Below are 55,281 nucleotides of genomic sequence, written 5' to 3'. Positions count from 1 at the left end.
GCCTGATCGGCGTGCTGCTGCCGATGGACAAGCTGCTGCCGGGCGTGGACAAGGCGGTCGCCCAGCTCAGCCCGCACGGCGGCGAGAAAGCCGCCATCGCCATCAAGACCACCGACACCGTCCACAAGACATCCGTCGTCACCAAGGACGGCTGGACCGTCGGCGGCATGGCCAAGGGCGCCGGCATGCTCGCGCCCGGCCTCGCCACCATGCTGGTCGTCCTCACCACCGACGCCGACCTCGACAACGCCACCCTGGACAAGGCCCTGCGCGCCGCCACCAAGGTCACCTTCGACCGCGTCGACTCCGACGGCTGCATGTCCACCAACGACACCGTGCTGCTGCTGGCCTCCGGCGCCTCCGGCATCACCCCGGAGTACGCCGAGTTCGCCGACGCCGTACGCCAGGTCTGCGACGACCTCGGACAGCAGCTCATCCGGGACGCCGAGGGCGCCAGCAAGGACATCAAGGTGGAGGTGGTCAACGCGGCGAGCGAGGCGGACGCCGTCGAGGTGGGCCGCTCCATCGCCCGCAACAACCTCCTCAAGTGCGCGATCCACGGCGAGGACCCCAACTGGGGCCGGGTGCTCTCCGCGATCGGCACCACCTCCGCCGCCTTCGAGCCGGACCGGCTCAACGTCGCCATCAACGGCGTGTGGGTGTGCAAGAACGGCTCTGTCGGCGAGGACCGCGAGAAGGTCGACATGCGCTACCGCGAGGTGCACATCGTCGCCGACCTGGCCGCCGGCACCGAGACCGCGACGATCTGGACCAACGACCTCACCGCCGACTACGTCCACGAGAACAGCGCCTACTCCTCATGAGCACTCGCAAGCACACGGCCCTGCCGAAGGCCCAGATCCTCATCGAGGCGCTGCCCTGGCTGACCCGGCACCACGGCAAGATCGTCGTCATCAAGTTCGGCGGCAACGCCATGGTGAACGAGGACCTCAAGGCCGCCTTCGCCCAGGACGTGGTCTTCCTGCGGCACGCCGGCCTCAGGCCGGTCGTCGTCCACGGCGGCGGCCCGCAGATCAGCGCCGCCCTCGACAGGCACGGCATCGTCAGCGAGTTCAAGGCGGGCCTGCGCGTCACCACCGAGGACGCCATGGACGTCGTGCGCATGGTGCTCGCCGGGCAGGTGCAGCGCGAGCTGGTCGGCCTGCTCAACCAGCACGGCCCGCTCGCCGTCGGCCTGACCGGCGAGGACGCGCACACCATCACCGCCACCAAGCACCAGCCCGAGATCGACGGCGAACTGGTCGACATCGGCCGGGTCGGCGAGATCACCGGCATCGACACCGGCGCCATCGAGGCCCTGCTGGCGGACGGCCGTATCCCGGTCGTCTCGTCGATCGCCCGCTCCCAGGACGACCACCATGTCTACAACGTCAATGCTGATACGGCGGCTGCGGCACTCGCTGCGGCACTGGGCGCCGAAACCCTCATGGTCCTCACCGACGTCGAGGGCCTCTACGAGGACTGGCCGAACTCCGACGAGGTGATCAGCCGCCTCACCGCTTCCCAACTGGAGAAGCTGCTGCCGGAGTTGAGCTCCGGCATGGTGCCGAAGATGGAGGGCTGCCTGCACGCCGTGCGCAACGGGGTGCACACCGCCCGGGTCATCGACGGCCGGGTCCAGCACTCGATCCTGCTGGAGATCTTCACGGACGAAGGCATCGGCACGATGGTCGTGCCCGACGACATTCCGGTCGAACAGGGGGAGTCATGAGCAACCAGGAGCTGACCCACCGCTGGCAGGGCGCGCTCATGAACAACTACGGCACCCCGCGCCTGCCCCTCGTGCGCGGCGAGGGCGTGAAGGTCTGGGACGCCGAGGGCCGGGAGTACCTCGACTTCGTCGGCGGCATCGCCACCAACGCGCTCGGCCACGCCCACCCGGCGATCGTCGCGGCCGTCACCGAGCAGATCGGCCGGCTCGGCCACATCTCCAACTTCTTCATGGCCGAGCCCACCGTCGCCCTCGCCGAACGGCTGCTGACGCTCTTCGGCCGGGAGGGCAGGGTCTTCTTCTGCAACTCCGGCGCCGAGGCCAACGAGACCGCCTTCAAGATCGGCCGGCTCACCGGGCGCACCCACATGGTCGCCACCGACGGCGGCTTCCACGGCCGTACGATGGGCGCCCTCGCGCTCACCGGCCAGCCCGCCAAGCAGGACCCCTTCCGGCCGCTGCCCGCCGACGTCACCCACGTGCCCTACGGTGACGCCCAGGCGCTCGCGGCGGCGGTCACCGAGGAGACGGCCCTGGTGATCATCGAGCCGGTCCAGGGCGAGAACGGCGTCGTGGTGCCGCCGGCCGGCTATCTCAAGGCCGCCCGCGCGATCACCGCCGCCACCGGCGCCCTGCTGGTCCTGGACGAGGTGCAGACCGGCATCGGCCGCACCGGGACCTGGTTCGAGTACCAGGCCCACGAGGGTGTGCTCCCCGATGTCGTCACCCTCGCCAAGCAGCTCGGCGGCGGACTGCCGCTCGGCGCCACCGTGGCCTTCGGCCGCGCCGCCGAACTGCTCCAGCCGGGCCAGCACGGCACGACCTTCGGCGGCAACCCGGTAGCCTGCGCCGCCGGACTCGCCGTCCTCGACACCATCGAGGGCGAGGGACTGCTGGAGAACGTCAAGCGGCAGAGCGAGAAGCTGCGCGAGGGAACCGAGGCCCTGGGCCACCCGTTGATCGATTATGTGCGAGGCGCCGGCCTGCTCCTGGGTATCGTGCTCACCGGGCCGCACGCGCAGCAGGCGCAGGCGGCGGCCCAGGAGGCCGGGTTCCTGGTGAACGCGCCCGCCCCCGACGTCGTACGGCTCATGCCGCCGCTGAACATCACGGACGCCGAGGTGGGTGCCTTCCTGCAGGCGCTGCCCGGCATCCTCGACGCAGCGAACCCAGTGGATGGGGACGGACGATCCGGAGAATAGGACGACGATGAGCCAGGCGCAGGATCACGAGCAGGCGGCCGCCGGGCCGGCCGTGCCGCAGACCCGTACCGCGCGGCACCGCCGGATCGTGGACATCCTCAACCGGCAGCCGGTGCGGTCGCAGAGCCAGCTGGCGAAGCTGCTCGCCGACGACGGACTGAGCGTCACCCAGGCGACGCTGTCGCGGGACCTCGACGAGCTGAACGCGGTGAAGATCCGCAACACCGACGGCGAGCTGATCTACGCGGTGCCGAGCGAGGGCGGCTTCCGCACCCCGCGCGCGCCGCTGGGGGAGTCGGCGAAGGAGGAGCGGATGCGGCGGCTCTCCCAGGAGCTGCTGATCTCCGCGGAGGCCTCAGCCAACCTCGTGGTCCTGCGCACCCCGCCGGGCGCCGCCCAGTTCCTGGCCTCCGCCATCGACCAGGCCGAGCTGCACGACATCCTCGGCACCATCGCAGGCGACGACACGCTGCTGCTGATCAGCCGGGAGCCGAGCGGCGGGCAGGCCCTCGCGGACCACCTGCTGCGCCTGGCGCAGAACGGCCACTAGCCCGCATGCGGCGCCCGGCCCGTCGGCGCAGAATGGGCATGTGATCTTCCGCGGCGGGCGGGCAGGTGGGCGGGCAATCCCCTGGCGGCCGTCGTCCGTATACAGAAGTGTGTCGGGTCTCCGGTTCCCCGAGGGCCGTCTCCCGGACGAGGCTCTGCTGGCCGGGCTGGCCACCGGCGACCCGGAACTGGCGGCCGTCTTCGTCCGCAGATTCCAGCGCCGGGTCTTCGGTGTCGCCATGGCCGTCACCGGCGACGAGCAACTCGCCGAGGACGTCGCCCAGTCGACGTTCGAGCGGGCGTGGCGTCATGCGCAGATCTACGACTCCCGCCGCGGCTCGGTCGCCACCTGGCTGACGACCATCGCGCACAACCTCGCCGTCGACGCCGTCCGGGCCCGGCGGAGCCGGCCGATGGCCCCCGAGGACGTCGACGCCGTCATCGGCGTCGTCACCGAGACCCCCGAGCAGTGGGCGCTGGCCGACGAGGCCTCCGCCGAACTGCGGGCCGCCGTCGCCCGGCTGCCCCGGGAACAGGCCCGGGCCCTGGTGATGGCGGGCATCTACGGCATGACGGCCCAGCAGATCGCCGACACCGAGGAGATCCCGCTCGGGACCGCCAAGACCAGGATCAGGTCGGCCATGGCGAAACTGCGCACCACGCTCGCGTCCCCGAAGCGAGGCGACCATGTCGAGTGACGCCGGCTGCGAGAAGCTCCGGGAGATCGGCGCCGAGCTGGCGCTGGGCGTGCTGCCCGGCCGCGAGCGCGCGGAGGCGGTCGCCCACCTGGACCGGTGCGCGGACTGCCGGGAGTACGTCCGCCGGCTCACCCTGGTCGGCGACCGGCTGATCGGCCTGCTGCCGGACGCGGAGCCGCCGGCCGGGTTCGAGACCCGGGTGGCGCGCAGGCTGGCCGGGCAGGCGTCGGCGCACGACGGCCGGGAGGGCACCGCCGCCCGCGCGGCCCGGGGCCTGCGCGGGCGGGCCCGCCGGGCCAGGCTGCGGTTCGCGGCCGTCGTCGCCGCGGTCACCGCCGCCGTCGGCTTCGCCGGATGGGGGGTCGGCACCGCCGTGGAGGCGGTCATCGCCTCCACCGCGCCCGCCGCCGTCTCCGAGCCGGTGATGGTCGGCGACATGACGTCGGCCGGGCACGGCGGGCAGTCCGCCGGCGAGGTCTACGCCCATCCCGGAAGGCCCGGCTGGGTGTTCGTGTCCGTCGCCCTCGCCGGGCCGCGCCGCTCGTACACCGGCAAGGTCACCTGTCTCCTGGAGCACTCCGACGGCACCTCCGTGCGGGTCGGCGACTTCCCGCTGACCGGCGGGCGCGGCCAGTGGGGCGTGGCCGCTCCCGGCGACCTGTCGACCCTCACCGGCGCCCGGCTGACCGCTCCGGACGGCACCGTCCTCGCCACGGCCCAGCTGCACAAGGGCCAGGTGGTGGAGTCGCAGGCGTGAGCGCCGACTCCAGGGCCGTGGTCAGTTCGGTGACCGTGGGACGTGCCGCCGGGTCGGGCCGCAGGCAGGCGTCCAGGGCGGCGGCGAGCGTGTGGGGCAGCCGCCGCCGGGCCCCGACCGGCGGGGCGGGCTCCGCCGTCCCCGGACACCGGGAGTCGGTGGTGCCGCAGCTGTCGTCCGCCGTCTCCCCGTGGTCGAACGGCGGCGCGTCCCCGCTCAAGGCAGTGCCGACTCCAGGGCCGTGGTCAGTTCGGCGATCGTGGGACGTGCCGCCGGGTCGGGCCGCAGGCAGGCGTCCAGGGCGGCGGCGAGCGTGTGGGGCAGCCGCCGCCGGGCCCCGACCGGCGGGGCGGGCTCGGCCGTCCCCGGACACCGGTCGCTCGCGGTGCCGCCGCTGTCTCCCCGTGGTCGAACGGCGGCGCGTCCCCCGCTCAAGGCAGTGCCGACTCCAGGGCCGTGGTCAGTTCGGTGACCGTGGGACGTGCCGCCGGGTCGGGCCGCAGGCAGGCGTCCAGGGCGGCGGCGAGCGTGTGGGGCAGCCGCCGCCGGGCCCCGACCGGCGGGGCGGGCTCCGCCGTCCCCGGACACCGGTCGCCCGCGGTGCCGCCGCTGTCTTCGGCCGTCTCCCCGTGGTCGAACGGCGGCTCGCCGCACGCCACCTCGAACAGCGTGACGCCGATGCCCCACACGTCGGCGGCTTCCGTGAGCGGTCCGCCGCGCGTCTGCTCCGGAGCCCGGTAGCCGCACGTGCCCACCCCGGCGGGCGCGCGTCCCGGCGGCCGGGCGACGCTCAGGTCCAGCACCTTGGCATGGCCGCGCTCGACCACCACGTTGGACGGCTTGAGGTCCAGGTGCAGCAGGCCCCGGCCGTGCAGATAGTGGGCGGCGGAGCACAACTGCACGCCGAGCAGCGCCACGTCGGCCGCGGCCGGCCGGCGCCGCAGGCGGTGCACCAGATGGGACAGCGTCTCACCGGTCAGCGTCTCCAGGACGACGAGCGGCTCGGGGCGCTCCACGGTCTCGTAGCCCCGCACCAGGTGCGGATGGCTGAACTCCCGCAGCCACCGGCCCTCCCGCAGCAGTCGCGCGCCCAGCCCCTCCTCGCCGCGCAGATCCGGCCGTACGACCTTGATCACGCACCGGCAGGCCCGCTCCTCGCTCCACGCGTCGTACACGTCGAGCCAGCCGGTGCGGGTCAGATGGGCCAGGACCGCGTACCCGGGAGCCGGGTGCGCGCCCGGCGCCAGGGCCGGGGGCACAGGGCCGCTCATGACAGCACCGTGCCCGCGTTCAGCCGGTGCAGCCGGGCGTACGCACCCTGGCGGCGCAGCAGGTCGTCCGGGGCGCCGTCCTCGACGACCCGGCCGTGGCCGAGCACCACGATCCGGGTGGCGTCGCGGACGGTGAGCAGGTTGTGGGAGATGACGACGGTCGTCCGGCCGGTCATGAGCCGGCGCAGCGGTTCCATGATCCGCCGGCCCGAGCGCACGTCGAGCCCGGTGGTCGGCTCGTCCAGCAGCAGCACCGGCGCGTCCCTGATCATCGCGCGGGCGATGGCCAGGCGCTGGCACTGCCCGCCGGACAGGGTGCGGCCGCGCTGGCCGACCAGCGTGTCGTAGCCCTCCGGCAGCCGCTCGATGAACTCGTGGGCGTCCGCGGCACGGGCCGCCGCGACGATGTCCGCCTCGCTCGCCCCCGGCCGGCCGTAGGCGATGTTCTCCCGCACGGTGCCGTGGAAGACGAGCGTCTCCTGGAGCACCACGGCGACGCTCTCCCGTACGTCGGACAGCCGCAGCTCCCGCAGATCCATCCCGTCGAGCCGGACCGCACCCCGGTCGGGGTCGTAGAACCGCAACTGCAGCTTGGCGACGGTCGACTTGCCGGCCCCGCTGGCGCCGACCAGCGCCAGCGTCTCGCCCGGGGCCACCCGGAAGGACACCCCGGACAGCGCCCAGGACGGGGCACCGGGGTAGCGGAACCAGACGCCGTCGAACTCCACCGCGCCCCGCGCCCGTCCGGTCCGCCGGGCGTCCGCCCGCTCGCCGACCTGCGGCCGCTGGTCCAGCAGCTCGATGATCCGCTCGGCCGAGGCGGAGGCCGCGTAGAAGGTGGTGCCGAGCCCGGACAGGCCGTGCACCGGGCCGTACAGCTTGCCGATCAGGGCCAGGAAGACCAGCAGGCCGCCCAGCGTGAGCTGACCCTGGGCCAGCTTCCAGGTGCCGAGGCCCATCACCGCCAGGCCGCCGGTGACCTCGATGATCTCGACGACCGGAGCGTAGACGGCCCGGATCCGCGCCGAGGCCATCACCGCCCGGAACCTGCCGACTCCCTCCCGCTCGAACCGGCGCTCCTCCCACCCCTGCCGGTTGTACGCCTGCACCAGCGCCACATTGCCCAGCACCTCCTCGGCGATCGCGCTGAGCGAGCCGCTGCGCCGCCTGCGCTCCCGGGACGCCGCCTTGATCAGCCGGGAGAAGTGTCGGGCGGCCCCCCAGAACAGGGGCACGATGACCAGCGCCAGCAGGGTCAGGTCCCAGCGCAGGTAGAAGAGCAGGCCGAGGAAGAGGGCCAGGCGGATCACGTAGTAGAGGGCGTCCGCCACCCCCGAGAGCAGGAACGTCTCGACCGCGTCGACGTCGCCCGTGACGCGGGAGAGCACGTCGCCGAGCCGCCGGCGTTCGAAGAAGCCCAGCGACAGCCCCTGGACGTGCCGGAAGACATCGCAGCGCAGCGACAGCAGGAAGCGTTCGCCGACCCAGGTCGAGATCATGTCGTCGGCGAAGCGCAGCACGCCGGAGAAGAGGATGAGGCCCAGATAGGCCGGTGCGATCCACACGAAGGGCCGCAGGTCGCGGGGGACGAGGACCTCGTCCACCACGATCTTGAACAGCCACAGCTCGGCGGCGTCCACGGCCGGGCCGAGCAGGCTGAAGACGACGACGGGCACCAGCCAGCGCCGGCCGCCGCGCGTATAGGGCCAGAACCGCCGGAACACCGCGCTCGGCGGCACCGGGGGCGCGGCCGCCACGACGCCGTCGGACGCCTCCGCGACCGACAGCAGACGCCGCAGGACATGCGCCATGGGAGGGTCCCTCGGGGATCGGCGGAGCGGACCGGGGCCTGGCGGTCTCCGGTCCGCTCCGCCTTCGTGGGCGATCAGTATCCGTGGTGGTGGTCGTGGTCGCCGTGGCTGTGACGGTCGAAGTGGTTGTGGCGGTGACCGCCGCTGTGCCGGTGCCCGTGCCCGTGCCGCGTGCCGAAGTGACGTGAGGTGTCGTCGCGGTCGCGGTCACGGCGCTTGGCGGGCAGCAGACTGCTGAAGATGGTCATAGCGCTCCTCCTGAAACTCAATGCACACGGGATACGTCCCAGGACGGAAATGGGATGGCCTTCACCGGCAAAAAGGTGAGGTTTCAGCCCAGTCGCGCGGCCAGCCCCCCGGTGCAGCGCACCTCGTCCCCGGCCGTGATCAGCAGGGCCTCCACGCCGGGCAGCGACTCCAGCCAGGCCAGCCCCGCCCGCGACCCCATCGCGAACGCCGCCGTGGCCCAGCAGTCGGCCCAGGTGAGCCGGGGCCCCACGACCGTCACCGCGACCAGGTCCGACACCGCCGACCTGCCCGTGCGCGGATCCACGATGTGCGCGCCCCGCTCGGCCGTGCCCGAGGTCGCCACCGACAGCTCCGCCAGGCCCGCCGCCGAGATCACCGCCGCCAGACCGCCCGGCCGGAGCGGATCGGCCACTCCGACGCGCCACGGCCGCTGCGGCTCCGGCGTTCCGAGCATCTGCACGTCCCCGCCCCCGTTGACGCTGACCCCGCGCACCCCGGCCACCCCCGCCAGCAGCCGCGCCGCCCGCTCGGCGGCCCAGCCCTTGACGATGCCGGTGGGGTCCAGCGAGCCGCGGTAGCGGGGGCTGAACCAGCCCTCGCTCACCCGCTCCGCCTCGTCGGCCAGGTCCAGCACCTCGGCCACCTCGGGCGAGCAGTCCGCCACGGTCAGCTCACCCCGGGCCAGCCGCGAGACCTCGCTGTCCTCGCGGTAGGTGCTGAAGACCGCGTCCGCCCGGTGCAGCCCGGCGACGGCCTCGGCCAGCGCCTGCCGCACGGCGCCGGGTTCCCCGCCGCGGACGTCGAAGGAGAAGACGGTCCCCATGACCTCCTCCGCGTGACGCACCGCGGCGGGAGCGCCGGCCGGCTCGGTCACCGTGTCAGCCACCGGCCTGGTCCAGCGCCGACTGGAGGGACTGCCGGTAGCCGGTGCTGGTGTAGGTGGCGCCGGAGACGGCGTCGATGTGCGCGGTGCCGGCCGCGACGGCCTCCTGGTTCAGCCTGGGCACGGCCATCGCGGTCTTCTGGTCGCTGAGCCCGCCCTTGGGCGCCTGGACGGCCTCCGCCTTGGTGATCTTGCCGCCGGCGACGGTGATCCGCACCTGGACCGGCCCGTACTGGGTCTGCGCCACCTTCCCGGTGACCGTACGGGCCTGCGCCGCACCGGAGTTGCCAGTGCTCGACGAACCGGAGCCCGCCGACTTCATCCTGTCCAGCGCCGACTGCAGCGACTTCTTGTAGCCGTCGCTCGTGTACGTCGCCCCCGACACCGCGTCGATCTGCGCGCTCTGCGCCGCGACGGCCTCCTGGTTCAGCCTGGGCACGGCCATCGCGGTCTTCTGGTCGCTGAGCCCGCCCTTGGGCGCCTGGACGGCCTCCGCCTTGGTGATCTTCCCGCCGGCGACGGTCAGCCGTACCTGCACGGTCCCGTACTGCGTCTGCGTCGCGTCACCGGTCACCGTGCCGGAACTCGCCCCCGCCGCCTGCGACCCGCCCTGCGGGGCCTGCTGCCCCGCGACCGTCTGCTGCGGCGCGGCGCCTCCCGCCGACGCGGCGGCCGGACCGGACGCCGGCTTCAGCGACAGCAGCAGCACGACACCGGACACGGTCGCGGCGGTGGCCAGCACGACCCGCCGAATGGGGTGGCTCTTCCTCATCTGTCCGTAGCTCCCGCTCACATCTCGAACGACTCGTGATGGATGCGGCGGGCGGGGACCCCCGCGCCGCGCAGTGCCTCGTACACCGACTGCGCGAACCCGGGCGGGCCGCACATGAAGACGTCGTGGCGGTCGATGTCCGGGATCTTCCGCTGCAGGTTCTCCGCGGAGATGTCCGGCCGCTCGCCGTCGGGGCTGTTCACCGCGTACATCAGCCGGGCGCCCCGCTCGTCGGCGATCTTCGCCAGCTCGTCCCACAGGGCCAGGTCCTGGGTGCTGTTGGCCCGGTAGAGCAGGGTGATGTCACCGGCCGCCCCGGGCAGCGTCTCGAACAGCGCCCGCATCGGGGTGATGCCGACCCCGCCCGCCACCAGCAGCACCTTGCCCCGGCTGCGGCGCTGCGCGGTGAGCGCGCCGTACGGCCCCTCCGCCCACACCCGGGTGCCGGGCGTCAGCTCGCGCAGCCGCTCGCTGTGGTCGCCGATCGCCTTCACCGTGATCCGCAGCATGTCCGGGCGGGGCGCCGCCGACAGCGAGTACGGGTGCGAGCTGAACCGCATCCCGGGCGCGAGGAACCGCCAGCGGAAGAACTGGCCGGCCTCCGCGCCCATCCGGTGCAGCCTGCGCCCGCCGATCAGCACCGACACGATGCCCGGCGTCTCCTCGATGACGGCCTCCACCCGCATCCGGTGCCGCAGGTTCAGCCGGATCGGGGTGAGGACGCGGTACCAGAGCAGCAGCGCGGTGACCGCGCCGTACAGGCCGTACCAGAAGGTCTTCGCCACCGGCTCGACCGCGAAGTCGTTGCCGGTGGTGATCTGGTGCCAGAACGTCAGGAACACCGCCGCGTACGTCATCAGGTGCACGTGGTACCAGGTGTCGTACGGCATCCGGCGGCGGATCGCGCCGGCGGAGGTGAGCCCGATCAGCACGAACAGGCCGGTGCCGACGGCCGCCTTGCCCAGGTCCGGCAGCTGGTCGATGGAGTCCATGGTCTGCTGGACGATGTCGCCGAGCGACCTGCCCGCCTGCCGCGCGTACCCCCACATGGTGAGGAAGACGTGCGCCACGATCAGGGAGAGGGTGTAGCGGCCGCTCATCGCGTGCCAGCGCGCCACCCGGTCCGAGCCGACCCGCCGCTCCAGCGCGGGCACCCGCGCCATCTGGAGCACGACCAGCGCCATCAGATAGCCGGCCAGCAGGCCGGTGATCCGGCCCGCGTTGAGGATCCTGCCGGTGTCGTCGGCGATGGACGGGGTGTTGTGCCACCAGAGCCACATCACGGCCGCCGCGCCCGCCCAGACGGCGAGCAGCAGCGGTACGGCCGGGCTGCGGCGCGGGCGGATGCGGCGCATCGTCTGGCGGCGGGCGGCACGTCCGCCTGCGAGCGTGGTGGTCACGGTTCCTCCGTGGGGACTTGACCCTTGGCCCTCAGATACGTGCCGGATGCGCTCGGTGTTCAGCGCCCCCGCCTCACAGCCTCGCGGAGTCGAGCGCGGACTGCAGGGACTGCTGGTAGCCGGTGCTGGTGTAGGTGGCGCCCGACACCATGTCGATGTTCGCGCTCTGCGCCGCCAGCGCCTCGCGCCGCAGCTGGGGCAGCGCGTAGCTGTTGATCTCCTGGTCGCGCGGGTTGTCCTGCGGGTACTGCACGGCCGTCACGTCCGTGAGCTTCCCGCTCTTGATCGTCACCCGCACCTGGACCGGGCCCCAGCGGGTCTGGACGGTGTCACCGGTGACGGTCCTGCTGCCCGTCGTCGACCCGGAGGAGGAGCCGCTCGATCCGCCCGACGATCCGCTCGACGGGGCTGAACTGCTCGACACGGTGGGCGACTTGGTGTCGGCCGTGGCGAGCGTGGGGCCCGTGTGCGGCTTCAGCGACAGCAGCAGCACCATCCCGGAGACCGTGGCGGCGCTGGCCAGCACGATGCGGCGCAGGGGGCGGTTCTTCTTCAGGGCATGCACGTGTTCTGCCTCACAGCTTCGCTGGATCTCACAGTTCGAACGACTCGTGGTGGATACGGCGGTCCGGGACCCCGGCCGCCCGCAGCGCCTCGTACACGTCGCGGGCGAAGCCGTGCGGCCCGCAGATGTAGACGTCGTGGCCGGCGATGCCGGGGAAGGTCGCGCGCAGCGACTCCGCCGTGATGCGGGGGCGCTCGCCCCGGGGACCGTTCAGCGCGTACAGCACCTGGGCGCCGCGCCAGCGGGCGATCGCCTCCAGTTCACCGCCGAGCGCCAGGTCCTCGGCGCCCCGCGCCCGGTACAGCAGGGTGACCTCGCCGGGCAGCGTCTCGAACAGCGCCCGCAGCGGGGTGATGCCGACGCCGGCCGCGATCAGCAAAGAGCGGTGGCTGGTGGCCCGGTCGGCGGTCAGGGAGCCGTAGGGGCCCTCCGCCCACACCCGGGTACCGGGCCGCAGCAGGGCGACGGCCGCGCTGTGGTCGCCGAGCGCCTTGATCGTGACGCGCATCGTGTCCGGGCGCGGCGGCGCGGACAGGGAGTACGGCGTCGACGTCCAGCGCAGGCCCGCGCCGAGGAACCGCCAGCGGAAGAACTGCCCCGGCCGCGCCCCGAGCTCGTCCAGGCGCCGCCCGCGCACGACGACCGAGTACACACCGGGCGCCTCCAGGTGGACCGAGTCCACCCTCAGCTGGTGGCGCCGGTTGAGGCGGACCGGGGTGAGGATCCGGTACCAGAGCACCAGGGCGGCGACGCCCAGGTACAGCGCGTACCAGACGGCGGTCGCGACCGGCTTGCCGTTGAACTCGTTCCCGAGCGTCACCTGGTGGAAGAAGGCCAGGAACACGGCCGCGTACGTCAGCAGGTGGACGTAGTACCAGAACTCGTGGCTGGTGCGGCGGCGCACCGCCCGCGCCGAGGTGATGCCGACCGCGAGGAGGATCACCGTGCCGGCGGTGGCCTTGAGCATGTCCGGATAGTCCAGGACGACCGTCACCGCCTCGTGCCACAGCGAGGCCCGGTCCTGGGCGGCGTACCCGGTGAGGATCAGCCCGATGTGCGCGAGCAGCAGGCAGACCGTGTACCGGCCGGCCATCGCGTGCCAGCGCGCCACGCGGTCCGAGCCTATCCGCCGCTCCAGCAGCGGCACCCGCGCCATCAGGCCGACCAGCACCGCGCAGGCGTACCCGCACAGCAGGCCGGCGATCCGCCCGGCGCCGGTCAGCCAGCCGGCCGAACCGACCACCGACCCGGTGTCCGCCCACCAGAGCGCGACCACAGCTGCCGCTCCGGCCCACAGCATGGCCAGCACGGCTCCCGCGGGCGAGCGCTGTGCGGTCACGGGCACCGGCGGGGCCGCCCGCCGCGCATCCACGGTGGTCATCGATCGCCGTCCCTTCGTCGTCGTACCGGCCACTGTGCGCGGCGAAGCTCTGAGCCACCTCTGAACGGCCCCCTGACCAGGTGCTTTGAGAGAGGACTCAGAGCAGGTTCTCAGCCGGCGTTCAGCGGACCGGGGACCGTACTCAGAGAAAACTCAGAGGACAGGCGGTACGCCGCACCCTGCCACCTGGGTGATGCTGGTAAGCGCGATGAACACGACCCGTTCCGGCCGCCCGGCCCTCACCCGACCCGACGGCACCCCGCTGCGCGTCCTCGTCGTCGACGACGACCCCGACCTCGCCGAGGTGCTCACCGGCGCCCTGCGCTACGAGGGCTGGCAGGTGCGCGCGGCCGGCGACGGCGCCGCGGCCCTCGACGGCGCGCGCGAGCTGCTGCCCGACGCCGTCGTCCTGGACGTGATGCTCCCGGACACCGACGGCTTCTCCGTGCTGCGCCGGCTGCGCGAGGTGAAGCCGGACGTCTGCGTGCTCTTCCTCACCGCCCGGGACGCGGTGGAGGACCGGATCGCGGGCATCACGGCCGGCGGCGACGACTACGTCACCAAGCCCTTCAGCCTGGAGGAGGTCGTCGCCCGGCTGCGCGGCCTGCTGCGCCGGGCCGGCATGGCACGCCAGCAGGAGGAGGGCCCGCGGCTGACGGTCGGCGACCTGGTCATGGACGAGGAGGCCCGCGAGGTCAGCCGGGCCGGCGAGCTGATCGAACTCTCGCCCACCGAGTTCGAACTCCTCCGCTTCCTCATGCGCAACCCGCGCCGGGTGCTCAGCAAGACGCAGATCCTCGACCGGGTGTGGTCCTACGACTTCGGCGGCCGGGCCCATGTGGTGGAGCTGTACATCTCCTACCTGCGCAAGAAGGTCGACGCGGGCCGCCAACCCATGATCCACACCGTGCGCGGGGCGGGCTATGTGCTGAAACCGGTGACCAAGTGAGCCGTCCGAACGTCCGCGACCGCCTCGCCCGGCTGCCCCGGCCCCGCACGCTGCGCGCCCGCCTCACCTTCGGCCTCGTGGTGCTGCTCGCGGTGAGCTGCGCCGCCGTGGGCCTCGCGGCCGTCGTCGAGCTGAACGGCTTCCTCACCCAGCGCCTGGACGAGCAGCTCGCCCAGGTCGGCACCCGCTTCCCGCAGAGCCTGGAGCACAACGGCAAACTGCCCGACGACCACGACGGCGACGAGCAGGGCGACACCCGCCGCATGGCCACCGGCACCTTCGGCGCCCGCCTGCTCGACGGCACGGTCACCAACAAGGGCCTCATCCGCTCCGGGGACCTGGGGGCGGACCTGAACGTCGACCTGACCGCGCAGGACGCGGCCCGGCTGGCCCGGGTCCCGGTCGACGGCCGGCCGCACACCGTCGAGCTGTCCTCCCTGCACGACTACCGCGTCGTCGCCTCCGCCGGCCGGGACGGGGACGTGCTGCTCGTCGGGCTGCCGCTGGAGCCGGTCGAGACCACGGTCCACCGGCTGGAGGCGGTCGCCGCCATCGTCTTCGGGGGCGCCCTGGTGGTGACCGGGGTGGCCGGCGCCCTCTGGGTCCGCTGGTCGCTGCGCCCCCTCAGCCGGGTCGCCGCCACCGCCACCCGGGTCAGCGAGCTGCCGCTGGCCAGCGGGGAGGTGGCGCTGCCGCCGCGCGCTCCGGACGCCGACCCGGGCACCGAGGTCGGCCGGGTGGCGGCCGCCTTCAACCGCATGCTGGGCCATGTCGAGGACGCCCTGACCAAACGCCACGCCAGCGAGGAGCGGCTGCGCCGCTTCGCCGCCGACGCCAGCCACGAGTTGCGCACCCCGGTCGCCTCGGTCCGCGGCCACGCCGAACTGGCCCTCCTCCACCCGGGCCCGGTGCCCCCGGAGGTGACCCGGGCGCTGCAGCGCATCACGGCCGAGTCCGCCCGCATGGGCGAGATGGTCGACGACCTGCTCCTGCTCGCCCGCCTCGACGCCGGCCGCCCGCTGGAACGCGAGCCCGTCGACCTGACCCGCCTGGTCCTGGACGCGGTCACCGACGCCCGCGCCGCCGGCCCCGGCCACCGCTGGATGCTGGACCTGCCCGAGGACCCGGTCACGGTCCCGGGGGACGCCCACCGCCTCCACCAGGTGCTGGCCAACCTGTTGGCCAACGCGCGTTCGCACACGCCCGTGGGCACGAAGGTGACGGTCACCCTGGAGACTGACGCCGGTTCGGCCGTCCTCCGCGTCCACGACGACGGCCCCGGCGTTCCGGAAGAGGTCCAACCCGGCGTCTTCGAGCGCTTCACCCGAGCAGAACACCGCCGCCACCCGAACGCCTCCGGCGCGGGCGCGGGCCTGGGCCTGTCGATCGTGGCGGCGGTGGCGGAGGCGCATGGCGGAAGCGTGGGCCTGGACAGCCGGCCGGGCTCCACGACGTTCCGGGTACGCCTGCCCCTCTGAGCCGGCCCTAAGGCGCACCGCCGGGCCGCCCTGCCCGGCGTGACGGCCGGCCACCGATGCGCCGCCCCCACGGCGGATCCGCCCCTCGGGTCCCGCCTTCAGTACCGGGTGACGGCCGTGACCCCGTCCTCGGTCCCGATGGCGACATGCGGCCGCTTCTCCGGCTCGGCCCACTGGAGGATCCGCCGCATCGCGTCCTCGGGCACCGACACGCAACCGGCCGTCGCGGCCTTGCCGTTCACATGGAGGAAGATCCCGGCGCCGCGCCCCCGCACCGGCCGGTCGTAGTTGAAGCCGATGACGAGCCCGTACGCGTACTGCGTCGCATAAGAGATGAGGTGCTCGGACTCGGACGCACGGCAGTCCTGCGGCAACGGCTCGACCCACCGGTTGTACGAGGCCGAGTCATTGTCCTGGCACCACCACGAACTGTCCTTCACCGCCCGGTACTCGACCCTCGTCCCGCTCGGCGCCGCCCTGGTCCCGAAGGCGAACGGAAGGTCGTACAGCCCGGTCGGCGTGGTGTTCGTGCCCTGGGTCCGTGAGCCGCCCTCGGCCAGTCCGTTCGCTCCGAACCGCGCCGGAGCCGTCCCGGCCGCCACCCACTGACCGTCCCGCAGGTCCCACCAAGTGAGCGTGCCCGACGTCGAGTCGGTGCGCGCCGCCTGCGCGGTGATGAGCTGGCTGCCGCCGCCGGTGTCGGCCATCCGCGCGGGCAGCGGGGCGGACCCGGGACCCGGGGTGAGGCCGAGCAGGGCGAGCGAGGAGACGGACACGAGGGTGAGCACGACACCGGGACGCATGGCTCAGACGGTAGACGGAGGCAGCGGCAGCGGCAGCCCGGGTAGTCCGTCCAGGCTCGTCGCCACGTGCTCCTTCTTCTCGAAGTACGCGCTCAGGGAGTCGTCGTCCTCCCGCGCGAAACGCTTTCCGTGCAGGTCGCGGTCCGCCTCGTACGTCATGTGGGGGACGGCGTACCCGCAGGTGTCGCGGATCAGCTCCGCGTGGACGACGATGACCGCGCGCAGCCCGTGCGCGCTCGGGTCGATGTCGGGGAAACGGGTGAGCAGGTCCTTGAAGCGCGGGTCGTCCCGGAAGACCGGCTCGCCCCTGCCGTGCACGCGCACGATGTTCGGCGGGCCCTGGAAGGCGCACCACATCAGGGTGATCCGCCCGTTCTCCCTGAGGTGCGCGATGGTCTCGGCGTTGGACCCGGCGAAGTCCAGGTAGGCCACGGTGTGTTCGTCGAGCACGGCGAAGGAGCCCTTGAGGCCCTTGGGGGAGAGGTTGACCGTGCCGTCGCCGGACAGCGGGGCGGTCGCGGTGAAGAAGAGGGGTTGCTCCTCGATGAACGTCCGGAGCCTGCCGTCGATGCGCTCATAGGTCTTTCCCATGTCCAAGGATTATCCGCGCAACTCTTTCGAGTGTCTAAGTATGTGCCGCTTCTTCAGGGCCCGGCGCCGCTGATTGACGAATCATGCAGAGCTCTGCATAATCATGCATGACGGCAGGCGCAGTGTGAGAACCCACTTTCCTAGGAGCAGCCCAAGTGAGCAGCAACAGCGGTGACGTACGGCTCTGGGGCGGCCGTTTCGCCGACGGTCCCGCCGAGGCCCTGGCGAAGCTGTCCGCGTCCGTCCACTTCGACTGGCGGCTCGCGCCGTACGACATCGCCGGTTCGCGTGCCCACGCGCGCGTGCTGCACAAGGCCGGCCTCCTCACCGAGGACGAGCTGCAGCGCATGATCGCCGGACTCGACCAGCTGGAGGCCGACGTGGCGTCCGGCGCCTTCGTCGGCACCATCGCCGACGAGGACGTGCACACCGCCCTGGAGCGCGGCCTGCTGGAGCGCCTCGGCCCCGACCTCGGCGGCAAACTGCGCGCCGGCCGGTCGCGGAACGACCAGGTGGCGACCCTGTTCCGGATGTACCTGCGCGACCACGCCCGCATCATCGGCGGGCTGATCGCCGACCTCCAGGACGCCCTGATCGGCCTCGCGGAGGCCCACCCGGACGTGGCGATGCCGGGCCGCACCCATCTCCAGCACGCCCAGCCGGTCCTGTTCGCCCACCACGTCCTCGCCCACGTGCAGTCCCTGTCCCGGGACGCCGAGCGCCTGCGCCAGTGGGACGAGCGGACGGCCGTGTCGCCGTACGGCTCCGGCGCCCTGGCCGGCTCCTCCCTCGGCCTGGACCCGGAGGCGGTCGCCAAGGACCTCGGCTTCGAGCACGGCAGCGTCGGCAACTCCATCGACGGCACGGCCTCGCGTGACTTCGTCGCCGAGTTCGCCTTCATCACCGCGATGATCGGCGTGAACGTCTCCCGGATCGCCGAGGAGATCATCATCTGGAACACGAAGGAGTTCTCCTTCGTCACCCTGCACGACGCGTTCTCCACCGGCTCGTCGATCATGCCGCAGAAGAAGAACCCGGACATCGCCGAGCTGGCCCGCGGCAAGTCGGGCCGCCTGATCGGCAACCTGACGGGTCTGATGGCGACGCTGAAGGCCCTGCCGCTCGCCTACAACCGCGACCTGCAGGAGGACAAGGAGCCGGTCTTCGACTCCTGCGACCAGCTGGAGGTGCTGCTGCCCGCCTTCACCGGCATGATCGCGACCCTCACCGTCAACCGCGAGCGCATGGAGGAACTGGCCCCGGCCGGCTTCTCGCTCGCCACCGACATCGCCGAGTGGCTGGTCAAGCAGGGCGTGCCGTTCCGCGTGGCGCACGAGGTCGCGGGGGAGTGCGTCAAGGCGGCCGAGGCCGAGGGCAAGGAGCTGGACGACCTCACGGACGAGCAGTTCGCGAAGATCTCCGCGCACCTCACCCCTCAGGTGCGCTCCGTCCTCAACGTGCCGGGCGCGCTGGCCTCCCGCGACGGGCGCGGAGGTACGGCGCCCAGCGCGGTCGCCGTCCAGCTGGCCGAGGTCAAGGCGGACGTGGCGGCCCAGCACGCGTGGGCGGACGCGAAGAAGAACAGCTGACCGCGGGCGTTACACAAGGCCGCAAGGTCTTGGAGGGGCGCGGGCAACCACAGAGCGCGCGCACCCGCCGACGCACAGGACGCCCCGAGCCCCAGGGAGCCCGTCTCACCGAGCGGAGCGTCATCGCGGGTTACGTTGGTCGCCAGCCGTACCGGAGCCGACCGAACGGAGCCCGCGATGCCCTTCGCCCGCCTGGCAACAGCGACGACCCCCACCTGCCACATCGGACTCGGACTCGCCGCCGTCGGCCGCCCCGGCTACATCAACCTGGACCGGGACCAGGACCTCGGTGACAACCGCAGCGCCGACGCGCTGCGCGCCCGGACCCACGAACTCCTCGACGCCGCCTACGCGCAGGGCGTGCGCTACGTCGACGCGGCCCGCTCCTACGGCCGTTCGGAGGAGTTCCTCGCCGACTGGCTGAACGCCCGGCCCGACATCGACGACGTCGTCGTCGGCAGCAAATGGGGCTACACCTACACCGCCGGCTGGTCGGCGGACGCGGAGACCCACGAGGTCAAGGACCACAGCCTCACCGCGTACGAGCGGCAGCGCGCCGAGACCGACGCCGTGCTCGGCGACCGCCTCGACCTCTACCAGATCCACTCGGTGACCCCGGACAGCCCCGCCCTCACCGACAAGGAACTGCACGCCCGGCTCGGCGAGGCCGCTGCGCAGGGCCTGACCATCGGCTTCTCCACCAGCGGTCCCGCGCAGGCCGAGGCCGTCCGCGCCGCCCTCGGGGTGACCGTCGGGGGCGAACCGCTGTTCCGTACCGTGCAGTCGACGTACAACGTGCTGGAGACCTCGGCCGCGCCCGCGCTCGCCGAGGCGCACGACGCCGGGCTCACCGTGATCGTCAAGGAGGGCATGGCCAACGGCCGGCTGGCCGGGCCGCACGCGCCCGAGGCGCTCAGGGCCGTCGCCGAGGAGACCGGACTCGGCTGCGACGCCGTGGCCCTGGCCTGGATCCTCTCCCGGCCCTGGGCCGGCGTGGTCCTCTCCGGCGCGGCGACGGTCACCCAGCTCGTCTCCAACCTCCACGCCCCCGCCGTCGACCTCGACGAGGACCAGCTGACCCGCCTCGCCACCCTCGCCGAGGACCCGCGCGCCTACTGGGAGCGGCGCGGCCGGCTGCCCTGGCACTGATCACAGACCCCGCCGACCAGCACTTATGAGTCACGTTCGGCTTGTATGAGACAAGTTTGTCTCATACAAGCTATCCTTGTCTCATGGCTCTCGACCGTGACCACGTGCTGCGCAGCGCGGCCGCCCTGCTGACCCGCAAATCCACCGCGACCATGGACGAGGTCGCCAAGGCCGCCGGGATCAGCCGGGCCACGCTGCACCGCCACTTCGCCGGGCGGGACGCACTCGTCCGGGCGCTGGAGGCGCTCGGCATCGAGGAGTGCGAGGCGGCCGTGGACCGGGCCCACCCGGACGACGGGCCCGCGAGCGAGGCCGTACGCAGGCTGCTGCGGGAGATCCAGCCCGCGGCCGGACTGCTCGCCTTCCTGTACGGCGAGAGCCAGCTGTGGGAGGGCGAGCGGCAGAACGACGGCTGGCAGCGGCTGGACGCGCGCATCGGCGCGGTCTTCCAGCGCGGTCAGCGAAGCGGCGAGTTCCGCATCGACCTCACCCCGGTCTGGCTCACCGAGGCGCTCTACGGCCTGATCGCCTCCTGCGCCTGGGCCACCCTGGACGGCCGCGTGGCCGCCAGGGACTTCCCGACGATGGTCGCCGAGCTGCTGCTCGGCGGCGCTCTGCGAAGAGAGGAATCATGACCAGCACCCTGCAGCCGGCGCACGCGGCGGAGGCGGTGAAGCGCCCGGGCCGCTGGCTCGCGCTCTGCGTCCTCGTCCTGGCCGTGCTGCTGGTGGCCGTCGACGCCACCGTCCTCGGCCTGGCGACCCCCTACATCAGCGAAGACCTGAACCCCTCCGGCACCCAGCTTCTGTGGATCGGCGACGTCTACTCCTTCGTCATCGCCGGTCTGCTGGTGTCCATGGGCAGCCTCGGCGACCGCATCGGCCGCAAGCGGATCCTGCTCGTCGGCGCCACGGCGTTCGGCGCGGTCTCCGTGCTCAACGCCTACGCCACCACACCGGAACTGATGATCCTCGCGCGGGCGCTGCTCGGTGTCGCGGGCGCGACCCTGATGCCCGCCACCCTCGCCCTGATCCGCAACCTCTTCCACGACCCGCGCGAGCGCAGCCTCGCCGTCGGCATCTGGGGCGCCACCGCCTCCGCCGGCACCGCGGTCGGCCCGATCACCGGCGGCTTCCTCCTCGAGCACTTCTGGTGGGGCTCGGTCTTCCTGATCAACCTGCCCGTGATGGCGGTCCTGGTCCTGGTCGGCATCCGCACCCTGCCCGAGTCCCGCAATCCCAGCCCCGGCCCCTGGGACCTGCTCAGCGTCGTGCTGTCGCTGGCCGGCATGATCGGCGCCGTCTACGCGGTCAAGGAGACGGCCACGCACGGCCTTACCGGGCCCACGATCGCCGCGGGCCTGCTGGGCGCGGCCGCGCTCTACGGCTTCGTGCACCGCCAGCTCACCATGCCGACGCCGCTGCTGGACATGCGGCTGTTCCGGCAGCGCGGCTTCAGCGGCGCGGTCCTCGCCGACCTGCTCACCGTGCTGGGCATGTCCGGCCTGGTGTTCTTCCTCTCCCAGTACCTGCAACTCGTCCAGGGCAGGCGCCCGTTCGAGGCGGGCCTGGCCGAACTGCCCGCCGCCGTCGGCGCGGTGGCGGCCGGCCTGGCCGCGGGCCGCGCGGCCCGCCGCTTCTCGGTCCGCGCCGTGGTCTCCGGCGGCCTCGCGGCGGTCGGCCTGGCCCTGGCCGCGCTCACGGCCCTCGGCCGGTCCACCGGCTACCCGGCCCTCGGCGCCGCGCTCCTGGTCGTGGGCGTCGGCGCGGGTCTGTCCTTCACCGTCACCGCCGACGTGATCCTCTCCAGCGTGCCCAGGGAACAGGCGGGCGCCGCCTCGGCGGTCTCCGAGACCGCGTACGAACTGGGCGCGGCCCTCGGCATCGCCCTGCTGGGCTCGATCGTCACCGGCGCCTACCGCGACTTCACCGGCCCGGCCGGCACCCCGGCCCAGGTCCACGAGTCACTGGGCGCGGCGGTCGAGGCGGCGACACGAATGCCCCCGCACACGGCAGGGGCACTGCTGAACGCGTCCCGCGACGCCTTCGTCCACGGCCTGCACCTGGCCTCGGGCGCGGGAGCGGCGGTCCTGCTGGGAACGGCGGTGGCGGCGTGGTCCCTGCTGAGGGGACAGCGACTGGACTGACCGCACGGCCGATCAGTTGATCGGATGGGCGAGGACGAGCGAGCCATCGGGCATCGAACGAGAAACGGGAGTGCGGCGTGAGCGGGGCTGGGGGGCACGACGGGTCGTCGGTGTCGGACGAGGAGTGGGAACGGTTCCTGCGCGAGTCGGTGACGGGCGCGGCCGACGCCCCCGTGGAGCCGTCCGCACGGGCCCGTGAGGTGGAGCGGCGGCTGCGGGAACGCCCGGGGCAGCCGGAGGGCTGGCGCACCTACGCGCCGGCCCGGCCTCGGTACAGGACGGGCTGGTACGTGACCGGGCTGGTCGCGGCCGTGGCGCTCCTCGTCGTGGGCCTGTTCCCGCAGCAGGTCGTCGGCTGGTTCGGCGGCGGCGACGGCGGGCAGGCCGGGGCGCCGTCGGCCGCCGAGTCGGAGCGGCCGCGGGAAGCCCCCGGCGCGGAGCCGGCTCTGCGCCCCACCCTCGCCCAGCCCTTCCGGGGGTCGCCCGCCGTTCACTGGGCCGACGGAGCGGCCGGGATCACCGTGCCGGAGGCCAGGGCGACCGGCTGGATGGACACCGCCCAGGTCGCGCGGGCGCTGCGGCGGAGCAGGGACTTCATGGTGGCCGCGGGGCTCGACTCCCGTGTGCTGCGCGGAGAGCGGCCCGCGAAGGCGATCGCGCTGCTGAACCCGCACCAGAAAGACGTCCAGGACTACCTCCGCACCGCCCTGTCGTCGACGGCGCCCACTCCCGACACCGATCCGCTGCTGCTGTTCAGCCGCTTCCGGCCGGGGCAGGCCCGGCCGGCCGGTGACGTCGTCAAGACCCGCGGGCGGCTCACCTACCGGGAGGGGAAGAGGGGAGCGGTCGAGGTGACGGCGGACATCACGTTCGTGTACCCGGTCACCCCGGCCGGCGACAGGGGGCGGGACGCAGAGGTGGTCCGTACGATCGTGCGGCGCAAGGTCGTGATGAGCTGGGACGACCCGGCCAAGGTCATCACCGAACCGGACACGATGTCCCTCGTCTCGTACGCGCTGGACATGACCAACGGCGGATGCTCCGGCCCCACCGGCTACTTCGTGCCGCCCTTCGGCACCGCCGACGAGCAGCCCACCGACGCCGCCCACCGGGTCGATCCGTACGACCGCAGCAAGCCGGTCAACGGCACGAGGCCCACGGGCAACGGCTGCGCGACCGCCACCCGCTCCTAGGGGAGGTCTGCGAGAGCCGGTTGTTCCGGCGCACCGGAACAACCGGCCGAACGGGCAGCCGCCTACGCAGCCTTGGCCTTGGTGGCGTACATGTCCACGTACTCCTGCCCGGACAGCCGCATGACCTCGGCCATCACCGAGTCGGTCACGGCCCGCAGCACATAGCGGTCGCGGTCCATCCCGTCGTACCGGGAGAACTCCATCGCCTCGCCGAAGCGGACGGTGACCCGGCCCGGCCGCGGGATGCCCCGGCCGCCCGGCTGCAGCTTGTCCGTGCCGATCATGGCGAACGGGACGACCGGCGCACCGGTCATCAGCGTCAGCCGCGCGATGCCGGTGCGCCCCCGGTACAGCCGGCCGTCGGGCGACCGCGTGCCCTCGGGGTAGATCCCGAAGATCCTGCCCTCCTCCAGGATCCGCCGCCCGGTCATCAGCGCGGCCACGCCGCCGCTCGCGCCGTCCCGGTCCACCGGGATCATGCCGACGCCGGTGAAGAACCACGCCATCAGCCGGCCCTTGACGCCCTTGCCGGTGACGTACTCGTCCTTGCCGATGAAGAAGACCTGCCGCTTGGTGACGACCGGCAGCACGATCGAGTCGATGAAGGTGAGGTGATTACCGGCCAGAATGACCGGACCGTCGCCCGGGATGTGCTCCGCGCCCTCCACCTGTGGGCGGAACATCAGGCGCATGATCGGTCCGAGCACTGCCTTGATGAGCGCGAAGCGGGACAACGGGTCCTCCGGCGTCGAGGGGGTCGATATGAGTCTGTGCAGGTGAGGACATTACTCGCGGGTCCCGGCCGGGCGCACATCGGGGACGCCCGGTTCACCGAGGTCTTACGAACTGTTGACGCGGGTTTACCTGCGGTGACGTCCGGGGGACGGGCCGTAACACCCTTGCGACGATGTGACGGATGTCGCGAACGGCCGTCACCCACTCGGCTGCCCGGACCCCACCGGCCGAAGCCGACGGCCCGTCAGCACGCCGCTCCCACAGGACATACGGCGTCACCCGGGTGTTCCGCCCGGGGACTCCCTTCGGCCATGTCCGCGCCCCTACGATCGGCCCGACTCGACCAGGCTGACGGCAGGAGGGCGCTGATGGGCGGCGACCAGGCGGACAAGAAGACCCCGGGCACCGGGCGGCGGGCGATCCTCGGCGCCGCGGTGCTCGGCGCGAGCGGGGCGGTCCTCGGGCTGCCGGGCGCGGCCGAGGCCGCCGGGGCCCGGACCGCCGGGCACGGCGGCGGGGGCCTGAAGAGCCTGCCGGTGCCGACGATCATCGGGCACCGCGGCGCCAGCGGCTACCGCCCCGAGCACACCTTCGGCTCGTACGACCTGGCCCTGGACCTGGGCGCCGACGTCGTCGAGGCCGGCGACCTGGTGCCCACCAAGGACGGCCATCTGGTGTGCCGGCACGAGCCGGAGATCGGCGGCACCACGGACGTCGCCGCGCACCCGGAGTTCGCCGGCCGCAAGACCACCAAGGTGGTCGACGGCGTCCCCACCACCGGCTGGTTCACCGAGGACTTCACGCTCGCCGAGCTGAAGACCCTGCGCGCGGTCGAGCGGATCCCGGCCAACCGGCCGCACAACACCCTCTACGACGGGCGCTGGGAGATCCCCACCTTCGAAGAGGTCCTGAAGTGGCAGGACGAGCAGACCCGCAAGCGCGGCAGGCAGGTCTGGATCTACCCCGAGACCAAGCACCCCACGTACTTCCGCAAGCTCGGTCTGGGCCTCGAGGAGCGGGTCGCCAAGCTGCTGCGCAGGTACGGCAAGGACGGCCGGAACTCGCCGGTCATCCTGCAGTCCTTCGAGCCCACCAGCATCCAGAAGCTGAACCAGCTGGTGGACAACCCGCTCGTCGTGCTGCTCTCCACCGCCGACAGCCGCCCCTACGACTTCGTCGAGGCCGGTGATCCGCGCACGGTCGCCGACCTCATCACCCCCAAAGGCCTGCGCGAGATCGCCGGTTACGCCCAGGGCATCGGGCCGACCCTGGACCTGGTCGTCCCGAAGAACGCGGACGGCACCCTGGGCAAGCCGACGTCCCTGGTCTCCGACGCGCACAAGGTGGGCCTGGTCCTGCACCCCTACACCATGCGCAACGAGAACCCGTTCCTTCCGGCCGAGTACCGCAAGGGCAGCGCGGCCGACGGCTACGGCGACTCCTTCGGCGCCTTCCGTACCTACTTCGCGACCGGCATCGACGGCGTCTTCACCGACAACGCCGACACCGGCCTGCTCGCCCGCGCCGACTTCCTCGGCGGCTGACCGGCGTCAACCACGGCACCCGCCGGCACCTCGTTCGGAGTGTCTGCCCGCCGCCCCGGAAACCCGCTCCCGGGGCGGCGCGTCGTTCCGCATATGACGCACGACTTGGTAGCCGCCCTGCACCCCCTGCTCACCGCCGAGGCGTCCGCTGAGGCATATGCCTCCGGGGGCGAGCCGGACGACCTGGAACAGGCCGTCTGGGTGCGGCTTCTGGAGCGGCTGGAGACCGACGGACCGCCGGGCGACCCGCAGCGCTGGCTGCGCAGGGCCGTACGGGCAGAGGCGCGCCGCAGCCGCCGTACCAGCCGGCGTGAACGGCCGTACGGCCTGGAACCGGTCGACGACAGCCGCCCCGGACCGGAACAGCTCGCCCTCACCGCCGCCCGGTACCGCGCGCTGCGCGACGCGGTGCGCCGGCTGCCCGGCCGCTGCCCCCGTCTGCTCGAGGCCCTGCTGTCCCCGAAGGACCTGACATACCGGGAGATCGCGGGGGAGTTGGGTATCTCACAGGGCAGCCTCGGCCCGGAACGCTCCAGATGTCTGGGATGTCTGCGTCGATTGCTCGCACCGGAGGTTGCGGCCCGCGAAGTGCGGGGATAGGAGTGAGGGACGACAGGTGATCAGGTGAGCGGGAGGCGTGCGCACATGGGCATGAGCGTGACCATCTCGGCGGCGACCGAGCAGGACGCGGAGCAGATCTTCAGGCTCCAGTACCTGTGCTTCCAGAGCGAGGCGGCGCTGTACGGCAACTACCGCATCGACCCGCTCGTGCAGACCCTGGACTCCGTCCGTCAGGAGGTCGCCTCCGACTGCGTCTTCGTCGCCCGGCTCGGCGACGAGGTGGTCGGCTCGGTGCGCGGCAAAGTCACCGAGGACGGCGCCGCCGCCATCGGCAAGCTCTGCGTCCACCCCCGCCTGCAGGGCCACGGCATCGGCGCACGCCTGCTGCGCGCCGCCGAGGGGGCCCTCGCCCAGGAGCGCGGGGCCACCCGCTTCCGCCTCTTCACCGGCCACCGCAGCGAGGGCAACCTGCGCCTCTACCGCCGCTCCGGCTACGAGACGGTGGGCCGTTCCCGGGGTGACGACGGAGTGGAGCTGATCATCCTGGAGAAGCAGGCGGGGGCTTACGCGGCTACGGCGTGACAGCGGTCCTGCGCGCCTGCCGCAGCCAGTACATCGCCGACACCGGCAGCAGCACCGGGATGAAGATGTAGCCCGCCCCGTAGTACGACCACACGGTCGTGTCCGGGAACGCCGAGTGGTCGACCAGGGTCCAGGTGCCGACGAGCAGCACGCCCGCGAGTTCGGCGGCACAGCACACCAGTGCCGCCCTGCGGGCCGTCTCCCCGCCCCGGATCAGCGTGAACGTGATGAACCCGTACACGACACCGGCCACGGCCGACAGCGAGTAGGCGAGCGGCGCCCGGTCGAACTCCGTGGAGATCTGGAACGCCGAACGCGACACCGCGCCGACCACCATCACGCCGTAGAACCAGACGAGCAGCATGCCCGGTCCCTTGATCAACCGGGTCGGCTTCTCCTGAACCGCCGTCATCTCAGCCTCCCCAGATGTCGAAGAGCCGCACTTCCAGCACGGCCAGCACCACACCGCCCGCGGCGACCGTCACCGAGCCCCAGCGGGTCCGCTCCGCCAGGGACATGAACCCGGCCGCCGGAACGCACGCGAACGCGCCCAGCAGGTACGCCACGAAGATCGTCGTGCCCTGCGCCGGCTTCTCGCCCCGCGCCAGCTGCACGATCCCGACGGCCAGCTGCACCACGGCCAGCAGCGACACCACGGCCATGCCGATGAAGTGCCAGTCCTTGGTCGGCTGGTCCCGGTAGGCGGCCCAGCCGCACCAGGCGGCGAGCAGCAGCGCGGCGACCCCGGTCGCCAGCGTCAGGGCATTGAGCATGCCGTGACCTTATTACGGCCGAAACGGGCGCCGGCGGCCGACCCCGCCGTACGACGGAGGGTCTAGACCACATCGTAGGGTCTTTGTATGACGATCCACGCGCACGCCCTCCTGTTCGACAACGACGGCACCCTCGTCTCCTCCCTCGACTCCGTCGAGCGCTGCTGGACCCGCTGGGCGAAGGAGTACGGAATCACCGCCGAGCAGTTCGGGCGCGTGGCACTGCACGGGCGGCCCGCCGCCGAGATAGTCGCCGACCTGCTGCCCGCCCGCCTCGTGCCGGAGGCGGTCGCCCGGGTCGAGCAGCTCGAGGTGGACGACGTGCCCGGCGGCGTACGGCTGCTGCCCGGCACCCGCGACTTCCTGGACTCGCTGCCGGCCGACCGCTGGGCCGTCGTCACCTCCGCCACCCGGCGCCTGGCCGAGGCCCGGCTCGACGCCGTCGGCATCCTGCCCAAGACGCTGATCGCCGCCGACGACATCACCCGCGGCAAGCCCGACCCCGAGCCCTACCTGCTCGCCGCCCGGCAGCTCGGCGTCGACCCGGCCCACTGCGTCGTCTTCGAGGACGCCCCGGCCGGACTCCGGGCGGGCCGCGCCGCCGGGATGACCACCGTGGCCTTGGCCACAACCCACCGGGCCGAAGAGCTCGACGCCGACCTCGTGGTGGAGGACCTCTCCGCCCTGTCCGCACTGGTCACCGACGCCGGCGTTGAGATCTCCGTGCGCCGCTGAGCCTGCCGTCCCGGCTGTCCGCCGCTGTCCACTATCCGGACAGCGGCGACCGGTCAGCACCGTAGGTCTGGTTTACTGATCGCATGACCACGACGAGCTGCCGCACCCGTGCGACCGAGGCGACCATGACGCCGCCCGGTGCTCGTTGTCTGTGTCGCCTGATGTGTCGAATGTGCGCCTTCTAGAGGGCCCCCGCATCAGCTGAGCCTCGCGCCCCGAAGCGAGAGCCGTGGCATGTCCGTGCGCGCAAGTCCGTACGAGACGCACCTCCACCACCCATGCCTGTACCGCATGCACCCGTGCCCGGGCACACCCACGCCCGCGCGACCGACAGTGACGGAAATCCTGTGATCACCACCTCGGGCCTGACCAAGGTCTACCGCTCCCGCGGCCGTGAGGTCACCGCCCTCGACGGCGTCGACCTGCACGTCCGCGAAGGCGAGGTCTACGGCGTCATCGGCCAGTCCGGCGCCGGCAAGTCCTCCCTCATCCGCTGCGTCAACCTGCTGGAGCGCCCCACCTCCGGCACCGTGACCGTCGCCGGACAGGACCTCACCGCCCTGGCCGGCCGCGGCCTGCGCGCCGGCCGGGAACTGCGCCGGGCGCGCAGCCGCATCGGCATGGTCTTCCAGCACTTCAACCTGCTCTCCTCGCGGACCGTGCAGGACAACGTCGAGCTGCCGCTGGAGATCCTCGGAAAGTCGGGGAAGGAACGCTCCCGCAAGGCGCTGGAACTCCTCGACCTGGTCGGCCTCGCCGACAAGGCCAAGGCCTACCCGGCCCAGCTCTCCGGCGGGCAGAAGCAGCGCGTCGGCATCGCCCGCGCCCTCGCCGGCGACCCCAAGGTGCTGCTCTCCGACGAGGCCACCAGCGCCCTCGACCCCGAGACCACCCGCTCCATCCTCCAGCTGCTGCGCGACCTGAACCGGCAACTGGGCCTGACCGTCCTGCTCATCACCCACGAGATGGACGTCGTCAAGGCGGTCTGCGACTCCGCCGCCCTCATGGAGAAGGGCCGGATCGTGGAGTCCGGCACCGTCAGCGAGCTGCTGGCCACCCCCGGCTCGGAGCTGGCCGCCGCGCTGTTCCCGGTGAGCGGCGAGCGCACCGGCGCCGACCGGACCGTCGTCGACGTCACCTTCCACGGCGAGGCCGCCACCCAGCCGGTCATCTCGCAGCTGTCGCGCACCTACAACATCGACATCTCGATCCTCGGCGCCGCCATCGACACCGTCGGCGGCCTGCAGATCGGCCGCATGCGCATCGAACTGCCCGGCCGCTACGAGGACAACGTGGTGCCGATCGGCTTCCTGCGCGAACAGGGCCTGCAGATCGACGTCGTGGGCCAGGAGGCCCCGCTGGTGAAGGAAGGTGCCAAGTGACCTGGTCGGAGATGCAGCCGCTGCTGCAGCAGGCGTGTACCGAGACCTTCCAGATGGTGCTGTGGTCCACCCTGATCGCCATCGCCGCCGGCCTTCCGCTCGGCATCCTCCTCGTCCTCACCGACCGGGGCGGCCTGCTGCAGAACGTCCTCGCCAACAAGGTGATCGGCCAGATCGTGAACATCGGCCGGTCCATGCCGTTCATCATCCTGATGGTCGCGCTGATGAGCTTCACGCGCTGGGTCACCGGGACGACGATCGGTACGACCGCCGCGATCGTGCCGCTCGCCATCGGCGGCATCCCGTTCTTCGCCCGGCTGGTCGAGACGGCCGTCCGCGAAGTGGACCCCGGCCTGGTCGAGGCCGTGCAGTCCATGGGCGGCAACACCTGGACGATCGTCCGCAAGGCCCTCGTCCCCGAGGCCCTGCCCTCGCTGATCGCCTCCACCACCACCACGGTCATCGCGCTCATCGGCTACTCCGCCATGGCCGGCACGGTCGGCGGCGGCGGCCTCGGAGACCTCGCCGTCCGCTACGGCTACCAGCGCTTCGAGACCGAGCTGATGTGGATCACCGTCGCGATCCTCGCCGTCGTCATCTCCCTCATCCAGTTCGCCGGCGACCTCGCCGCCCGCTCCCTGCACAGCCGCGGCGGCCGCTCCGGCCCGGCGCCCAAGCTCCGCCTGCTGAAGGCGAAGGAGCCGGCGGCGGCCGACATCAGCAAGGTCGCCTGAGCCCCCCGAAGACTCCCCGTTCACCCATTACACGGGGTCGCACCACCCATAGGAAAGGCACTTTTCGTGCGTAACACCGCCAAGCTCACCACCGCCGTCCTCGCCGCCGGAGCCCTCACCTTCGGGCTGACCGCCTGCGGCTCCGGCAGCTCCTCCGCCTCCCACGACTACAGCGGCCCGCTCGTCGTCGCCGCCAGCCCGACCCCGCACGCCGAGATCCTGAACTTCGTCAAGAAGAACCTGGCGAAGAAGGCGGGCCTCGACCTGGAGGTCAAGGAGTTCACGGACTACATCACGCCGAACACGGCGACCGAGGACGGCTCGGTGGACGCCAACTACTTCCAGAACCAGCCGTACCTGGACGACTTCAACGCCAAGCGGGGCACCCACATCGTGCCCGTCGTCACGGTGCACCTGGAGCCGCTCGGCCTGTACTCCCACAAGGTCAAGAAGGCCGACGCGCTGAAGAGCGGTGCGACCGTCGCCGTCCCGAACGACGCCGTCAACGAGGCCCGCGCCCTGAAGCTGCTCGCCGCGAACGGCCTCATCACCCTCAAGTCCGGCGTCGGCAACGAGGCCACCCCGCAGGACATCACCAAGAACCCCAAGAACCTGAAGTTCAAGGAGGTCGAGGCCGCCCAGACCCCGCGTTCCCTGGACGACGTGGACGCGGCCGTGGTGAACGGCAACTACGCCATCTCCGCCGGTCTGAAGCCCGCCAAGGACGCCATCCTCCTGGAGTCCGCCAAGAACAACCCGTACGCCAACTTCCTCGCCGTGAAGAAGGGCAACGAGAAGGACCCGCGGGTCGAGAAGCTCGCCAAGCTCCTCGTCTCGCCCGAGGTCAAGAAGTTCATCGAGGACAAGTACCAGGGCTCGGTCATCCCCTCCTTCTGATCCGGCCCACGCGCCCTCGGGGCCCGCTCCCGCACCGGGAGCGGGCCCCGTCGTGCGGTTCAGTGGTTACATGCTGCATGCTGGGCAGTTCAGCAGGCCCTGAAGGTTCTTTCCGAAGGTTACGGAGCGGCGCATGACTAGCACCTTCCCCAACATCTCCATCAGCACGGAGCGGTTGGTGCTGCGTCCCTTCGAGGAGTCCGACATCGAGGCCTTCGCCGAGATGATGAACGACGAACTGGTCACCGCCTGGACCTCGGTGCCGCAGCCGTACACCGAGGCCGACGCCCGCGCCTGGATCACCGAACAGGCCCCGGCCGAACGCGCGGAGGGCCGCGGCATCGTCTTCGCCGTCGACGAGTTCCTCACCCAGCGCCTCGTCGGCACCGTCCATCTGCGGCACGCCGACTGGCGCGTGCGCTCCGCCGAGATCGCCTACGTCATCGCCCCCTGGGCGCGCGGCGAGGGCTACGCCTCGGAGGCGGCCCTGGCCACCGCCCAATGGCTGTTCCGCGACCAGAAGTTCGAGCGCCTGGAGCTGCGCACCGCCGCCGACAACACCGCCTCCCAGCAGGTCGCCCAGAAGATCGGCTGCATCAGCGAGGGCGTCCTGCGCGGCGCCTGGATAGCCCGGACCCGCGACAACCACGGCGAGTGGACCGACGTGCGCACCGACCTCATCGTCTGGAGCCTGCTGCCCGAGGACCTGGACGGCGTCGAGGAGCAGCTGGCCGACACGGGCGGTTTCACCTCCTACTCCGACTGGAACTGAGCCCTCAGCCGCACCAGGTACGCTCAGTGGGCCCGCTAGGGGCCCGCACCCCTGACGACCTGCGAAGACCTGGAGAGAAACGACGATGGCCGACCGGGTCACGGTGATCGGCTGGGACGGCTCGCCGCTGACCGACACGGCACGCGCCGCCCTCGGCGCCGCCACACTCGTGGCGGGCGCGGCCCACCACCTGGCGCTGCCCGAGGTGCCGCCCGCCGCCGAACGCGTCCGCCTGGGCAGCGTCGCGCTCGCCGCCCGCCGGATCGCCGCCCACCGCGGCACCGCCGTCGTGCTCGCCGACGGCGACCCCGGCTTCTTCGGTGTCGTACGGACCCTGCGCGCCCCGGAGTTCGGCCTGGAGGTCGAGGTCGTCCCCGCCGTCTCCTCGGTGGCCGCCGCCTTCGCCCGCGCCGGCATGCCCTGGGATGACGCCCAGGTGGTCGTCGCCCACCCGCGCACCCTGCGCCGGGCCGTGAACGTCTGCCGCGCCCACACCAAGGTCGCCGTCCTGACCGCACCGGGCGCCGGACCCGCCGAACTCGGGCTCCTGCTGGAGGGCGTCCACCGGACCTTCGTCATCTGCGAGGAACTGGGCACCGAACGCGAGCAGGTCACCGTCGTCACCTCCGACAAGGCCGCCGACCACACCTGGCGCGACCCCAACGTCGTCATCGTCATCGGCGGCCCGGCCGGCGCGGGGGAGGGCGGCGGCTGGATCGCCGGCCGCGACCCGGGCGCCGGCCCGCGCGGCTGGGTCCAGCCCGACGCGAGCTACGGCGAGGGACCGGCCGGCGGCCTCGGCGAGGGCGAGCGGCAGTTGCTGCGGGCCGCCCAACTCGCCCGGCTCGGCCCCCGCGTCGGCGACCTGGTCTGGGACATCGGCAGCGGCTCCGGCGCGTTCGCCGCCGAGGCCGCGCGCGCCGGAGCGGCCGTCATCGCCGTCGACCGGGACCTGGCGGCCTGCGCCCGCACCGACTCCGCCGCGCGCCGGTACGGCGTCCAGCTCCACGTCGTCCACGGCACCGCCCCGCATGTCCTGGAGGACCTGTCCGAACCGGACGTCGTCCGGGTCGGCGGCGGGGGAGCGGCCGTCGTCTCCGCCGTCGCCGACCGGCGCCCGCAGCGCATCGTCACCCACGCCGCCACCCGCGACGCCGCCGAACTCATCGGCCGCGACCTGACCGAGCACGGATACCGCGTCGAGTGCGCCCTGCTGCAGTCCGTCGAACTCGACACCCGCGCCTGGACGGAGACCGAGCGGAGTGTCGCGTTCCTGCTCACCGGGGTATTGCCGGATCGCGCCCCGTGATCCGGTTGTCGTACCGCGCGCGGTAGGCTGGCCGATCGTTGTGCCACACCGGCGGCCCGGAACTTCGTTCGCCAATGTCCGGAAAGCACGCCCGTTTTGGGGCGGGTGTGGTACTGCGGAACCGGAGGACGCGCAACGTGGCGCAGTCCACAGCGGGCCGTCGCGGATCATGCTGTCGCGACGGCCGGGCGGCCGGGACAATGCCACTGAATGGCTTTGTCGCCTTTTCCGGCGGGTCGTTCGTGCCGCTGGGCACGGACGCTCGTTCTTCACTACGGGCGGTCGGTGCGCCGTTCCGGGTGAGCTGGTCGTAGGAGCACTAAACCGATGGGCGAGGGGTACGCATGACCGACACCGGCCAGGTCCCGGGCGAGGGGCAGCCGGAGAGCGCAGGCATGGTGGAGCAGCCGGGCGTCGCCGCGCACGGTGCGTACACCTACCTCTCCGAGGCACCCGCTGAGGACGAAGACCTGCTGCTGCCGGGCGCCCAGGGCGCATGGGGCAACGAGGTTCCGCCACCCGCGCCGGAACCGGTCGTCGAGGCCGTCCACCAGCCGGGGCCGCACGAGACGGCCGGCCGGGACAGCGGCTCCGTCGACCTCAGCGGCGTCCGCCTGCCGAACCCGGCCCCGGCCTCCGTGCCGCCGTCGCCGATCCTCTCGGCGCCGCAGGAGCAGCCGGCCGCCGCGCAGCCGCCGCGCCGTCCGCTGCACCTCGGCCCGCCGATCCCCGACGCCTCCGCGAGCCCGGTCCGCTCCCTCGCCGACCGCGGCCCGGCCGGCGCGCCGGTACGGCAGCCCGGTCCGGTCACGACCGGCCCCGAGTACCTCGACGCCCAGCCGCTGCGCGAGACGGCCCCGCAGAGCGCGGCCCCTTGGGGCGCCGCCCCCGCGCCCCAGGCCGACGCGCAGGCACCGGCTGCCGAAACGGTTGACCCGGCCGCCGTCACCGCGGACGCCGCCACGCAGACCGACGCGCCCGGCGCCGCGCAGGCCGCCGTCACCCGCCTCGCGACCCAGGCCGCCGCACCCGTGCCGGGCACCGCGCACCTTGTCCACGGCCACGATGGCGTACAGCCGGTGCACGGCCATGACGGGGTGGTGCACACGGCTCCTACGGCGGCGGTGCCTGAGGAGGCTCAGCCGCTCGCCGGTGGCCAGGAGGCCGGGGCTGCCGAAGCCGGTGTGGCGGAGGGCGTTCAGGCGGCTGTTCCGGGCGACGGGACTGGGGCTGCCGAATCCGGCGAGGCGGGAGGCGCGGCGGCTGTTCACGCGGCTGTGCCGGGCCAGGGTGCCGGGGCTGCCGAGCCCGTTGCCGGTCAGGGTGCCGGTGCCGCCGAAGCTGGTGTGGCGGAGGGCGTTCACGCGGCTGTGCCCGGCCAGGGTGCCGAGGGCGTTCAGCAGGCTGTCGCCGAGACCGGTGAGAGCGCGCCGGACGCGGCCGGTGCGGAGCCCGCAGAGGGAACGACTGCCGTGGACGGCGGGCTCGCCGCCGCCGTCGGCACTCCCGCCGCCGACGCCGAGGCCGTGGCGAACGCAGGTCAGCCTGCCGAGGGGGCCGTGCCGGCTCCTGAGGGTGCCGAGACCGGGCAGGTCGTGGCGGGTGCCGAGGCTGCCCCGGTGCCGACGACCGCGGAGACGGCCGCCCCGGATCACGATCAGGCCGTGGCCCCGCAGGCGGCAACGCCCGCGCAGGCCGAGGTCGTCACGGCCGAGCAGGCAACGGCTCACGCCGGCGACGGCGCCGAGCCCGCCGAGACCGCTCAGCCGTCCGGCGAGGTCGGGCCGGGCCAGGAGCCGGAGCAGGCCGCGGGCGAACAGCAGGGCGACGCCGAGGTGTCGGCCGCGGACACCGCCCCTGCCGCCGAGCAGAACGCCGCGGCTCAGGGCGGGGCCGACACGGCGACCGTGCCGTCCGGCCCCGCTGCCGTCGTCACCGAAGGCGCCCCTGCGGTCCAGGAGAGCGCCGCGACCGCTCCCGCCGCACAGGCGCCGACCACCGCGCCGGGCGCCAGCTCGGCACAGCCTGACCCGCAGAGTCCCGGTGCCGTGGACGTTCAGCCCCCGGTCGCCGCCGACGCCGTACACACGCCCGAGGCCGACGCCGTAACCGCCCCCGAGGCCGACGCCGTAACCGCCCCCGCGGCCGGCGCTCCCGAGGCGGCGGATGCTCAGGTTGCCGCGGCAGTGACGGCCCCTGGCTTCGTACCGGAGTCCGCCGCGGCCGAAGGTTCCGGCACCCCGGGACCGCACCCCTACCCGGCCCATGGCCCGCAGGGCCCGCAGCTGGCCGAGCCCCTTGCGTACGACGCCCAGGCGGTGCCCGGCGCTCCGCAGCTCCAAAGCGACGCTGCCGCACCCGAAGCTCTTCCGCAGCACCAGCCCGACACGGCCACCCCCGAGGTTGCCGCTGCTGCCGCCCCCCAGGCACCCCCCGCGCAGCCCACCGACGTCACGCCGCTGCCGGCCGCCGCCGAAGCCGCTCCCGTGTCGGCGGCCCCGGCCCAGCCGGCGGACGCGTCCGCGCAGCCGGAGTCCGGCGGGCAGCATGCCCCCGCCGAGCAGACGGAGCCGCTGCCCTCCCACGTGCCGCCGCACCCCGAGCAGCCGCTCGGGCAGTTCGTGCCGGTGGAGGGCCAGGTGCCCACGACCCCGCACCTGGCGCCGACCCCGCCGCAGCCCCTGGTGCTCCCCACGGAGGACACGCAGCAGGCGGCGGCCACGGTGCCCGCGCCGCGTGAGGGCGAGCCCGCGCCGGCCCCCGATGTCGTACAGGATGCGGAGGACCTGCAGACCAGGGCCGCCGACCAGGAGGAAGAGGGCACGGGAGCAGTGGCGGAAGCACAACAGTCCACCGGCCCGGCGGCGCCCGGCTACGCCGACGCCGAGCGCGAGGCCGTCCTGAAGGTCATGCGCGAGCGCAGAGACATCCGCAACGGCTTCCGCAGCGACCCCATCCCGCACGAGGTGCTGCTGCGCGTCCTGGAGGCCGCCCACACGGCGCCCTCCGTGGGCCACTCGCAGCCCTGGGACTTCGTCGTCATCCGCTCCGCCGAGACCCGGCGGACGATGCACGAACTGGCGATGCGTCAGCGCGAGGCCTACGCCAAGTCGCTGCCCAAGGGCCGGGCCAAGCAGTTCAAGGAACTGAAGATCGAGGCCATCCTCGACACCCCGGTCAACATCGTCGTCACCGCCGATCCCACCCGCGGCGGCCGGCACACCCTCGGCCGGCACACCCAGCCGCAGATGGCGCCCTACTCCTCGGCGCTCGCGGTGGAGAACCTCTGGCTCGCCGCCCGCGCCGAAGGCCTCGGCGTCGGCTGGGTCAGCTTCTTCGACGAGCGGGAGATGGTCCGCACGCTCGGCCTGCCCGAGCACCTGGAGGTCGTCGCCTACCTCTGCGTCGGGTACGTCGACGAGTTCCCGGACGAGCCCGAGCTGATGCAGGCCGGCTGGTCCAAGCGGCGCCCCCTGTCCTGGGTGGTGCACGAGGAGACGTACGGCCGCCGCGCCCTGCCCGGAGAGGAACCCCACGACCTGCTTGCCGAGACCGTCGCCCAGATCCGCCCGCTCGACGCCAAGGCCCTCGGCGAGGCCTGGGAGCGCCAGAAGCGCATGACCAAGCCGGCCGGCGCGCTGGGCATGCTCGAGATCATCTCCGCGCAGCTGTCCGGGCTGTCCCGGCAGTGCCCGCCGCCGATCCCGGAGCCCGCCGCCGTCGCCATCTTCGCCGGTGACCACGGCGTGCACGCCCAGGGCGTCACCCCTTGGCCGCAGGAGGTCACCGCCCAGATGGTGGCCAACTTCCTGGGCGGGGGAGCGGTCTGCAACGCCTTCGCCGGCCAGGTCGGCGCCGAGGTGTGCGTCGTGGACGTCGGCGTCGCCGCCGACCTGCCCGCCACCCCGGGCCTGCTGCCCCGCAAGATCCGCGGCGGTACGTCCGACATGACCACCGGTCCCGCGATGACCCGCGAGGAGGCCAAGGCGGCCATCGAGGTCGGCATCGAGACCGCCCGCGACCTGGTGGCGGCCGGCAACAAGGCGCTGCTGACGGGCGAGATGGGCATCGCCAACACCACGGCGTCGGCCGCGCTCATCTCGGTGTTCACGGGCGCGGACCCGGCCGAGGTCACCGGCCGCGGCACGGGCATCAACGACGAGACGCTGGCCCGCAAGACCGAGGTCGTCCGCCGCGCCCTGGAACTCCACCAACCGGACCCGGCCGACCCGATCGGCGTCCTGGCCGCGATCGGCGGCTTCGAGCACGCCGCCATGGTCGGCCTGCTGCTCGGCGGCGCCTCCCTGCGTACGCCGGTGATCCTGGACGGCGTCAGCGCCGGCGCCGCGGCCCTCGTCGGCCGCGCCATCGCCCCCGAGGTCCTCGCGGCCTGCATCGCGGGCCACCGCAGCGCGGAACCGGGCCATGTGGCGGCCCTGAACAAACTGGGCCTGCGCCCGCTGGTCGACCTGGATCTGCGATTGGGCGAGGGCACCGGCGCCCTGCTGGCGCTGCCCCTGGTCCAGAGCACGGCGAGGGCGATGCACGAGGTGGCGACGTTCGATTCAGCGGGAGTCACCGAGAAGTAGGGCAATTCCGGTACGACAGTTCCGGTCGCGACGTCGCGCGCCCGTGGGCAGTCGTCCCGCAGGGCGATGGGGGTCCCCCCGCTCGAGCGAAGCCGAGAGTGGGGGAGGGTGGGCACGGACCCACGCACCCGCACCCGGCGGACCTGCCCAGCCACCGGACAGCTGCCCCGCCCAAGTCCCCGGCTCGCATAAAATCCGCACGTCAGCGCCCCCGCACAGCCCCTCCGGAGGAGCCCGCCCCATGGCCGAACACCCCGCCTACCCCGTAGGCCTCCGCCTCTCCGGCCGCCGCGTGGTCGTCCTCGGCGGCGGCACCGTGGCCCAGCGCCGCCTCCCGGCACTGATCGCGGCGGGTGCGGACGTCACCCTCGTCTCCCCGGAGGCGACCCCCTCGGTCGAGGCCATGGCCGAGGCGGGCGAGATCACCTGGGTCCGGCGCCCGTACGAGGACGGCGACCTCGCCGAGGCCTGGTACGCCCTGATCGCCACCAGCGACCCCGAGGCCAACGCGCGCGCCTCCGCCGAGGCCGAGCGCCACCGCGTCTGGTGCGTCCGCTCCGACGACGCCGACCAGGCCACCGCCTGGACGCCGGCCACCGGCCACAGCGAGGGCGTCACCGTCGCCGTACTCACCACGCAGGCGCGCGGCCGCGACCCCCGCCACACCGCCGCCATCCGCGACGCGGTGGTCGAAGGCCTGCGCGACGGCACCCTGGTGGCCCCGCACCACCGCACCCGCACGCCCGGCGTCGCCCTGGTCGGCGGCGGGCCCGGCGACCCGGACCTGATCACGGTCCGCGGCCGCCGGCTGCTCGCCGCGGCGGACGTCGTGATCGCCGACCGGCTCGGCCCGCGCGACCTGCTCGCCGAACTCCCGCCGCACGTCGAGGTCATCGACGCGGCGAAGATCCCGTACGGCCGATACATGGCCCAGGAGGCCATCAACAACGCGCTCATCGAGCACGCCAAGCAGGGCAAGTCGGTCGTACGGCTCAAGGGTGGCGACCCGTTCGTGTTCGGCCGGGGCATGGAGGAGGTCCAGGCGCTCGCCGAGGCCGGCATCCCCTGCACCGTGGTCCCCGGCATCTCCAGCTCGATCTCGGTGCCGGGCGCGGCCGGCATCCCGGTCACGCACCGGGGCGTGGCGCACGAGTTCACGGTCGTCAGCGGCCATGTCGCCCCGGACGACGAGCGCTCCCTGGTCGACTGGCCGTCGCTGGCCAGGCTCACCGGCACGCTGGTGATCCTCATGGGCGTCGACAAGATCGGGAAGATCGCCGAGACGCTCGTCGCGCACGGCAAGTCCCCGCAGACCCCCGTCGCGCTGGTCCAGGAGGGCACGACGGCCGCCCAGCGCCGCGTCGACGCCACCCTCGCCACGGTCGCCGAGACCGTACGGACCGAGGAGGTCAAGCCGCCGGCGGTCATCGTGATCGGCGAGGTCGTGACGGTCGGCCCCGCGCCCGCCGCGTGACGACCAGCCCCTTGATCACGTGTAACCCCGGGTAACCTAGTCGTTCCAGCCGTTGGCTCCGCACCTAGGACAAGGCAGTATCACCCTGTGGCCGATCTCATCACCGTCGAGGATCCCGACGACCCCCGTCTGGCCGACTACACCGGCCTGACCGACGTCGAGCTGCGCCGCAAGCGTGAGCCCGCCGAGGGCCTGTTCATCGCCGAGGGCGAGAAGGTCATCCGCAGGGCCAAGGAAGCGGGCTACGAGATGCGCTCCATGCTGCTCTCGGCCAAGTGGATCGACGCCATGCGCGACGTCATCGACGAACTCCCCGCCCCGGTCTACGCCGTGAGCCCCGAACTCGCCGAGCAGGTCACCGGCTACCACGTGCACCGCGGCGCCCTCGCCTCCATGCAGCGCAAGCCGCTGCCGACGGCAGGCGAACTGCTCCGTTCCGCCCGCCGCGTCGTGATCATGGAGTCGGTCAACGACCACACCAACATCGGCGCGATCTTCCGCTCGGCGGCCGCCCTCGGCATGGACGCGGTCCTGCTGTCGCCCGACTGCGCCGACCCGCTGTACCGCCGGAGCGTCAAGGTGTCCATGGGCGCGGTGTTCTCGGTGCCGTACGCCCGGCTGGAGACCTGGCCGAAGGGCCTGGAGTCGGTCCGCGAGGCCGGCTTCACGCTGCTCGCGCTGACCCCGGACGACAAGGCCCGCACCCTCGACGAGGCCGCCCCGCACCGGATGGACCGGGTGGCCCTGATGCTCGGCGCCGAGGGCGACGGACTGTCCACCCAGGCCCTCGTCGCCGCCGACGAATGGGTCCGCATCCCGATGTCCCACGGCGTCGACTCGCTCAACGTGGGCGCGGCCGCGGCGGTCGCCTTCTACGCGGTGACCGCCGGCCGACCGGAAGCCTGACCGCCTTCGGGGCCGTATCGGTCGGTGCGGGAGGCCTGTGGCCCCCGGTGCTGGACCGTGTCGGTCGGTTCGGGAGGCCTGCGGCCCCCGGTGCTGGGCCGTGCCGGTCGGTTCGCGTTGTTCGTGTCCCCGGCGCTGGGCCGTATCGGTCGGTTGGCGAGGGTCGTGTCCCCGGCGCTGGACCGTACCGGTCAGCTCGGGGCTCGTGTCCCCGGTGCCGGGCCGTGCCGGCCGGTTCGGGAGGCCCATGCCCCGGCGCTGGGCCGTCTCGGTCAGTTCGTGAGGCCCGTGCCCGGCGCTGGGCCGTCTCGGTCAGTTCGTGAGGCCCGTGCCCGGTGCCGGGCCGTGCCGGTCGGTTGGCGAGGCCCGTGCCCCGGTGCTGGGCCGTGCCGGTCGGTTCGTGAGGCCCGTGCCCCGGTGCTGGGCCGTGCCGGTCGGTTCGTGAGGCCCGTGCCCGGTGCTGGGCCGTGCCGGCCGGTTCGTGAGGCCCATGCCCCCGGTGCTGGGCCGTGCCGGCCGGTTCGCGAGGCCCATGCCCCCGGTGCCGGGCCGTGCCGGCCGGTTCGTGAGGCCCATGCCCCGGCGCTGGGCCGTCTCGGTCAGTTCGTGAGGCCCGTGCCCGGTGCCGTCCCGTACCGGTCGTACACCGGGAGGCCGGTGTCCGCTGCCGCGTGGGCCTGCCGCTGAGGCCGGACGCCGTCGTCGCCGAGGCCGCGGGCCGGGCCCTGGCAGCCCTGTGCCACCGCGATGCCGAGCGCCACGAGCAGCGTCACCACGACGAACACGAACAGCCGCTGGCGCAGCAGCCGGGGATTGGCCGGCCGCAGCCCGGTGCCCGTCGTCCGCTGTGCCGGCCGCCCGGAACCGCCCCGTGCGGCCGGACGGCCCCCGCTGCCCGAGCGCGGTGCGCCGCCGCGCTGCGCCGGGGGCGTACGCCCGGAGCCAGGTCGTGCGGAGGGGCCCGTGCCGGTGCCGCGCGGGCCGCTGCCGGTTCGCGCGGACGCGCCGCCGCGCGCCGGCGTACCGCCCCGGGCGGGGGCGCCCCCGCGCGGCAACGGCGTGCCGGGGGAGATGCGCCGGGTGCGCTGCGGCTCCGGGTAGGTGTCCACGATCCGCCCGGTGGGCCGGTCCGCCTCCGCGGCGCGCGGCGCGGGCGGCCGTACGCCGTCCAGGCCCTGCGCCTCCCGTGCCGCGATCTCCTTGAGCCGCAGCGACAGCTGCAGCGTGCTGGGCCGGTCCTCGGGGTCCTTCGCCAGACAGGCCCGCACCAGCGGGGCGAGCGCGTCCGGTACGCCGTGCAGTTTCGGCTCCTCGTGCACCACCCGGTACAGCATCACCTCCGAACTGCCGTGCCCGAAGGGGGAGTCGCCGGTGGAGGCGTAGGCGAGGGTGGCGCCCAGCGAGAACACGTCCGTCGCCGGGGTGACGGCCGCGCCGCGCACCTGCTCCGGCGCGAGGAAGCCGGGGGAGCCGACCGCCGTGCCCACGTGGGTGAGCGTGGAGGCGCCGGTGGCCCAGGCGATGCCGAAGTCGATGATCCGCGGCCCCTTGGGGGACAGCAGGATGTTGGAGGGCTTCAGGTCCCGGTGGACGACGCCGGCCTCGTGCACCGCGACCAGGCCCTCGGACAGGGCCGCGCCGATCGCGGCGGTGTCGGCCGCGCTGAGCGGGCCCTCGTCGGCGACCTTGTCGTGCAGGGAGGGGCCGGGCACGTACTGCGTGGCGAACCAGGGCCGCTCGGCCTCCAGGTCGGCCGCCACCAGCCGGGCCGTGCAGCCGCCCCTGATGCGCCGGGCGGCGGAGACCTCGCGGGCGAACCGCGACCGGAACTCCTGGTCCTCCGCCAGATCGGGCCGGATCACCTTCAGCGCGACCCGCTGCCCCTTCTTGTCGGAGCCGAGGTAGACCACACCCATCCCGCCCGCGCCGAGCCGTCGGTGAAGCCTGAACGAGCCGACGACGCGCGGGTCCTCGCGCCTCAGGCGCATCATCGCCATGTTCATCCCCGCTGCCCGGTCCCTGTGACGTGGCACAGCTTACGTTTCCACGGCCGCCTGCGCGCAGAGGCCGCGCCCTCCGGTGCGGAAGGAATGTGACGTCGTGCGGTACGACATGAAACGCGGTCAGGAAGCGTGCAACCACCGGGGCCTTGGGCCGCCGCCACCCCCAACCGCTCGCGCCCGAGAGGGCGTTGGGATCATGACGCGCCAGGTGGCCTCGGTTCCCCGGCCCGCCCGGCACCCGCCGCGAAGGGCCCGCGGACCCGGGCGCGGGGCCGGCGGCGGACCGTGCGCGGCTCCGTCTCCACCCCCGTGCGGGGTGATCGAAGTCACTCCGTCCGGTCGTAGGACGCGTCGGACATGACCGATACGGCGGGCGACCCCTCCGGGAAGACCCCGAGACCCCGATGCGCGTCTCCACCCAGGGGAGTACGTCCCGGATCGTGGCTCATCCTCGGGGAGGCCCGGCAATCGGTACGAGGGCATGACGCCGGGCTGCGGCCCCGCGCCTAGATTTGAGGTCAAGCGGCGGGTGCAGCACTCGTCCCCCGAGGTCAGACATCCGCCGCTGCCGACGACAACCGACACGGTCAGGAGAGGGACCATGGCCCACACGGCACCGCGACGCCCGGCGTTCGCACCGCGCCGGACGGGCCGCCGCCACCCCTTGGTGGCGACGCTCATGGCCCTTCCCCTGGCGGCCCTGCTCCTGCTCGTCTTCGACGGCTGGGAGACGGTGGCCACACAGGCGTCGTCCGTGGGTGTGATGCTGGGGCGCTGAGCGGCGACCCCAGGCCCGGAAGAGCGGTCCGGGCGGGGACATCCATCCAGGAAACCCCGTGGGGACGGGGGTGCGGCGGACGGCACAAATGCCGGCGCAGCTGGGGAGCTGCGCCGGCATGCGCCGTTTCCGGGCGGGTGCCGCGTCGTGCAGATGCGGCCGGCCCGTTCCGAGCACGTCGTGACCGGTCGCGCCCACGCGGCGGCAGCCGCACGTCAGGCACAGCCCCGCGCCCCTCGGGAAGCTGCGTCGGCTTCCCGGCGCGGGCGAGCGTCGCTGCCCCGCCCACCGCCGGTACGCTCTGCCGCGCAGCCCACCTTGCCGAGGCACCGTTGACCACAGACACCCCCGCCCTCGTACCCGCGCTCACCGCGCAGGTCCGGGCCGCCGCCCATCCCGGCCCTGCTGAGGACAGCCCCTGCACCTGCGCCGGCGGCCCGCTCGCCGACCGCCCCGACGCCACCGTCGTACGGCACGCCGGCACGGTCGCGAAGGCCCACGCCCCCGGCACCGACCCCGGCGAGCTGACCCGGCGCCTCGCCGTGGCCGCCCGCCTGCCCGGCGTCCTCCTGCCTCCGCTCACCCCGGCCCCCACCCCGCTGCGAGGCCGCCTCGTGACCTTCTGGCCGTACGGCGCCCCCGTGAATCCCGATGCCACGGACGCGGCCCCCTGGGAGGCCACCGCCACGCTGCTGGCCCGACTGCACCGCACGCCTCCGCCCCCCGGCCTGCCCCCGATGCGCGGCCCCGCGAAGGCCGCCCGCGCCGTCGCCCGGCTCCACAAGGCCCTGGACGGCGGACCCCACCCCGCCGCCGGTGCCGTCCTCGCCGCCTGGACCGCCCTCCCCGCCTGGGCCCGCGCCGAGGCCCCCATGCCCGGCACACCCGCCCTGTGCCATGGCGACCTGCACCTCGGCCAGCTCGTCCGCCACCCGGCGCCGGACGGCCCCTGGCGGCTGATCGACGTCGACGACCTGGGCGCCGGCGTCCCGGCCTGGGACCTCGCCCGCCCCGCCGCCTGGTACGCCTGCGGGCTCCTCCCGCCCGACGAGTGGACCCGCTTCCTCGGCGCGTACCGGCGGGCCGGCGGCCCGGCCGTGCCCGCGACCGGCGACCCCTGGCCCGCCCTGGACGTGCCGGCCCGCGCGCTGACCGTGCAGACGGCCGCCCTCGCCGTCGCCAAGGCGCTCGCGGCCGGCCGCCCGCTGGACGAGGTGGAGCAGGCGGTCGTCGACGCATGTGCCCGAATGACCCCAATTCAGCACCAGTTGGCGCCGGAAGGCACCGGCTAGGCTGCAACCGCCCGGGGCCGGACGGAGTCTGTCCTGGGGAACCACGAAGCACGACCGACCGGCGAGGAGTTGAGCCGACCATGCATTGTCCGAAGTGCCACGCGCCGATGCACACGTACAACCGCAGCGGCGTCCAGATCGAGCAGTGCAGCGGTTGCCGCGGCATCTTCCTCGACTACGGCGAGCTGGAGGCGCTGACCCAGCTGGAGGCCCAGTGGTCCAACCAGGCGCCGCCGGCCCCGCCCGCCCCGCAGCCGTACCCGGCCCCGCACGCGCCCGCCTGGGGCGCCCCGCACGGCGGTCACCACGGCGGCCATGGGCACCACCACGACCACCACAAGAGCTGGGCCCACATGCTCTTCTCCAGCTGAGCGTGGGACACCCGGACTGAGCGCGCGAAAGCCCCCGGCCGTACGAGACGGCCGGGGGCTTTCGCGCTGTGTGGACGATACTGGGATTGAACCAGTGACCTCTTCCGTGTCAGGGAAGCGCTCTCCCGCTGAGCTAATCGTCCAGGCTGTGACAGGTGCATCACAGGCGGTGCGCGATACTGGGATTGAACCAGTGACCTCTTCCGTGTCAGGGAAGCGCTCTCCCGCTGAGCTAATCGCGCGGGTGGGGATCTTCGAGAAGACCCGTGGGTCCTGCGAGAGGATCCAGTGGACGATACTGGGATTGAACCAGTGACCTCTTCCGTGTCAGGGAAGCGCTCTCCCGCTGAGCTAATCGTCCTTGGAGGTGGAGACGGGATTTGAACCCGTGTAGACGGCTTTGCAGGCCGTTGCCTCGCCTCTCGGCCACTCCACCAGGAGTGTAGGGGATCGGGAGACCCCCTCTTCCTTCGAGCGGACGACGAGGCTCGAACTCGCGACCTCAACCTTGGCAAGGTTGCGCTCTACCAACTGAGCTACGTCCGCCTGTCGTTTCGGTGCGCTTGCGCGTCCCGGCGACGTGTTGAACTCTAGCGGATTCCCGGGCCAGCACAAAAACGCGTTTGCCCAGCGTGCTGCGCTGACCCCGGCGGAGCCCGTGGTCACAGCGCCCTCCGGGACATCACCGACCACCTGTCGGACACCCGACCTAGACTCGTCCACGTGCTTCACGACCCCTCCGGCCTGCCTGCCCTGGCCCGTTTCGGCGACCGCGTCGCCACCGGCCTCCTCGACGTGACCCGCGACCCGGCCGCCCTGGACTCCACGGGCTTCTGGGCCGTCTGCGCGGACTTCGAGGGCCGGCTGACCTGCGCCCGCTTCGCGGACGTACGCAGGGAGCCGGTGCCCGCCCCGGTGCCGGGCGGCTGGCGGGGCCCGGCGCTGGGGGAGTGGACCTCCTCCCTGGACCGGGCCGCGTACACGGCGGCCGTCCGCCGGATCCGCGCGCACATAGCGGCCGGCGAGGTCTACCAGGCGAACCTCTGCCGGGTGCTCGGCGCGCCGGTCCCCCCGGACGCCGACGTGGACGCCCTGACCGCCCTGCTGGCCCGCGGCAACCCGGCGCCGTACGCCGGGACGATCCGGCTGCCGGAGCACGGCGTGGAGATCGCCACCGCCTCGCCCGAGCTGTTCCTGCGCCGGGACGGGCGCGTCGTGGAGTCGGGGCCGATCAAGGGCACCGGACGCACCGAGGCGGACCTCCTGGACAAGGACTACGCCGAGAACGTGATGATCGTGGACCTGGTCCGCAACGACATCGGGCGCGTCTGCGCCACCGGCAGCGTGACCGTCCCCGACCTGTGCGCCGTGGAGAAGCACCCCGGACTGGTCCACCTGGTCTCCACCGTCCGCGGCGAGCTCGCCGACGGGGCGGGCTGGCCGGACCTCCTCGACGCCGCCTTCCCGCCCGGCTCGGTCACCGGCGCGCCGAAGTCCAGCGCCCTGAAGATCATCGAGGCCCTGGAGACGGCGCCCCGCGGGCCGTACTGCGGCGGCATCGGCTGGGTCGACGCCGACCGGGGCACGGGCGAGCTGGCCGTCGGCATCCGCACCTTCTGGATCGACCGGGAGACCGGGATGCTGCGCTTCGGCACCGGCGCCGGCATCACCTGGGGTTCCGACCCCGAGGGGGAGTGGCGGGAGACCGAGCTGAAGGCGTCCCGGCTGCTCGCGGTAGCGTCGGGAGCGTACGACGCGAGTGGAGGGGTGTTCGCATGAGGATCTGGCTGGACGGCGGGCTGCGGGACCTGGAGTCCGCCCGTGTCTCCGTCTTCGACCACGGGCTCACCGTGGGCGACGGCATCTTCGAGACGGTGAAGGCCGTCCACGGCAGGCCGTTCGCGCTCACCCGGCACCTGGACCGGCTGACCCGCTCGGCCCGGGGCCTCGGCCTGCCCGACCCCGACCACGACGAGCTCCGCGAGGCCTGCGCGGCGGTCCTGGAGGCGAACCCGATGCCGCTCGGCCGGCTGCGGATCACCTACACCGGCGGCCACGGCCCGCTCGGCTCCGACCGCGGCGAGCACGGCCCGACCCTCGTCGTCGCCCTCGGCGAGACCGCCCGCCGCCCGGACACCACCGCCGTGATCACCGTCCCCTGGACCCGCAACGAGCGCGGCGCCCTCACCGGCCTGAAGACCACCTCGTACGCCGAGAACGTCGTCGCCCTCGCCCGCGCCCATGAACACGGCGCCTCGGAGGCGCTGTTCGGCAACACGGTCGGACAGCTCTGCGAGGGCACCGGCTCGAACGTCTTCGTCGTCCTGGACGGCGAGATCCACACCCCGCCCGTCTCCTCCGGCTGCCTCCCCGGCATCACCCGCGCGCTGACCGTCGAGTGGACGGGCGCCAAGGAGACGGACCTGCCGCTGGACGTGCTGCGGCGCGCCGACGAGGTCTTCCTCACCTCCACCTTGCGCGACGTTCAGGCCGTCCACCGGGTCGACGACCGCGAACTGCCCGGCGCTCCGGGACCGGTCACCGCCAAGGCCATGCGGATCTTCGACGAGCACGCCGCGAGGGACCTGGACCCCTGAGCCGGGGCACGGCCCCGCGGCGGTGCGGAAAACTGGCTGACGTGGCGGTCCGTCGAGTGGACGGGCGCCAAGGAGACGGACCTGCCGCTGGACGTGCTGCGGCGCGCCGACGAGGTCTTCCTCACCTCCACCTTGCGCGACGTTCAGGCCGTCCACCGGGTCGACGACCGCGAACTGCCCGGTGCCCCGGGACCGGTCACCGCCAAGGCCATGCGGATCTTCGACGAGCACGCCGCGAGGGACCTGGACCCCTGAGCCGGGGCACGGCCCCGCGGCGGTGCGGAAAACTGGCTGACGTGGCGGTCCGTCGAGTGGACGGGCGCCAAGGAGACGGACCTGCCGCTGGACGTGCTGCGGCGCGCCGACGAGGTCTTCCTCACCTCCACCTTGCGCGACGTCCAGGCCGTCCACCGGGTCGACGACCGCGAACTGCCCGGCGCCCCGGGACCGGTCACCGCCAAGGCCATGCGGATCTTCGACGAGCACGCCGCGAGGGACCTGGACCCCTGAGCCGGGGCACGGCCCAGCGGCGGTGCGGAAAACGGGCTGACGCGGCGGTCGGCTGCGGGTAGAACACCTGTGATGACCACGACCCTGCGGCCGGTCGAGCCGCTGCAGCAGCACCCCGACGGCACCCGTTCCCGCCGCTACCAGGTGTGCGTGAACAGCCGCCCCGTCGGCGAGATCCACCTCGGCACCTCGCCGTCCCTCGGCGACTCGGTGGCACGCGTCGTCGACCTGCGGATAGCCGAGCCCGACCGGCGTCGCGGCCGGGGCACGGTGGCCGCGCTCGCCGCCGAGGAGGTGGCGCGCGGCTGGGGCTGTACGCAGATCGAGGCCCTCGTCCCCGCCTCGGCCGGCATCGCCCTGCGGCTGTTCGGCGCCCTCGGCTACACCCCGCGCAACCGCGGCATGGAGAAGCGCCTCGGCACCACCCCGCCCGGCCTGCCGCCGGGCAGCCGGGCGCGGCCCATGACGGCAGCGGAGTTCGACGCCTGGCACGCCTACGAGAGCGAGCACTTCGCGCGCACGTGGATCGAGCGCGGCGTCCCCGAGGCCGCGGCCCGTGCCAAGGCCCGCAGGGACCACGAGGAGCTGCTGCCGCACGGTCTCGCCACCGGCGGCATGATCTTCAGCGTCCTGGAGCACGAGGGGACCCGCGTGGGCACGCTGTGGGTGGCCCTGCGGGACGACAAGGCGTTCGTGTTCGACGTCGAGACCGACGCGGACCAGCGCGGCCGGGGACACGGCCGCACGCTCATGCTGCTGGCGGAGCGCCAGGCCATCGAGGCCGGCCGGCCGGTCCTCGGTCTCAACGTGTTCGCGGGCAACACCCCGGCCGAGCGGCTGTACGAGTCACTCGGCTACGAGACGACGACCCACGCCCTGTCCAAACCCCTGCTGTAGGCGTTCCGCCCCTGGCGTCGGCGGTCCGCGGGGGTCAGGCGCCCTCGGCCAGCAGCCGGTCGGCGATCTCCTCGATGCGCGCGCGCAGCCCCTCCTGGCTCTTGCCGCCGTCGAGGCGCTCGCCGCCGATGACGTACGTCGGGGTGCCGGTCACGCCGATCGCCTTGCCCTCGGCCTGGTCGGCGTCCACGATCAGGATGTGCCGGCCGTCGATCAGCGCGGTGTCGAACTCCTCGGCGTCCAGACCGAGTTCCCGGGCCACCTCGACCAGGAAGGGTTCCCCCTCGCGGTCCAGCTCCTCGACCCGCTCCAGCACGGCCTCGACGTACGGCCAGCCCTTGCCCTGCGCCAGCGCCTCCTCGGCGGCCTGCGCGGCGGCGAAGGAGTGCTTGTGCTTCTCCAGCGGGAAGTGCCGCAGCCGCAGCTCCAGCCGGTCGCCGTAGCGCTCCCGCAGCGCGCGGACGTCGCCGAGGGCGGTACGGCAGTCGGGGCACTGCAGCTCGCACCAGACGTCGAGGACGACGGCACCGGCGCGTGCGGGGGTGGATTCGGGGGAGGCATCGCTCATGCCGCCCAGTCTTCCAGGCCGGCCCCGGCCGACCCAATCGGGACGGTACGGCCGCGCTGCCTTGGCTTTGCAGCATGTGCCGGTACGGCCCCGGGCCGGCACCCCAGTAGGAGACGACCCGGAGATGTCCCTGATGTCCCGCTGGAGCATGGCATCGCAGGCAGGGGGCGGTGCAGGATGGAGGGGACGGAGGCGGTGTGCCGTGCCGGTGTGCAGCGTCCGCCGTGTGCCCGCCGCCCGACCCAGCCCGCCAGGAGGACCGGATGATTGCCGAGACCGTCTGCTCCGCCGTGTCCGCGGCGGGCCTGGGTATCGCGGTGGTCACGGCCTACCGCAGGCGTTTCCTCGCGGCGGCCCGCATCGCGGCCTACGCACTGGTGCCGGTCGGCCTGGTGATGACCGGGCTGGTCGGCTGGCTCGCCCACACCGCTTTCAGCCCCACCGCGTGGGCGGGGTTCGGGGTGCTGGGCGCGGCCTGGCTGCTGTTCGCCGGCACCCGGGCGGTGGAGCGCCGGCGCGCCGGGCGCGCGGCGTCCGGGGGCGCGGCGGCCGGGGGCGAGCGGACCGAGGCCGTGGCCCCGGGAGCCTCCGCTCCGTCCCTGAGCGCGGGCAGCCGGCCCGCGAAGGGCTCCGCCGCCCCGCGCCCGGCCGGCTCGGCGGCCCCCACCGACGACTTCAGCGACATCGAGGCCATCCTCAAGAAACACGGCATATGACGGCCGCGCGCCTCCGCGCCGCGGCACCTGCCCCGCAAGACCGTCCCAGGCGGAAACGACACAGAGCGTCGCGCGTCCGGCCCGAACCGTTCACGACCCGAAGCGAGTCGGACGGGACGGTGCGATAAGCGGCAACTCCCGCACTCGGCGAGCGTGCTGATCGCGCACAGCCCCTCATCTGCGCCATGATCTGCGGCGAGATGCTGGACACGAGACAGAGCGAGGCCGCGCCGCCGAAGGACGAGCCGCGCGGGTGCCTCTTCGCCCTATCCCAGCCACCGCTGATGATCTTCCTTGCGGTGATCGGGTGTCTGCTCCTCATGGCTGCGCTGCACGACCTGCTGTTGCTGTGAGCCGTACACGTCCGTCCCGGCGTCACCCGCCGGGACCGACGTCGCTCCGGCCGGCCCGTGCCGGTCAGCCCGCCGCTTCCTTCCTCCTGGCCCGGTAGGCGGCCACATGGAGCCGGTTGCCGCAGGTGCGGCTGTCGCAGTAGCGGCGCGAGCGGTTGCGGGAGAGGTCGACGAAGGCGCGCCGGCAGTCCGGCGCCTCGCAGCGCCGCAGCCGCTCCTGCTCCCCGGCCACCACGAAGAAGGCGAGCGCCATGCCGCAGTCGGCGGCGAGATGGTCGGCCACGGAGGCGCCCGGCGCGAAGTAGTGCACATGCCAGTCGTAGCCGTCGTGGTCCGTCAGACGTGGGGTGGTGCCGGCAGCGGCGACCAGCTCGTTGATCAGCAACGCCGCCGCGCGGGCGTCCGGCGCGGCGAAGATCGCCGCGAAGCGCCCCCGGACCCTGCGCACCGCCGACAGGTCGAACTCCGACAGCACGCCGACATCGCTGATCTTGTGGTTTCGTACGAAATCCGCGAGGGCCGGGACATCGGGCAGTCCGTCGGCCGCCGCGTCGTCCTCCGGCGCGGTGTTCACCAGATCCACCACGGTGTCGAGCGCGCACCGGGTGTCGTGGGTGATCAGCACTGTTCGCTCCCTGGCCTGGGGGGTCGGGCCGAGGCCCGCCGATGCTGGCCGATGGTAGCGACATCCGCGCCCACCGCACCGGTCCGAGTCCGACCTCGATTGCCGGTAGAACGCCTCGGCGCGGGGGCTGGTTCCCTTACCGCGCCGATACCCACGGGTCACCCGGCCGGCGGAAGCGGGCGGGCACACCTGGGCGCCGTCCCGTGTGCATCGCTCACGGTGACGGCGCCGGGCTGTGCCGTATGCGGTTGTCTTGGCCCGAGCCGTCTCCCCGAGTGGACGGCGCCGGGCTGCTTTCGAGGGCCGCGACCTAGCTCTCCGCCAAGATGTGCGAGAGCTCCTGATCCAGATCGAAGTGCCGATGCTCCGTGCCGGGGGGCACGGCGGCGTCGGTTCGCTTCAGGAAGGACTCAAGGGCCCGCGCTGGGGCCTCGAGCAGGGCCTCCCCTTCCGGGGAGCTGAGGGCGATGCACACGACGCCCTGACCGTGGCTGCGCGACGGCCAGACTCGGACGTCGCCGGTGCCGGTGGGACGGTGCAGCCCCTCGGCGAGGAGGTCGCGGGCGAACACCCACTCGACGGTCTCCTCGGCTCCGGTGTGGAAGGTGGCGTGCACGGCGTAGGGGTCGGCCGTGTCGTACCGCAGGCCTGCGGGGACAGGCAGGGAGGACTCGCTCGACACAACGAGGCGCAGGTGCAGCTCGCAGCTGACCGTGGTGTTCATAAGCGCCAGGGCCTTTCGCTCAGTGTGCGCTCGGGGATTCGCACGTCGGCGAAATCGACATGCCACCTACGATGCCGTTGTAAACCCCTCTGAGGGTTTTGCGTGTCTTTACGTAACTCTTCCGGCCGAGAACTCGTACGAGATCTACGACCATTCCGGTGACCGATTCACTCCGGTAGGGTTTGTATGTATGAATACGCGGAGTGACGGGCGGAACGAGGCCGCCGTGGCGGCGGATGGCGAGCATCCGGACGGGCATCGCGGAGAAGCCCGCGAGGACGCCGTACCCGCGGCCGGCGGCCGGCTCGGCTCCCGGGCGCCGCAATTCATCAGGGCCCGCCCGCTGCTGCACCTCGGCTGGCAGGTCTGCGTCTTCATGGTCGGCCTGGCGGTCGTCGCCGCCGGGATCGTCATGCTGCCCTTGCCGGGACCCGGCTGGGTGGTGATCTTCGGCGGCATGGCGATCTGGGCGACCGAGTTCGTCTGGGCGCAGCTCGTGCTCCGCTGGACCAAGCGCAAGGTCACCGAGGCCGCCCAGCGCGCCCTCGATCCCAAGGTGCGCCGTCGCAACATCGCCCTGACCGTGATCGGGCTGGTGATCGTGGCCGTACTGGTCGCGATCTACACGTGGAAGTTCGGCTTCGTCATGCCGTGGAAGATCAAGCACCAGTGACCTGGGCCGCGCCGCCCGGCCGTCCACCGCCCCGGCCCTTGGTCGGAAGCACCCCCTGACATCGGGTAATGTTCTTCCTGAGCCCGGGCGATTAGCTCAGTGGGAGAGCGCTTCGTTCACACCGAAGAGGTCACTGGTTCGAACCCAGTATCGCCCACCCGGACCAACGGCCCACCTGCGACAGAGCGGGTGGGCCGTCGGCGTCTGCGGGCCCGTGGGGCTCGGGGAGCGCTGCCGTGCTGGTCGGCCGTTGCGGGCGTGTGGCTCGGTGGAGTCCGGGTGTGCTGGTCGGCCTCTGCAGGCTTGTGCGGGTCGGCGGAGTCCTGCCGCGTCGGCTCGCCTCTCCAGGTCCGTGCGGCTCGGTTGAGGCCTGCCGCGTCGGCCCGCCAGGCCAGTCGTGTGGGGGCCCCGTTTGCAGGACGCCGGCACCCGCGGCGTCTGTCCGCCGAGGCCCATGCGCGGACCGTCCTTTTGCCGAACCGGCAACATTCCTCGTGCCCACTGGGCCGCCCACAGCACCATCGATGGCATCGGCCGCTACCGGACCGACGCCCTTCGCCGGTCGCTCCGGCCGGGCGGCCGTGAGCCGCCCCCTGCCCAGTCCCTCTACCCCGCCTGACCAGCGCATTGAGCCGAGAACACCCCGGCGCACGACTTGCCCGGGAGAGGCGGCAGAGCGATAGATCAGCAAGCCGACAAACCGACAGGATCGACGCCCCACCGGCCCGCACGCGGGCCCCACGCCCGCCTGCCCTGCCGCCGCCCGCACTTCGGGCGATGTCCGGCACGCCAGGACCTCGCAAGCCGGTACACCGACAGCCCCGCATCGCCGACGATCCGCCACCCGTTCCCACCAGCCCGTCAAACCCTTCCGCACGCCCATCCGCCTCGAAGATCGGTGCCCCTGAGCGCTCCGGACGACCTTGTGACCGGGAACGCCCAGACGACCCGACTCAGAGCCTCCGCAGGAGACCCCGTGCCCGAGACCCCCGTAGCAGCCCCCACTCCCAAGAAGCCCGCCCCCGCCCCCGTCCACCGCCTGGTGCCCTCCCCGGCGGGTCGCGTGCACCTCGTGGAGCAGGGGCGCGGCCCGCTCGTGCTGCTGGTGCACGGTTTCCCGGAGTCCTGGTACTCCTGGCGGCACCAGTTGCCGGCCCTGGCCGCCGCCGGTTACCGGGCCGTGGCCATGGACGTCCGGGGCTACGGCCGTTCGTCGAAACCGGCGGCCGTGGACACGTACCGGATGCTCGACCTGGTCGCCGACAACGTCGCCGTGGTGGAGGCGCTGGGGGAGGAGTCCGCTGTGGCAGTGGGGCACGACTGGGGTGCCACGATCGCCGCCACGTCCGCTCTGACCAGGCCGGACGTCTTCCGAGCGGTGGCTCTGCTGGGCGTGCCGTACAGCCCACCCGGCGGTCCCCGGCCTAGTGAGGTCTTCGCGGGCATGAGCGGGGAGGGGGAGTTCTACGTGGCGTACTTCCAGCAGCCGGGCCGGGCCGAGACGGAGATCGAGCCGGATGTGCGCGGCTGGCTCGCCGGCTTCTACGCGGCCCTGTCCGCCGGCACCATGCCCGGGCCGGGCGCCCCAGACCCGCACTTCACCGGCCCTGGCGGCACCCTGCGGGAGGGTTTCCCCGCCGGTCCGCCGCCCGCCTGGCTGAGCGAGGAGGTGCTGGACTTCCTGACCGGGGAGTTCGAGCGGACCGGGATGACCGGGGCGCTGAACCGGTACCGGAACATGGACCGTGACTGGGCGGACCTGGCCGGTCACGCGGGCGCCCCGATCCGGCAGCCCTCGCTGTTCATCGCCGGAGCCCTGGACCCCTCGCTCGCCTGGCTGGCCGACGCCGTCGCGGCGTACCCCGAGACCCTGCCCGGCCTGCGCGGCTCGCACCTCCTCGAAGGCTGCGGCCACTTCGTCCAGCAGGAACGCCCGGAGCAGACCAACCGTCTCCTGCTCGACTGGCTAGCCGGCCTGCCCGCCTGAATCCCAGGTGCCCTGCCCGCCTGAACCCCGGGTGTCCTGCCTGACTAATCCCGGGCGCCTCCGCCCGCCTGCAGTGCCGGCTGCCCCCGCCTGAGCCAGGCGCCCGCGCCGCCTGGCTCCGGGCGTTGGCTGCTTCAGCCTGATCTGGGGCGCTCCGCCCGTCTGCAGCGTCGGCTGCGCCCGCCTGCGGCGCTGGCTGCGCCGCCTGATCCCAGGTGCCCCCGCAGCCTGGGTCCGGGCATCGGCCGCTCCAGCCTGATCCGGGGCCCCTCCGCCCGCCTGCGGCGTCGGCTGCGCCCGCCTGAACCAGGCGCCCGCGCCTGCCTGATCCCGGGTGCCCCCGCAGCCTGGGTCCGGGCATCGGCCGCTCCAGCCTGATCCCGGGAGCCCCCGCCCGCCTGGGACGCCGACTGCGCTCTCCTGAGCCCAGGTGTCCCTGCCTGCCTGAACCCGGGCGCCCCGCCCGCTTGATCCCGGGCACTGGCCACCTCCGCCCAACCCGGGCCCCTGCCCGCCCCCGAACCCCGGCCACCCCCACCCACCTGAACCCACCCTCGCCCGCGCCTCTCCGTTCACCCTCGCCCCCACCCCCTCCCTTCACCACCCCCCTCGCACCCCCTCACCTGCACCAACACCCCCCACCCCCCACCATCCCCGCCGATCCGCCCCCAAGAAAATCCTGTCCGACGCATTGACGCACCCCACACCCCTCCGTAACTTGTGCCAGCAAGCGCTTACTTGAAACGATTCATGAGGCGGCGGAACGACCTGCGGGGAGGGCCCGACCTATGGGAACCAGCAGAAATCTTGAGCGGCGTACGATCCTGAAGGCGGCCGGGGCCTCGGCGGCCGTGCTCGGGCTCGCCGCGACGACCGGGTGCGGCGGCGGAAGCGGTTCCGGGGACGGGACGGTGACGATCCGTTACTCGTGGTGGGGCGCCGAGGAGCGGGCCAAGAAGATCAACCAGACCATCGCGCTCTTCGAGAAGAAGTATCCGAAGATCAAGGTCAAGACCGACTTCCAGA

General features: G+C 73.1%; 54 protein-coding genes, 6 tRNA genes and 2 pseudogenes (2 of these 62 only partly in view). 39 read left to right on the top strand and 23 right to left on the bottom strand.

Annotated elements, in window-relative coordinates; genetic code table 11:
• From argJ to AB0950_RS23275, 6 genes are all read left to right on the top strand, one after another.
• Nucleotides 1-824, top strand: the 3' portion of a protein-coding gene (gene argJ, locus AB0950_RS23300) for a bifunctional glutamate N-acetyltransferase/amino-acid acetyltransferase ArgJ (protein WP_366779329.1). The gene continues 355 nt to the left of window position 1, outside the view; 824 of the gene's 1,179 nt are visible here — the last part of the coding sequence; its start codon lies beyond the left edge, outside the window; its stop codon occupies nt 822-824.
• Nucleotides 821-1,732 (top strand): acetylglutamate kinase, encoded by a 912-nt coding sequence (gene argB / locus AB0950_RS23295; protein ID WP_360161044.1) that lies wholly within the window; start codon nt 821-823, stop codon nt 1,730-1,732. The genes argJ and argB overlap by 4 nt, the downstream gene beginning before the upstream one ends.
• Nucleotides 1,729-2,934 (top strand): acetylornithine transaminase, encoded by a 1,206-nt coding sequence (locus AB0950_RS23290; protein WP_366779328.1) that lies wholly within the window; start codon nt 1,729-1,731, stop codon nt 2,932-2,934. Before argB ends, AB0950_RS23290 begins: the two co-directional genes overlap by 4 nt.
• 7 nt (nt 2,935-2,941) lie before the next feature.
• A complete protein-coding gene (locus AB0950_RS23285) occupies nt 2,942-3,484 on the top strand; it encodes an arginine repressor (protein WP_360161040.1) in 543 nt (180 codons plus the stop codon).
• 109 nt (nt 3,485-3,593) lie between these two features.
• Nucleotides 3,594-4,181: a sigma-70 family RNA polymerase sigma factor gene (locus AB0950_RS23280; protein ID WP_360161038.1), complete on the top strand. Its 588-nt coding sequence runs from the start codon at nt 3,594-3,596 to the stop codon at nt 4,179-4,181.
• A complete protein-coding gene (locus tag AB0950_RS23275) occupies nt 4,171-4,938 on the top strand; it encodes a hypothetical protein (protein WP_366779327.1) in 768 nt (255 codons plus the stop codon). The genes AB0950_RS23280 and AB0950_RS23275 overlap by 11 nt, the downstream gene beginning before the upstream one ends.
• A gap of 216 nt (nt 4,939-5,154) precedes the next feature.
• Here AB0950_RS23275 and AB0950_RS23270 read toward each other — a convergent pair whose 3' ends face one another.
• The 9 genes from AB0950_RS23270 to AB0950_RS23230 form a co-directional block, all read right to left on the bottom strand.
• Complete coding sequence (locus tag AB0950_RS23270; protein WP_366779326.1) at nt 5,155-5,373, bottom strand: hypothetical protein; 219 nt, start codon at nt 5,371-5,373, stop codon at nt 5,155-5,157.
• On the bottom strand, nt 5,370-6,209 hold the full coding sequence (locus AB0950_RS23265) for a serine/threonine-protein kinase (protein ID WP_360573969.1): 840 nt from the start codon (nt 6,207-6,209) through the stop codon (nt 5,370-5,372). The genes AB0950_RS23270 and AB0950_RS23265 overlap by 4 nt, the downstream gene beginning before the upstream one ends.
• Entirely contained in the window at nt 6,206-8,020 is a 1,815-nt protein-coding gene (locus AB0950_RS23260; RefSeq protein WP_366779325.1) for an ABC transporter ATP-binding protein, read from the bottom strand. Before AB0950_RS23260 ends, AB0950_RS23265 begins: the two co-directional genes overlap by 4 nt.
• 74 nt (nt 8,021-8,094) lie before the next feature.
• On the bottom strand, nt 8,095-8,268 hold the full coding sequence (locus tag AB0950_RS23255) for a hypothetical protein (protein ID WP_366779324.1): 174 nt from the start codon (nt 8,266-8,268) through the stop codon (nt 8,095-8,097).
• 83 nt (nt 8,269-8,351) lie between these two features.
• Nucleotides 8,352-9,155, bottom strand: a complete 804-nt coding sequence (locus tag AB0950_RS23250; protein WP_360157232.1) for an FAD:protein FMN transferase — start codon at nt 9,153-9,155, stop codon at nt 8,352-8,354.
• Nucleotides 9,148-9,924, bottom strand: a complete 777-nt coding sequence (locus AB0950_RS23245; protein ID WP_360573965.1) for an FMN-binding protein — start codon at nt 9,922-9,924, stop codon at nt 9,148-9,150. Before AB0950_RS23245 ends, AB0950_RS23250 begins: the two co-directional genes overlap by 8 nt.
• A gap of 17 nt (nt 9,925-9,941) precedes the next feature.
• Nucleotides 9,942-11,324, bottom strand: coding sequence for a ferredoxin reductase family protein (locus AB0950_RS23240; protein WP_366779323.1), 1,383 nt, complete (start codon nt 11,322-11,324; stop codon nt 9,942-9,944).
• A gap of 73 nt (nt 11,325-11,397) precedes the next feature.
• Nucleotides 11,398-11,889: an FMN-binding protein gene (locus AB0950_RS23235; RefSeq protein ID WP_360157241.1), complete on the bottom strand. Its 492-nt coding sequence runs from the start codon at nt 11,887-11,889 to the stop codon at nt 11,398-11,400.
• Nucleotides 11,890-11,917: 28 nt separating this feature from the next.
• Nucleotides 11,918-13,270, bottom strand: a complete 1,353-nt coding sequence (locus AB0950_RS23230; RefSeq protein ID WP_360573963.1) for a ferric reductase-like transmembrane domain-containing protein — start codon at nt 13,268-13,270, stop codon at nt 11,918-11,920.
• 208 nt (nt 13,271-13,478) lie between these two features.
• Between AB0950_RS23230 and AB0950_RS23225 the strand changes: the two genes are divergently transcribed.
• Nucleotides 13,479-14,219, top strand: a complete 741-nt coding sequence (locus AB0950_RS23225; RefSeq protein ID WP_360157247.1) for a response regulator transcription factor — start codon at nt 13,479-13,481, stop codon at nt 14,217-14,219.
• On the top strand, nt 14,216-15,697 hold the full coding sequence (locus AB0950_RS23220) for a HAMP domain-containing sensor histidine kinase (protein WP_366779322.1): 1,482 nt from the start codon (nt 14,216-14,218) through the stop codon (nt 15,695-15,697). Before AB0950_RS23225 ends, AB0950_RS23220 begins: the two co-directional genes overlap by 4 nt.
• A gap of 98 nt (nt 15,698-15,795) precedes the next feature.
• Here AB0950_RS23220 and AB0950_RS23215 read toward each other — a convergent pair whose 3' ends face one another.
• A complete protein-coding gene (locus AB0950_RS23215; protein WP_360157253.1) occupies nt 15,796-16,500 on the bottom strand; it encodes a L,D-transpeptidase family protein in 705 nt (234 codons plus the stop codon).
• A gap of 3 nt (nt 16,501-16,503) precedes the next feature.
• A complete protein-coding gene (locus AB0950_RS23210; protein WP_360157256.1) occupies nt 16,504-17,091 on the bottom strand; it encodes a pyridoxamine 5'-phosphate oxidase family protein in 588 nt (195 codons plus the stop codon).
• A gap of 155 nt (nt 17,092-17,246) precedes the next feature.
• Here AB0950_RS23210 and argH point away from each other — a divergent pair, with 155 nt between their 5' ends.
• The 5 genes from argH (at nt 17,247) to AB0950_RS23185 (ending at nt 23,168) form a co-directional block, all read left to right on the top strand.
• Nucleotides 17,247-18,680, top strand: coding sequence for an argininosuccinate lyase (gene argH, locus AB0950_RS23205; protein ID WP_360157259.1), 1,434 nt, complete (start codon nt 17,247-17,249; stop codon nt 18,678-18,680).
• Between the two features lie 177 nt (nt 18,681-18,857).
• Complete coding sequence (locus AB0950_RS23200; RefSeq protein ID WP_360157262.1) at nt 18,858-19,829, top strand: aldo/keto reductase; 972 nt, start codon at nt 18,858-18,860, stop codon at nt 19,827-19,829.
• Nucleotides 19,830-19,912: 83 nt separating this feature from the next.
• Nucleotides 19,913-20,464, top strand: coding sequence for a helix-turn-helix domain-containing protein (locus AB0950_RS23195; protein WP_360157265.1), 552 nt, complete (start codon nt 19,913-19,915; stop codon nt 20,462-20,464).
• Nucleotides 20,461-21,975 carry an MFS transporter gene (locus AB0950_RS23190; RefSeq protein WP_366779321.1) on the top strand — a complete coding sequence of 505 codons (1,515 nt, stop codon included), beginning with the start codon at nt 20,461-20,463 and terminating at the stop codon, nt 21,973-21,975. Before AB0950_RS23195 ends, AB0950_RS23190 begins: the two co-directional genes overlap by 4 nt.
• 110 nt (nt 21,976-22,085) lie before the next feature.
• The gene (locus AB0950_RS23185; RefSeq protein WP_366779351.1) at nt 22,086-23,168 is read left to right on the top strand and encodes a hypothetical protein; all 1,083 of its coding nucleotides are present in this window, start codon (nt 22,086-22,088) and stop codon (nt 23,166-23,168) included.
• Between the two features lie 62 nt (nt 23,169-23,230).
• On the opposite strand, the gene AB0950_RS23180 is transcribed toward AB0950_RS23185, so the two are convergent.
• Nucleotides 23,231-23,902 carry a lysophospholipid acyltransferase family protein gene (locus AB0950_RS23180; RefSeq protein WP_360157271.1) on the bottom strand — a complete coding sequence of 224 codons (672 nt, stop codon included), beginning with the start codon at nt 23,900-23,902 and terminating at the stop codon, nt 23,231-23,233.
• Nucleotides 23,903-24,271: 369 nt separating this feature from the next.
• Here AB0950_RS23180 and AB0950_RS23175 point away from each other — a divergent pair, with 369 nt between their 5' ends.
• The 3 genes from AB0950_RS23175 to AB0950_RS23165 all read left to right on the top strand — a co-directional run bounded on the left by AB0950_RS23175 (nt 24,272) and on the right by AB0950_RS23165 (nt 26,590).
• Nucleotides 24,272-25,447: a glycerophosphodiester phosphodiesterase gene (locus AB0950_RS23175; RefSeq protein ID WP_360573955.1), complete on the top strand. Its 1,176-nt coding sequence runs from the start codon at nt 24,272-24,274 to the stop codon at nt 25,445-25,447.
• 93 nt (nt 25,448-25,540) lie between these two features.
• Entirely contained in the window at nt 25,541-26,047 is a 507-nt protein-coding gene (locus AB0950_RS23170; protein WP_360157277.1) for a sigma-70 family RNA polymerase sigma factor, read from the top strand.
• 45 nt (nt 26,048-26,092) lie between these two features.
• The gene (locus AB0950_RS23165) at nt 26,093-26,590 is read left to right on the top strand and encodes a GNAT family N-acetyltransferase (protein WP_360157738.1); all 498 of its coding nucleotides are present in this window, start codon (nt 26,093-26,095) and stop codon (nt 26,588-26,590) included.
• Here the strand turns inward: AB0950_RS23165 and AB0950_RS23160 are convergent.
• Together AB0950_RS23160 and AB0950_RS23155 are read right to left on the bottom strand one after the other, a co-directional pair.
• Entirely contained in the window at nt 26,580-27,002 is a 423-nt protein-coding gene (locus AB0950_RS23160; RefSeq protein WP_360157280.1) for a hypothetical protein, read from the bottom strand. The two genes, AB0950_RS23165 and AB0950_RS23160, sit on opposite strands and share 11 nt — an antisense overlap.
• 1 nt (nt 27,003) lies before the next feature.
• Nucleotides 27,004-27,363, bottom strand: a complete 360-nt coding sequence (locus tag AB0950_RS23155; protein ID WP_360157283.1) for a hypothetical protein — start codon at nt 27,361-27,363, stop codon at nt 27,004-27,006.
• An 87-nt stretch (nt 27,364-27,450) separates the two neighbouring features.
• On the opposite strand from AB0950_RS23155, the gene AB0950_RS23150 reads away from it, so the two are divergent.
• From AB0950_RS23150 to AB0950_RS23110, 9 genes are all read left to right on the top strand, one after another.
• The gene (locus AB0950_RS23150; protein ID WP_360157286.1) at nt 27,451-28,098 is read left to right on the top strand and encodes an HAD family hydrolase; all 648 of its coding nucleotides are present in this window, start codon (nt 27,451-27,453) and stop codon (nt 28,096-28,098) included.
• Nucleotides 28,099-28,445: 347 nt separating this feature from the next.
• On the top strand, nt 28,446-29,480 hold the full coding sequence (locus tag AB0950_RS23145) for an ATP-binding cassette domain-containing protein (RefSeq protein ID WP_366779320.1): 1,035 nt from the start codon (nt 28,446-28,448) through the stop codon (nt 29,478-29,480).
• The gene (locus AB0950_RS23140) at nt 29,477-30,214 is read left to right on the top strand and encodes a methionine ABC transporter permease (protein ID WP_366779319.1); all 738 of its coding nucleotides are present in this window, start codon (nt 29,477-29,479) and stop codon (nt 30,212-30,214) included. Before AB0950_RS23145 ends, AB0950_RS23140 begins: the two co-directional genes overlap by 4 nt.
• A gap of 66 nt (nt 30,215-30,280) precedes the next feature.
• Entirely contained in the window at nt 30,281-31,111 is an 831-nt protein-coding gene (locus tag AB0950_RS23135; protein ID WP_360157295.1) for a MetQ/NlpA family ABC transporter substrate-binding protein, read from the top strand.
• Between the two features lie 133 nt (nt 31,112-31,244).
• Nucleotides 31,245-31,883 (top strand): GNAT family N-acetyltransferase, encoded by a 639-nt coding sequence (locus AB0950_RS23130; RefSeq protein ID WP_360157298.1) that lies wholly within the window; start codon nt 31,245-31,247, stop codon nt 31,881-31,883.
• An 85-nt stretch (nt 31,884-31,968) separates the two neighbouring features.
• Nucleotides 31,969-33,192 (top strand): precorrin-6y C5,15-methyltransferase (decarboxylating) subunit CbiE, encoded by a 1,224-nt coding sequence (cbiE, locus tag AB0950_RS23125; protein WP_366779318.1) that lies wholly within the window; start codon nt 31,969-31,971, stop codon nt 33,190-33,192.
• Nucleotides 33,193-33,536: 344 nt separating this feature from the next.
• Complete coding sequence (cobT, locus tag AB0950_RS23120) at nt 33,537-37,781, top strand: nicotinate-nucleotide--dimethylbenzimidazole phosphoribosyltransferase (protein ID WP_366779317.1); 4,245 nt, start codon at nt 33,537-33,539, stop codon at nt 37,779-37,781.
• Between the two features lie 241 nt (nt 37,782-38,022).
• Nucleotides 38,023-39,255: a uroporphyrinogen-III C-methyltransferase gene (cobA, locus tag AB0950_RS23115; RefSeq protein ID WP_360157307.1), complete on the top strand. Its 1,233-nt coding sequence runs from the start codon at nt 38,023-38,025 to the stop codon at nt 39,253-39,255.
• A gap of 87 nt (nt 39,256-39,342) precedes the next feature.
• Nucleotides 39,343-40,161, top strand: coding sequence for an RNA methyltransferase (locus AB0950_RS23110; protein WP_366779316.1), 819 nt, complete (start codon nt 39,343-39,345; stop codon nt 40,159-40,161).
• A gap of 599 nt (nt 40,162-40,760) precedes the next feature.
• Here AB0950_RS23110 and AB0950_RS23105 read toward each other — a convergent pair.
• On the bottom strand, nt 40,761-42,164 hold the full coding sequence (locus AB0950_RS23105; RefSeq protein ID WP_360573945.1) for a protein kinase: 1,404 nt from the start codon (nt 42,162-42,164) through the stop codon (nt 40,761-40,763).
• Nucleotides 42,165-42,765: 601 nt separating this feature from the next.
• Here AB0950_RS23105 and AB0950_RS23100 point away from each other — a divergent pair.
• The 3 genes from AB0950_RS23100 (at nt 42,766) to AB0950_RS23090 (ending at nt 44,605) form a co-directional block, all read left to right on the top strand.
• The gene (locus tag AB0950_RS23100; RefSeq protein ID WP_330341125.1) at nt 42,766-42,942 is read left to right on the top strand and encodes a hypothetical protein; all 177 of its coding nucleotides are present in this window, start codon (nt 42,766-42,768) and stop codon (nt 42,940-42,942) included.
• A 332-nt stretch (nt 42,943-43,274) separates the two neighbouring features.
• Nucleotides 43,275-44,234 (top strand): aminoglycoside phosphotransferase family protein, encoded by a 960-nt coding sequence (locus tag AB0950_RS23095; protein ID WP_360157316.1) that lies wholly within the window; start codon nt 43,275-43,277, stop codon nt 44,232-44,234.
• An 80-nt stretch (nt 44,235-44,314) separates the two neighbouring features.
• Nucleotides 44,315-44,605, top strand: coding sequence for a zf-TFIIB domain-containing protein (locus tag AB0950_RS23090; RefSeq protein WP_360573941.1), 291 nt, complete (start codon nt 44,315-44,317; stop codon nt 44,603-44,605).
• Between the two features lie 71 nt (nt 44,606-44,676).
• Here AB0950_RS23090 and AB0950_RS23085 read toward each other — a convergent pair.
• The 5 genes from AB0950_RS23085 to AB0950_RS23065 form a co-directional block, all read right to left on the bottom strand.
• Nucleotides 44,677-44,748 (bottom strand) — tRNA-Val (locus tag AB0950_RS23085).
• Nucleotides 44,749-44,775: 27 nt separating this feature from the next.
• Nucleotides 44,776-44,847, bottom strand: a tRNA-Val gene (locus AB0950_RS23080).
• 47 nt (nt 44,848-44,894) lie between these two features.
• Nucleotides 44,895-44,966: transfer RNA gene (locus AB0950_RS23075), tRNA-Val, on the bottom strand.
• Between the two features lies 1 nt (nt 44,967).
• Nucleotides 44,968-45,041, bottom strand: a tRNA-Cys gene (locus AB0950_RS23070).
• A gap of 37 nt (nt 45,042-45,078) precedes the next feature.
• Nucleotides 45,079-45,151: transfer RNA gene (locus AB0950_RS23065), tRNA-Gly, on the bottom strand.
• 177 nt (nt 45,152-45,328) lie between these two features.
• Between AB0950_RS23065 and AB0950_RS23060 the strand changes: the two genes are divergently transcribed.
• From AB0950_RS23060 to AB0950_RS23040, 5 genes and pseudogenes are all read left to right on the top strand, one after another.
• On the top strand, nt 45,329-46,384 hold the full coding sequence (locus tag AB0950_RS23060) for a chorismate-binding protein (RefSeq protein ID WP_360573939.1): 1,056 nt from the start codon (nt 45,329-45,331) through the stop codon (nt 46,382-46,384).
• On the top strand, nt 46,381-47,202 hold the full coding sequence (locus AB0950_RS23055) for an aminodeoxychorismate lyase (RefSeq protein WP_360157324.1): 822 nt from the start codon (nt 46,381-46,383) through the stop codon (nt 47,200-47,202). The genes AB0950_RS23060 and AB0950_RS23055 overlap by 4 nt, the downstream gene beginning before the upstream one ends.
• Before the next feature lie 51 nt (nt 47,203-47,253).
• Nucleotides 47,254-47,457, top strand: a pseudogene (locus AB0950_RS23050) (4-amino-4-deoxychorismate lyase); the annotation flags it as partial.
• 51 nt (nt 47,458-47,508) lie between these two features.
• A pseudogene (locus tag AB0950_RS23045) lies at nt 47,509-47,712 on the top strand (4-amino-4-deoxychorismate lyase); the annotation flags it as partial.
• A 72-nt stretch (nt 47,713-47,784) separates the two neighbouring features.
• Complete coding sequence (locus AB0950_RS23040) at nt 47,785-48,609, top strand: GNAT family N-acetyltransferase (RefSeq protein ID WP_360157327.1); 825 nt, start codon at nt 47,785-47,787, stop codon at nt 48,607-48,609.
• A gap of 34 nt (nt 48,610-48,643) precedes the next feature.
• Here the strand turns inward: AB0950_RS23040 and AB0950_RS23035 are convergent, their stop codons facing one another.
• Nucleotides 48,644-49,177: a DsbA family protein gene (locus AB0950_RS23035; protein WP_360157330.1), complete on the bottom strand. Its 534-nt coding sequence runs from the start codon at nt 49,175-49,177 to the stop codon at nt 48,644-48,646.
• Between the two features lie 263 nt (nt 49,178-49,440).
• On the opposite strand from AB0950_RS23035, the gene AB0950_RS23030 reads away from it, so the two are divergent.
• Both AB0950_RS23030 and AB0950_RS23025 read left to right on the top strand, forming a co-directional pair.
• Nucleotides 49,441-49,893, top strand: coding sequence for a hypothetical protein (locus AB0950_RS23030; protein WP_360157333.1), 453 nt, complete (start codon nt 49,441-49,443; stop codon nt 49,891-49,893).
• Nucleotides 49,894-50,078: 185 nt separating this feature from the next.
• Nucleotides 50,079-50,246, top strand: a complete 168-nt coding sequence (locus tag AB0950_RS23025; protein ID WP_366779354.1) for a hypothetical protein — start codon at nt 50,079-50,081, stop codon at nt 50,244-50,246.
• Nucleotides 50,247-50,310: 64 nt separating this feature from the next.
• On the opposite strand, the gene AB0950_RS23020 is transcribed toward AB0950_RS23025, so the two are convergent.
• Both AB0950_RS23020 and AB0950_RS23015 read right to left on the bottom strand, forming a co-directional pair.
• Entirely contained in the window at nt 50,311-50,871 is a 561-nt protein-coding gene (locus AB0950_RS23020) for a CGNR zinc finger domain-containing protein (RefSeq protein WP_366779315.1), read from the bottom strand.
• Between the two features lie 310 nt (nt 50,872-51,181).
• Entirely contained in the window at nt 51,182-51,595 is a 414-nt protein-coding gene (locus AB0950_RS23015; protein ID WP_004002642.1) for an SsgA family sporulation/cell division regulator, read from the bottom strand.
• Nucleotides 51,596-51,785: 190 nt separating this feature from the next.
• Between AB0950_RS23015 and AB0950_RS23010 the strand changes: the two genes are divergently transcribed.
• From AB0950_RS23010 to AB0950_RS22995, 4 genes are all read left to right on the top strand, one after another.
• On the top strand, nt 51,786-52,268 hold the full coding sequence (locus AB0950_RS23010) for a TIGR02611 family protein (protein ID WP_360573935.1): 483 nt from the start codon (nt 51,786-51,788) through the stop codon (nt 52,266-52,268).
• A gap of 85 nt (nt 52,269-52,353) precedes the next feature.
• Nucleotides 52,354-52,425, top strand: a tRNA-Val gene (locus tag AB0950_RS23005).
• Between the two features lie 819 nt (nt 52,426-53,244).
• The gene (locus AB0950_RS23000; protein WP_366779314.1) at nt 53,245-54,255 is read left to right on the top strand and encodes an alpha/beta hydrolase; all 1,011 of its coding nucleotides are present in this window, start codon (nt 53,245-53,247) and stop codon (nt 54,253-54,255) included.
• Between the two features lie 788 nt (nt 54,256-55,043).
• Nucleotides 55,044-55,281 carry the 5' portion of an extracellular solute-binding protein gene (locus AB0950_RS22995; protein ID WP_360573933.1) on the top strand. Its footprint extends 1,049 nt past the window's final position, so the window shows 238 of its 1,287 coding nt (coding positions 1-238); its start codon is at nt 55,044-55,046; its stop codon lies beyond the right edge, outside the window.

Origin of the sequence: Streptomyces sp. NPDC007189, from assembly GCF_040703635.1 — a bacterium.
Lineage (GTDB): Bacteria > Actinomycetota > Actinomycetes > Streptomycetales > Streptomycetaceae > Streptomyces.
Note: the sequence above shows the minus strand (reverse complement) of the source record. Positions and strands in the feature narration are given on the sequence as shown.

Coding starts and splice junctions, on each gene's coding strand:
- argB (WP_360161044.1), top strand. CDS start 821: ATGAGCACTCGCAAGCACACGGCCCTGCCGAAGGCCCAGATCCTCATC.
- AB0950_RS23290 (WP_366779328.1), top strand. CDS start 1,729: ATGAGCAACCAGGAGCTGACCCACCGCTGGCAGGGCGCGCTCATGAAC.
- AB0950_RS23285 (WP_360161040.1), top strand. CDS start 2,942: ATGAGCCAGGCGCAGGATCACGAGCAGGCGGCCGCCGGGCCGGCCGTG.
- AB0950_RS23275 (WP_366779327.1), top strand. CDS start 4,171: ATGTCGAGTGACGCCGGCTGCGAGAAGCTCCGGGAGATCGGCGCCGAG.
- AB0950_RS23265 (WP_360573969.1), bottom strand. CDS start 6,209: ATGAGCGGCCCTGTGCCCCCGGCCCTGGCGCCGGGCGCGCACCCGGCT.
- AB0950_RS23260 (WP_366779325.1), bottom strand. CDS start 8,020: ATGGCGCATGTCCTGCGGCGTCTGCTGTCGGTCGCGGAGGCGTCCGAC.
- AB0950_RS23255 (WP_366779324.1), bottom strand. CDS start 8,268: ATGACCATCTTCAGCAGTCTGCTGCCCGCCAAGCGCCGTGACCGCGAC.
- AB0950_RS23245 (WP_360573965.1), bottom strand. CDS start 9,924: ATGAGGAAGAGCCACCCCATTCGGCGGGTCGTGCTGGCCACCGCCGCG.
- AB0950_RS23230 (WP_360573963.1), bottom strand. CDS start 13,270: ATGACCACCGTGGATGCGCGGCGGGCGGCCCCGCCGGTGCCCGTGACC.
- AB0950_RS23225 (WP_360157247.1), top strand. CDS start 13,479: ATGAACACGACCCGTTCCGGCCGCCCGGCCCTCACCCGACCCGACGGC.
- AB0950_RS23215 (WP_360157253.1), bottom strand. CDS start 16,500: ATGCGTCCCGGTGTCGTGCTCACCCTCGTGTCCGTCTCCTCGCTCGCC.
- AB0950_RS23210 (WP_360157256.1), bottom strand. CDS start 17,091: ATGGGAAAGACCTATGAGCGCATCGACGGCAGGCTCCGGACGTTCATC.
- AB0950_RS23200 (WP_360157262.1), top strand. CDS start 18,858: ATGCCCTTCGCCCGCCTGGCAACAGCGACGACCCCCACCTGCCACATC.
- AB0950_RS23195 (WP_360157265.1), top strand. CDS start 19,913: ATGGCTCTCGACCGTGACCACGTGCTGCGCAGCGCGGCCGCCCTGCTG.
- AB0950_RS23190 (WP_366779321.1), top strand. CDS start 20,461: ATGACCAGCACCCTGCAGCCGGCGCACGCGGCGGAGGCGGTGAAGCGC.
- AB0950_RS23175 (WP_360573955.1), top strand. CDS start 24,272: ATGGGCGGCGACCAGGCGGACAAGAAGACCCCGGGCACCGGGCGGCGG.
- AB0950_RS23170 (WP_360157277.1), top strand. CDS start 25,541: ATGACGCACGACTTGGTAGCCGCCCTGCACCCCCTGCTCACCGCCGAG.
- AB0950_RS23165 (WP_360157738.1), top strand. CDS start 26,093: ATGGGCATGAGCGTGACCATCTCGGCGGCGACCGAGCAGGACGCGGAG.
- AB0950_RS23160 (WP_360157280.1), bottom strand. CDS start 27,002: ATGACGGCGGTTCAGGAGAAGCCGACCCGGTTGATCAAGGGACCGGGC.
- AB0950_RS23155 (WP_360157283.1), bottom strand. CDS start 27,363: ATGCTCAATGCCCTGACGCTGGCGACCGGGGTCGCCGCGCTGCTGCTC.
- AB0950_RS23150 (WP_360157286.1), top strand. CDS start 27,451: ATGACGATCCACGCGCACGCCCTCCTGTTCGACAACGACGGCACCCTC.
- AB0950_RS23130 (WP_360157298.1), top strand. CDS start 31,245: ATGACTAGCACCTTCCCCAACATCTCCATCAGCACGGAGCGGTTGGTG.
- cbiE (WP_366779318.1), top strand. CDS start 31,969: ATGGCCGACCGGGTCACGGTGATCGGCTGGGACGGCTCGCCGCTGACC.
- cobT (WP_366779317.1), top strand. CDS start 33,537: ATGACCGACACCGGCCAGGTCCCGGGCGAGGGGCAGCCGGAGAGCGCA.
- cobA (WP_360157307.1), top strand. CDS start 38,023: ATGGCCGAACACCCCGCCTACCCCGTAGGCCTCCGCCTCTCCGGCCGC.
- AB0950_RS23105 (WP_360573945.1), bottom strand. CDS start 42,164: ATGAACATGGCGATGATGCGCCTGAGGCGCGAGGACCCGCGCGTCGTC.
- AB0950_RS23100 (WP_330341125.1), top strand. CDS start 42,766: ATGGCCCACACGGCACCGCGACGCCCGGCGTTCGCACCGCGCCGGACG.
- AB0950_RS23090 (WP_360573941.1), top strand. CDS start 44,315: ATGCATTGTCCGAAGTGCCACGCGCCGATGCACACGTACAACCGCAGC.
- AB0950_RS23055 (WP_360157324.1), top strand. CDS start 46,381: ATGAGGATCTGGCTGGACGGCGGGCTGCGGGACCTGGAGTCCGCCCGT.
- AB0950_RS23040 (WP_360157327.1), top strand. CDS start 47,785: ATGACCACGACCCTGCGGCCGGTCGAGCCGCTGCAGCAGCACCCCGAC.
- AB0950_RS23035 (WP_360157330.1), bottom strand. CDS start 49,177: ATGAGCGATGCCTCCCCCGAATCCACCCCCGCACGCGCCGGTGCCGTC.
- AB0950_RS23030 (WP_360157333.1), top strand. CDS start 49,441: ATGATTGCCGAGACCGTCTGCTCCGCCGTGTCCGCGGCGGGCCTGGGT.
- AB0950_RS23025 (WP_366779354.1), top strand. CDS start 50,079: ATGATCTGCGGCGAGATGCTGGACACGAGACAGAGCGAGGCCGCGCCG.
- AB0950_RS23015 (WP_004002642.1), bottom strand. CDS start 51,595: ATGAACACCACGGTCAGCTGCGAGCTGCACCTGCGCCTCGTTGTGTCG.
- AB0950_RS23010 (WP_360573935.1), top strand. CDS start 51,786: ATGAATACGCGGAGTGACGGGCGGAACGAGGCCGCCGTGGCGGCGGAT.